This is a genomic window from Brucella sp. HL-2, from assembly GCF_025846885.2.
GTDB classification, from domain to species: Bacteria; Pseudomonadota; Alphaproteobacteria; order Rhizobiales; family Rhizobiaceae; genus Brucella; species Brucella quorumnocens.
Genome location: NZ_JAOYTK010000004.1, coordinates 115,343 through 173,013 on the forward strand (window position 1 = coordinate 115,343; position 57,671 = coordinate 173,013).

The window sequence follows — 57,671 nt, forward strand, 5'->3', positions numbered from 1 at the left end:
CATTGCTACGGGGAGAAGAGCCTATGAACTCATTCCCGTTCCTGAGTTTCTCAGCCCAGTGCATCCGGGTAGCGCTAGTTTGGTTCGGGTTTGTTGTATTTTTCTGGTCATACATGGGCTACAATTATGCAGGGACAACCGGTCGCAAAAATCAGGTGCGAAAGTCAAACTTGTGCGACTGACTTTTGCGACACGTCGCGGCCCGGATTCCGGGTCGCTGCGGACGTGGCGCAGGTTTCAGATTTCCGCGACCCCTGCTATCGAGAGCGATCCTTACAAAAAGGTTACCGCACTACTCAAAGTGTCCCGTTTCCAGAAGATCGCATAGCCGCTAACGTAGGATTTCGCCCTCTCCCGCAAACGACCCCATATTGGGTAATCCTGCCCTTACGACATCTTCCGGCGCGTAGCCCACCAGCACAATAGAGACCCCGCGGTGATCATAAACACACCGACGAAAAATTCGATACCCGGTCGAATTCCAAGCCATAAGCACGTCAATACCGCTGCAAGGACAGGTGTGAAATAAGACGCGGTTGCGAGGAGTGAAATGTTTCCATGACATACGCCTCGGTTCCAGCACGCATAAGCCGCCGCAGACATGGCACCAAAAACCACGATTTGCACAAGACCGTTCCAATGAAGGACAAGTGCGGGTCCATCGCTGATCGTATATTTCGTCCAAAGCACAGCTGCGGTAACAAGAAAATATAACGGCACAGCGCTTCTACCATTATCAAAATGGCGCGTAACAACGGAATACAACCCCCAAAGCAATGCAGCAGCGAATGCATAGATATAAGCCAACGGATTGTCTTGAAGGTTATGGAGAATGATGTTCAGAGATAGCTCGTTGTCACCTTTCATAATCCAGCTGATACCCATCAGGCAGAAAACCAATGCAATACCGAGGAGCCATGAGCCACGCTGTTGCCCCGTCAAAACAGCAAACAGAATTGTAACACTGGGCCAAAGATAGTTTATCATGCCCAATTCCAATGCCTGATCGCGGTTGTGCGCAAGCCCTATGGCCAATGCCAGCGAAATCTCATAAGCAACGAAAAGAAACCCACAATACCAGATTCCCGGGCTTTTCAGATCCCTTAACTTTGGAAGACCTAGTACGAGACCGCCAAGGATACCACTTGTTGTATAGATCAGGGCAGCACCCGCCACAGGTCCAAAAATTTCTGACACACTGCGAATGAACCCTATCGCTACACTCCAGAGAGGAATGGCAATCATGCCAATCAGTGTCGAGAGCTGAGTCTCATTTGATACTTCGTCAAGCGTAGTGAGATTTGTCATTTCGTGTAATCGCATTTGGCTGCACATATCAACCCGCGTTGAGACACGGATTAGATCTGCAGAACTATCTGAATTCAGTTTTCGTTTTGTGGGATTGCCAAGAGCAAGGCACGCCACTTTTCAAGTGGGCCGAAATCTCTGTATGGCGGGTGTTTTATGCGCGGTCTGAACGGCACTCCAGAAAATGATTGTCAGCCGCTATAGCGTTTTAATCAAACAAAGTGTCGTTTATTTTCGTCCGTAAGCGCGTCCTTTTTCATGTTTCACAGCTTTGTGAAAATGCAGACAGCATAACATTACACCTGAGCCACCATTGTCAGCTCACTGTTGCACATTCAGCAACATAAACGCAATAACACCCAAAAAGGCTGGAGTTTGTCAAAGATGTCCGCGATCAAAATACTGACCGCGAATTCTACGCCCTCGGCTATTCGAACGGCGCGCGAGTTCTGGCGTCTATGCTGTTTGACGATCCGCGTTTGTTCGACCGTGCAACATTGATGTTTCCGCTAATCCCTTGGAAGCTGAACCCACAACCTGCATTATCCGGCAAATACATTCTGATAACTGCGGGTGAGCATGATCCAATTTCTCCGCTGAAGCTTTCACAATCCGTGATCGGCTCGTTTCAAGCACATGGTGCGAATGTGGAAGCGCTGATTGCTCCAGATGGACATGAAATCTGCCCTGTTGAATGGGAGAACCTACGGAATTTTCTTCAATGAACCAGGGATTTAAGATCAACCTCTGCTTTAATGGATTGGATTAAATAAGTAGCGGCTTTATCAAGCCGCTACCTTGTCGCTTCAAATCTGACTGGAGGTTATCAAATCCGAACGAACGATCAGACTAGAACGAACGCTGGAAGCGAACCATACCCTGCCAGGCCTTTTCGCCTTTGAGCTCAGAGCGGTCGTCCGACCACTTGGTGTAGGAAATTTCTGGCGTTACAGTGAAGCCCGGCACCAAAGTGTAAGCTACGTTTGCAGTGGCGGCGAAACGTCCGGCATCTTCATAAGCTGCTTGAACGTTGATCGTTGCCTGCTTGGTTGCCTTAAACTTGGCACCACCCCAAACAGCCCAGTCACCTCCCCAAGTACCGTAGAAGCTGTCGATGCGACGAACTCCACGCCAGCTGCCATCGGCAAAGCGCTGTGTAACCGTGTAATTGTCATCATTCGACTTGTAAGCGCCCTGCACCCAGACCGAGAACTGCTCGGTTACGTTCACGTCGAGACGAACCTTGCCAGCCCACTCTTCGTTGAGTGCGTCATAAGCCGCAACACCAGCAATCGAACCCCATGACTGAGCGAATTTCAAGCCACCAACAACATGTGGCGTGTAATCATCGATCGTAACGTTGACGTCGGAATCGCCGTTACCACCCTGTTCGAGAGCGATTACAGCCGAGAAACCATTGCCACCCTTGAAGCTGTAGCTGATGGCATTGGTACGCGTACCGCCAGCCAGAATAACGTCGTCGTTCATGACGTCGCCGAGATAGCCGGTGAAGGTGACGAACTTCGATTCATCGAGACCAAGGCGAAGACCGCCGAGTTCGATATATGCAAAGCGGAGCTGTCCGCTCGCACCGTTTTCACCGTTGTTCCAATCGTAACGCGCATCGGCATAGGTCTTAAGTGTACCCAGATCCGTTTCCGATGCAGTGGAGAAACGAAGCTCAAAGCGAGACTTCATGTCATAAGTATCGCGTTCCAATTGCGAAAGACGCTTGGCGTAGACGTTATCGCCCCCTTTAACGTCATAACGAAGATAGCCGTGAATGCGCAGGCAGGTTTCCGTGCCTGGGATGTAGAAGTAGCCTGCACCGTATGCATCACATACGCGGACATACTCAACGGCTTCTGGCTCTGGTGCAACGATCGCGTCAGCGGCCTGTGCTACCGATGCAAACGAAAATACTGCAGCCGAAGCGCAGAGAAAATTCTTAACCCTCATAAAATAACTCCATAAGCGAGGTGTGTGACGCGAGCGCTTATAGAATACAAACGGACTAAATCAATAAATTTAATATGTATTTTTCGTGAAATTATTTGTTGTTATCATTTCTAATATTTCACAAATCTGTCTTAGTGAGAATAGTTCTATTATTTATTGAACCGAATCATTTAATATACTTGATACCTGACTCTAGTATCCCATTGGATCGGCTAGCTAGCATAGTTTGATGACAGAAATTTAACGCCCGCAGCTGTCTGGACCTATGCTGCCAGCGGGAAACCTCGTTCAACAATCATAAACATTATTGATCGTCGTGCTTGGCAGAGCGCCTATGCCTCCGAGGAATATGTATGAGAGAGGTTGAGCTAAAACGTTCTAACGAGTATCAGGACTCGTTCTATATTTCATTTTAATACTGATAAGGCGCATATGGTATGAACCCAGAATTTATCGTCACTCACTCTGGGGGCTTTCATGCCGACGAGTTGATGTCGAGTGTAATACTCACCAGGCTTTTTCCCGATGCACAGCTTATTCGCAGCAGAGACCGTCATTGGATTACGCCAAACGTGGACCGTATCATTTACGATGTTGGTGGTCTCTATGACGCTGAAGAGCGTATTTACGATCACCACCAGCGCGGCGCACCCCGTCGAGAAGATGGTCAGCCCTACAGTTCATTTGGCCTGATCTGGAAGCATTATGGGCGCGACTATCTTGTCGCGGCCAACATTCCCGATACAGATGTGGAAGTTATTCATGCGTCTTTCGACCAAAGTTTCGTGCTTCCAGTTGATCTCGTGGATAATGGCGAACTCAGCCCTTCAATTGCTGGACCACTCGCTGGGCTGACTCTGCCCACGTTGTTAGAAACGCTCAAGCCCGTCTTTGATGAAACAAGCCCCGAAGCCGACGATCAGGCATTTCAACACGCTTTGATCATAGCGCGCAGTTTTGTCGAAGCAAAAATCGCAGGAATTGCAGCGAAATTGCGGGCTGAGACCATTGTGCAAAATGCAATTGAAGCTGCAGGCGAAAATCGGGTGCTGGAACTACCGCTCGGAATGCCTTTCCGGTCTGCAATCGTCAAAGCTGGTGCCGATCATCTGCTGTTTGTCGTTCATCCCAGAAACAACGATTGGTGTCTGACGGGCATCCGTAAATCGGGCGATGGGTTTGAATTAAGGGCTGACCTTCCTGCAGCTTGGGCTGGGTTAACGAACGGCGATCTGGAAGCAGCATGTGGTATTGAAGGTGCGAGCTTCTGCCACAATGGTCGATTTATCGCTGCCGCACGCACCAGAGAAGCTGCAATTGCGATGGCTGATATCGCCGTTCAGGAAGCTTTGGGCGATCAGTTAGAGCGCGTTTCGATCTGATTGGATCAGATCGGCGCTCTAATTATCTGTTTCAACGCGCATCTTTGTGCGAAAACCGTTTCACACTTTTCGGGATGCGCTCTAGGACAATAGTTTTTGATCGCGATTAAAAAAGAGGCTCGAGAGAGCCTCTTTTGGCATCTACATGGATAATATGAAGGTTGGTTATTCCTTCACGGCTCCAGTCATGGACGAGACGTAATAGTCGACAAAGAATGAATAGAGAATGACAACCGGCAGCGACCCGAACAACGCACCGGCCATAAGCGCTCCCCATTCAAAGATATCGCCACGCACAAGTTCTGTCAGCACGCCAACAGGAACGGTCTTGTTTTCTGAAGACTGAATAAATGTCAGTGCATAGATGAACTCGTTCCACGAAAGAGTGAAGGCGAATATACCTGCCGAAATCAGTCCTGGAACCGCAAGAGGCAGAATAATCCTCCGCAAAATTTGCCAGCGACTTGCACCATCAACGAGTGCACTTTCTTCCAGCTCAAATGGAATCGAGCGGAAGTATCCCATCAGCAACCAGGTGCAGAATGGGATAAGAAAGGTCGGATAAGTAAAAATGAGAGCCAAACGAGAGTCATAGATCCCAAGTTTGAAGACGATAAATGCCAGCGGAATGAACAGGATTGATGGTGGAACGAGATAAGCCAGAAAGATCAGCAAGCCTACCGAGCGCGAGCCGGTAAAGCGGATACGTTCAATCGCATAGGCGCTTAGAACTGATGTCACCAGTGATATGAACGTTGCACATGTCGCAACGAGCATCGTATTCCATAACCAGCCCGGATATGACGTCTCAAACAACAGATACTTGATGTGTTCGAATGTGGCATCGACCACCCAGAATGGGCTGTAATTGTCATAATCTGTGAGCTGTGAATTTGGCTTAACTGCAGTGATTGCCATCCAGTAAAATGGAAAGAGCAGCACGAAAATAAACAGCGCAATTGGTATATAGATTGTCACCACTCTTCTGGGAAGCCTGTTGAGATAAGACATACCCTGGGTGTCATCAGTAACCATATTGATCGCCTGATCCTTGGCTTTCATGATTTTCTCCATTCTCAATCACCCCCGCCCTGTTGCCATTTGCGACGTTGCAAACCGAAGAAAGAGAACATGATTGCGGCGAGCAAAAACGGTATCATTGCAACCGCAATCGCAGCACCCTCGCCTAACTGACCGCCCGGAATTGCACGCTGAAATGATAGGGTGGCCATGAGATGCGTCGCATTCACCGGTCCGCCCTTAGTCAAAACGTAGATGAGCTGAAAATCAGTGAATGTGAACAGCACGGAAAACGTCATCACCACAGCGATGATCGGTGTCAGCATCGGTAATGTCACATGCCTAAAACGCTGCCAGCTGGATGCACCGTCAAGGGAAGCTGCTTCCTGCAAGGATGCTGGAATGGTCTGCAGACCTGCAAGGAGAGAGATCGCCACGAAAGGAATGCCGCGCCAGACATTGGCTGCAATGACAGACAATCGTGCATTGGTTGGATCGCCCAGAAAATTGATGGGCTGGTCAATCAGGCCGATCTGCATGAGCGACCAGGATATAATGGAAAACTGTGCGTCGTAGATCCACCAGAATGCGAGTGCTGAAAGTACGGTTGGCACCACCCACGGCAACAGTACAATTGCGCGGAAGAAGGACTTGATCGGTAGATTTTCGTTCAGAAGCAGCGCAAGCCAAAGGCCCAGACCAAACTTGAGAACAGAAGCGACAAATGTGTAGAGAACAGTGTTGAACACCGAGAGCCAGAAAACACTGTCGTCCCAGAGAAACTCATAATTCTCAAGGCCAATAAAAATGCCGTCGCGTCCAATTTTGGTGTCGGTGAAGCCCAGCCAAACCCCCAGACCAAGCGGATAGGTAAGGAAGCACAGCAGAAAAACTGCTGCAGGCAGCATGAACAAAAATCCAAGCATATCGCGATTGTTGCTCAGGCGCGGTCGGGCGGGACTTTGCTGGGCGGCGTCACTCCCAGAGCCTTTTGTATTCGTCATCGTCATGGATTGCACCTCCAGAACACTAGAGCATTTCTGGTTGAAGTTCGATCATTAGAAGTGCTCTATCTCACTGTTTTTGCATACATCTTGTTCCGAAAACCGCTGCGCACTTTTGCCGGACATGCTCTATGCGAAGCGGAGGCGCAGGATTTCACCTACGCCTCAAGAGTATGTCAATCACACGCGATAATATCTGTTCGCTCGCTTTTCAGCGCTTGCCATCGCCTCCTCTGGAGTTTCCGCTCCTGTGACTGCAGAGGCAAACATATCGACCAGAACGTAGTCAGCCATTACCGCCGCTGACGCATATCCCAGTGGGCCTGCATACCCATTCGGCCGCAGGGTTTCCGATGCTCGGGCATAAGGCGCATGGATGGGATTCTCCGTCCAGACCGGATTGTTTGCGAACGCCTTAAGTGGTTGGCAGCAATAGGCGCTCGACCCCTTGATCCATGCATTCATCTGGTCAGCTTCCATCATGAACTTAAGGTAAGCTTTTGCGGCTTCTGGATATTTCGTATGCTTGAACACGAGCAAGGAACTGGTCTGATGCAATTCAACGCTCTTCCCGACAGGTCCAATTGGGAAGTTTGTACTGCGCATATCCTCAGCAATTTCAGCAAGCTTCGGGTCATTCTTCGCAGCGTAATAGATCGAAACACCGTTCGCAGTTAATGAAACCTGCCCCGCAAGAAACGCGCGATTGTTATTGATGTCCAGCCAGCTTTCCGTACCTGGAATAAATGTGGCGTAGAGCTCTTTTGCATAATTCAATGCAGCCAGTGTTTCAGGCGAATTGATAGTGACTTCGCCCTTTTCATTCACCATTTGTGCGCCATGGCTCCACAACAACCAATGGGCATAATTGTTACCATCGCCGACCGCTTTGCCATGCGGAAAGCCCGCTGGCGTGCCTTTGGCTTTCATTGCTTTGCAAAGCTCTAGGAAGCCCGCTGTGTCTTTGGGAAAATCGCTGAAGCCTGCCGCTTTCATATGGCTATCACGATAAACAATCGCATTACCAATTGCAGTCAACGGCATGGCAATGAATTTATCATCGCGTACAGCATATCCCTTGAGCCCATCATAGAAGCCGCCATACTTACCATCTAGATATGTGCCGAGTTCCGTGAGGTCTACGAGCTTGTCAGGGTATTGATGGGCATCATCAAACCAACACATGACAATGTCTGGACCAGACCCAACATTGGCTGCGACGGCTGCTTTGGGGCGAATATCTTCCCAGCTTTCCTTATCAATGCGTACTGCAACACCAGTGGCATCGCTGAATTTCTTTGTGTTAGCAAGCCAGCTCTCTTCGTCGCCCTTCACGAAAGGTGTCCAGCGCAAGAGCCGAAGACTTGCGCCTTCTTCGGGTTTATACTGAGGTTCGGCAGCAAAAGCCGGGGAATAGCCGAGGCTGGAAAGACCTGCAGCGCCAACAAGGCTTGCTGTTCCTGCAAGAAATGTTCTTCTTCTGATAGTCATTATGTTCCTCCTCCAAAGATGGGACTTCTCATTGATCACATCCGCTGTCCCAAACCACGGATGCAGAAATCTGGTGACATGCGTCGTTCCCAGAAACGGCACACCGAAGGCTCCTCTCCTTTGGTGCGCGGAATAAACTCAGGCCGACAGCCGCATTCCATCCTGTTCATCGAACAAGTGAACATTTGCTGGATCAATTGAGATTGAAATCATCTCGCCAGGGCGAACATCGACCCGTTCGCGGAAAATACAGGTATTTTCTGTTCCGCCGAAATTCACGACGATATGCGTTTCATAGCCGGTTGGTTCAATGACGACCACCGGCACCTGCATGCCCGCGCTATCAAGCCGGATATATTCAGGACGCAACCCATAAACGAGATCGCGACCGACAGCGGCTGGATAGCCGCGAGAAAGTGGCAGTCGCATACCGTCCTCAGCCACAAATACTTTTGGATCTTCAGGGGCGAGCTTTCCCTTGATCATATTCATTGCCGGCGAGCCGATAAAGCCCGCAACAAACAAATTGTTCGGATTATCATAAAGGTCCAACGGAGAACCAATCTGCTCAACGCGTCCGTCATGCATGACAACGATCTTATCAGCCATTGTCATCGCTTCAATCTGATCGTGAGTTACATAGACGGTCGTTGTCTTAAGCCTATGATGTAACTCCTTAATCTCTGCACGCATAGCCACACGGAGCTTAGCATCGAGATTGGATAAAGGCTCATCGAACAGGAACACCTGCGGATCACGAACAATCGCACGGCCCATTGCAACACGCTGGCGTTGTCCTCCGGAAAGCTGGCGCGGATATCTGTCGAGAAGATTTGTTAAACCAAGAATACCGGCCGCATAGTTCACCCGCTTGTCAATATCGGCCTGTGACGCAGAATTGAGCATCAATGAGAAAGCCATATTCTTGGCAACTGTCATATGGGGATAAAGGGCGTAGTTCTGGAACACCATAGCAATATCGCGTTCTTTGGGCGGCAGGTTATTTACTGTCCTTCCGCCAATGCGAACCTCTCCACCAGATATATTCTCCAGCCCGGCCAACATTCTCAAGAGGGTTGATTTTCCGCATCCGGAAGGGCCAACAAGGATGACGAATTCGCCATCTTCAATATCGATATTCACGCCTTTGATAACAGGAAAGGAACCGAAAGATTTCATTACCTCAGCGAACTGTACAGCTGCCATGCGTATCCTCCCAGAGTGTGATCGACGATTTATGATTTCGTGAAAAATGAAAATGCCAGTTCCTCACTTCCGACATTTACACCTTCGCTATTTCTCCCCTTTATGGTCCTTCGTTTCTTTGTGGCAGGCGTCAGTATTAACCGCGCCCAACAAGCGGCATTTTGGTTGCCATTACCGTCATGGTCAACACATTGGCGTCCAAAGGCAGGCTCGCCATATAAACCACAGCATTCGCAACATGTACCGGATCAATGATTGGTTCTGCAGTAACTGATCCATTTGCCTGAATGACACCAGTCGATATTTTCTGCGTCATATCACTTGCAGCGTTACCGATATCGATCTGCCCACAAGCAATATCAAAGTTACGGCCATCAAGTGCCGTCGACTTCGTCAGGCCAGTGATGGCGTGTTTTGTTGCTGTGTATGGAGCTGAGTTTGGGCGTGGGGTCGTCGCCGAAATTGACCCGTTATTGATGATACGACCTCCACGCGGTTCTTGAGCTTTCATAATGCGAAATGCCTGCTGTGTGCACAGAAAAACACCCGTCAGGTTAGCGCCCACAATCGCACTCCAGTCATCGAAACTTATCTCTTCCAGAGGAACACCCGGTACCAGCGTACCAGCATTATTGATGAGCAGATCCAGTCGCCCAAATTTACTTTCGATCGTATCAAACAGAGTGCGCACTGAAACAGGGTTGCTTACATCCGCTGTGAAAGCGTGGAAATGTCCACCAGTATCCGCTGCGAGTTCCTTTACAGCTTTATCGAGAACCTCGCCGCGTCTACCTGATATGACGACCTGATACCCTGCAGTGCCAAGCGCTTTCGCAATCGCGCGACCGACGCCCGTTCCCCCACCTGTCACAAGTGCAATCGGTTTATTTCCTGCAGTTAATCCGTCACTCATTACGCTCATCCCTCCTCGATTATGTTTCAAACCTGCTTATTGGCTTCATTCAAAAAGGCGCATCCATGACAGCCCATCAACGGTGGACGCTACAGGACGATATTCCGCCCCAATCGGTCGTCGATAGCCAAGCTGATCAAGCCAACTCACAATATGCATGTAGTTTAACTCACCATGGTCGGGTTCTGCCCGATCGGGAACCGAGGCTATCTGGACATGGCCAATGTGAGGTATCAAAGCTTCAAGCCGCTTACAGATATTACCTTCCATGATCTGGATATGATAACAATCAAACATGAGCTTCAGATTATCATGACCGAGCTCTTCGATGATCGATAGGCCTTGTTCGGAGGTTCTAAGAAAGTATCCCGGCGCATCGCGTTCATTTAAAGGTTCGATCAGAATAGTAATTCCGTAAATAGACGCGCGCTTGCAGGCATAGGTGAGATTACTCAAAAACGTGCGATGGGCTTCCGTTCCTTGAGTGCGTCCAGCCATGACATGTATATTGGGTACCTTAAGTTCGCTGGCATAGGCGATGGCCTGATCAATCGCAGCACGCGCTTCACTTTCGCGACCTGCAACTGCTGTAAGACCGTTATCGCCCGCTTCTATGTTGCCGCGAATGGTATTGAGACCCAACAATGGTAACCCGGTCTCGCGAAGGGCTACGGCTATGTCTCTGATATTAAAGGAATATGGCCAGTGGCATTCCACAGCATCAAAGCCAGCCTTTTTGGCTGCACGTATAGCATCAGGAAGAGGCAACTCCTGCCACAAAAAACCCAAATTGGCCGAGAACGTCGCCATACTACTCCCACTCCACATCAAATTTTTCCACGATCTGGCTGATCTGCGCATCTGTTAGGAGATTTGGTTTCAGCCCGTGGGTCAACAAAGCAAGTTTGGCCGTTTCTTCGAGTTCCTCGATCGCATAAACCGCTGCTTCCAGATCTTTCGATGCAACGACAGGGCCGTGATTTGCCAACATAACGGCACTTCGCTTACCAGCCAGCCCGCGAATTGCATCACCCGTTGCCGGATCACCCGGCAAAAAGTATGGCAAGAGCTTGACCTTGCCGAGCTTCATGATCGAATAAGCCGTTAGAGGCGGCAGCATGTTCTCAGGATCGATATTTGGTAGCATTGAAAAGGCAACAGAATGGCACGAATGCAAATGCACAACGGCCCCGGCCTTGGCACCGCGCGTTTCGTAGAATGCGGAATGAAGCGGCATTTCTTTCGTAGGACGATCACCGCCAACCAGTATCCCTGCCTCGTTGAACAGCGACAGTCTTTGAGGATCAAGCCCACCAAACGAGCTGCCTGTTGGCGTCACCAACAAGCGCCCATCGGAAAGACGCGCCGAAATATTCCCCGACGATCCACCCGTTAAACCGCGATCAAACATCGATTTTGCCAATCGGCAGATATCTTCGCGCAACCTTGCCTCTTCACTCATGCGACCTCCAGCATCTGAAGCGCTTCGGAGAAGAATGAAGCGGTTCCGAAATTTCCGGATTTAAGAGCGAGCGCGACGGTTTCATCGTTAATCGCCGCATAAGTCCAAGGAACACCGGGTGCGATTTCTTTACCCACCCTGAGCTTTGAAACTCCAAGCGACTGAGCAACAGCACCCGATGTTTCACCTCCAGCGACCACAAATCGACGTATTCCAAGTTGGAACGAAGCAAGCGCCAATTCGGCGAGAGCCTGTTCAACAACTTGCCCTGCCCGTTCAACACCAAGCTTCGACTGCGCCTCTTGAACAGAAGCGGGATCAGCGCTTGCATAAATCAGTTTCGGCTTTTCAGCGGGCTGCTCTTGAAGCCAACCGAGCGCATCCGCAGTACCTCTTTCAGCCAGAACCGTTGGGTCCAGTTGATAACTTGCTGCCTGATTGCGATAATGTTCGACCTGCTTAAGAGTCATGGCTGAGCAACTGCCTGAAAGCACAATCTGCCCCTTCTGGATTTGGGGTTCAGGTGGATTTTCAGTGTTCTTATCGATCATACCCGAATGAGCGAGAAGCGCTGGCAGTGGCATAGCAAGTGCGCTACCTCCACTTATCAATGGGAGATCAAGTGACGCTTCGGCGATAATTGAAAGATCATCATTGGCAACGGCATCAACAATAACGTGTGCGATACCCTCAGCGGCGAGTTCCTTTAACTTGGCCTTGAGAGCGTCCACTCCACGCGCGACAGTGAGCCGGTTGATCAGGCCTACTTTTCCATTAACCTGTGGCGACAATAGTCTGACCAGACTAGAGTCTCGCATCGGCGTCAAAGGATGATCTTTCATTGCGCTTTCGCTCAGCAGCGCTTCTCCCACAAAGAGATGCCCCATAAAAACATTGCGACCATTTTCTGGAAATGCGGGGCAATAGATTGTCTGGGACGTGCCTATATCGGCCATGAGTGCTTCTGAAATCGGGCCAATATTGCCTTTTTCTGTGCTGTCGAAGGTCGAACAATATTTCCAATAGAAACGTTTTGCGCCGCGAGCGCGAAGCCATGAATAAGCAGATCGCGCCTGATCAACGGCCTGACACTGAGGAATTGTACGGCATTTAAGAGCGATAATTTCGAACGCTGCGGCGTTATCTTCAGGTTCGGTTTCTGTCGGCAATCCAAGACGCAAAGAAACTGGATAGCCGCTTCGCGCCAATAGACCTGCCAGATCGGTTGCCCCCGTAAAGTCGTCAGCGATAGCGCCTAAAACGATGCTCATTGTCTAATCCGCCATTCCTGGCAAGATTACATCGCTTTTTAAGGCGAGAATCTTTGCTACAGCTGCATCATCCTGCGGTCCGAACCCAGCCTCTGCGGCCTGATTAAAGAGTTCCAGCGCTGTTTGGCTTAATGGTGTAGATCCTCCAGCATCTAAAGCTTCGGAGGTTACGATGCCCAGATCCTTAACGAAGATATTAACTGCGGAACGTGGTGTGTAATCCCCATCCACAATATGCGGCCCACGATTTTCGAACATCCACGAAGAACCAGCCGACACACGAATAACGTCGAATACTGTCTCGAGGTCCAACCCAACCTTGGCTGCGAGGGTAAGAGCTTCCGCTGCTGCCGCAATATGTACGCCGGCCAACAGCTGATTGATCATCTTGACTTTCGATCCCAATCCGGGTTCTTCACCGAGACGAAACACCTTCCCAGCAACCGCATCCAGACTGGACGCGGCAATGTCAAAGGCCGCTTTTGAGCCAGACCCCATTACAGTCATTTCGCCTGTGAGAGCCTTCTGATGGCCGCCTGAAACTGGTGCGTCTATAACCAGCATGCCAGCTGCTTGAAGGCGTGCTGCTATGTCGACTGTGACGCTCGGCGCCATAGTTGCGCACAAGAGAAAGACTGTGCCTTGAACAGCGTTTACCAACGCACCTTGGGTACCGAAAATGACATCCTTTGCCTGATCAGAATTCACGACGAAGACGAATACGACATCACTTGAACCTGCCTCGGCAGCAGTTGAAAATGCCTCGCCACCCTCGGCCTCGAAACGTTGTAAAACCTCTTGACGAACATCCACGCCTTTAACATGAAAACCCGCACGTAATAGTGACGTGGCTGCACCCCATCCCATGGAGCCAAGTCCGATTACAGTTACTGTCTTATCCGACCTCACGTCATGTCACCCTTGGTTCAATTCATCTTCAATATGAAGTTTGATGATTTCATCGAACGATGTATCCGCGACAAAGCCCAGCTCGATGGCGCGACTTGCATCAAAATCTTGCGCCCAGCCATCAACAATTCCCGCAATAAGCGGATCGTGTTCCTTACGTATAAGCGCCACGGCTTTGTCACCGGCAACTCTTCGCAATGCTTCGATCTGCTCACCAACCGTTGCTGAAAGGCCCGGCATGTTCAGAACACAGCGATGGCCGAGGCGCGCAAGATCAATCGTTGCAGCATGCAGGAGAAAACCAACTGCACGGCGAGGACTGACATGCCAATGCCTGACAGTTTCATTCACGGGCAGAGTGGCTTCTTTGCCGATGAGGGGTTCACGCAAGATATTGGAGAAGAATCCGGACGCCGCTTTATTCGGTTTTCCGGGGCGAATGCAGACCGTAGGTAGCCGGATACCAATGCCGTCCAGAAAGCCTTTGCGGGAATAATCTGCGAGCAGCAACTCACCGATTGCTTTCTGCGTTCCATAGCTTGTACGCGGCGTCAAAAAGAATTCGTCATCGATTTTCTCTGGGAAGGGCGCTCCAAAGACGGCAATCGACGATGTGAAGACCACGCGCGGTTTGTATGGATGGATTTCCCCCTGTTTGCGAATAGCTTCGAACAGATATCGTGTGCCATCAAGATTGATTGCATAACCTTTGTCGAAATCGAGCTCCGCTTCACCCGATACGATAGCTGCTAGATGAAATATGACGTCTGGCCGACCCGCAACGAGTGTGGCTGCGACTGCAGGATCGGAAATATCCGCAGCATAGGTCTCAACCTTGCCTACATATCCATCAGGGGAGGAAGGAATTATCACGTCCACCAATGTCAAAGCATCAATCTTAATTCCGTCAATACCTCCATCACGGCTGATTGCTTCGGCAAGTTTACGCCCAACCATTCCTGCCGCGCCAATAATCAAGACATGCATACAGTTTTGCCCTTCTTCATTTAATTAAATGCAGGTCGTTAGCGGTCTTTGGGGCCGCAAATCGCCCACTAATCACTACCGATTTTCAGCGGCCAGAGATTTTTTTGTAGAGACATAAATTCGTTCTTCATGCGCGGCAAAAGCTCCCATCGCTGCAACCCGGTCGCGTTTTTCCAAGGCGCTCAGGATTACCTGATGATCAGCAAAACTTCCGTCAACAGCACCCGGCTGCGCCATCGCACGACGACGATGCTCCATCATGTAAGTGTAAAGATCTGTCACAATATCAGCGAGGAGCGGGTTTCCGCATTCGCGATATATCGTTACGTGAAACTCGCGATCACAGATAAGAAAACGGACTGGATCATCCATGCAACTGGACTGTGCATCAAGAGATCGATGCAACAATTCGAGCGCCTCATCCGAGATGCGTTCAGCCGCATCACCGACGATCTTCTGCTCGACAAGCAAGCGTGCAGCGTGAACCGCATGCACATCGTAAAGATCGACATTGATGCGTGAGGTTATGCCAATAGACAGTCCCGCCAGATCAATAGTTGCCACACGCGTTCTTGCGCCTTGAGCCACTTCAAGAATACCGCGCGCTGCCAAAATTTGGATGGCACCCCGAACAGTTTGACGGCTAACTGAAAGTGCAGTCGCCAGCTCTCTTTCCCCCGGAAGTTCATCACCGACACTCAGCAATCCAGAAGCGATAAGAGCACTGATCTTGTCAGCAATCACATCCCGAATGGTACGCCGCTCAAGGTTTCGTCCGAGCCCCGCACTCTTATCGAGTAAAAGATCGTGAACAACGTTCAAGCGAGACTCCACTGATCTACTGGTTCTTCCACTAGTCCAGTTACACTCTGCGACGTATTCCTTTCTGTCAAGGCTGTGCCGCGTTCGCCGGATCAAGTTTCACCACATTCTCGTTATTGAATCGCTCACAGCTTGACCGAAAAGAGCCTCGCCCAGCTCAAGAACGCCGCAGAGCGCGCAAGAAAGAGGGATTAACAGTTGCGCTTCGACGCATTATCGATAAATATTAATTATATCTATAATTTGATTCTTAAGGACGCCATTCGTGCAAACTCAGAACCCGATGTTGCAAGATCCATTACAAACCACAGCGAAATCCATCAGATATACAGAGATCCAAGCCAATATTATCTATAATTTATCATTTAACGATCTTCTTTTCCGCGCTCAGAGCGTGCACCGTATGCATTTCGATCCCAACGCTGTGCAGATGAGTCGCCTTTTATCGATAAAAACCGGTGGTTGCGCTGAAGATTGCGGCTATTGCAGCCAATCAGCCCACTATCCGACCGGCCTCAAAGCCTCAAAGCTAATGGAAGTTGAAAAGGTGCTCGGAGAAGCACGCAAGGCGAAGGATGCAGGCGCAACGCGCTATTGCATGGGCGCGGCATGGCGCAGCCCAAAAGACCGCGACATGGAAATACTTGTCGCCATGGTTGAAGGCGTGAAGTCGCTAGGCATGGAAACCTGCATGACGCTGGGTATGCTGACGGATCAGCAGGCACATGACTTCGCTAAAGCCGGTCTTGATTATTACAATCACAACATCGACACCTCCGAGCGTTTTTATTCAGAGATCATCACCACCCGAACTTTTGAAGACCGGCTCAACACGCTGGAAGCCGTGCGTATGGCGGGCATTAAAGTCTGTGCGGGCGGCATTTTGGGCATGGGTGAGACAATCGATGACCGTATCTCGATGTTGTTGACGCTCGCTAACCTGCCTGTGCCTCCTGAAAGCGTGCCTATCAATCAGCTGATACCTATTCCCGGTTCAAAGCTGTCAAACGCCAAGCCCGTCGATCCTATTGAATTCATCCGCACGATTGCGTTGGCGCGTATTCTAATGCCGACTTCGCATTTACGCCTATCTGCCGGACGCACCGAAATGAGCGACGAAATGCAGGCGCTGTGTTTCTTCGCTGGTGCAAACTCGATCTTCATCGGCGAAACATTGCTGACAGCGGACAATCCCGGCGAAGACCACGATACGGCCCTTTTTAATCGCCTTGGTATTTCGCCCATGCCATTGGAATCGGCGGTTGGCTAATGATGATACTCGCCGACTATGCCGCAACACTTGAGGGGCTAAAACGCAAAGCACGGTTGCGCAGCCTCACGCCACAACACGGCATAGACTTCACGTCGAATGATTTCCTTGCCCTCGCGAGTGACCCTGGCCTGAAAACTGCGATAATGGCCGCACTTGATAGAGGTGTTCCAGCCGGTGCCGGTGGCTCTCGTCTGCTACGCGGCAATCACCCTGAACATGAGGCGCTGGAGCTGGAAGCCGCCGCTTTTTTCGGCGCAGAACGCGTGCTCTATTTCGGTAGCGGGTATATGGCCAATGTCGCACTGTTTTCCACTTTGCCACGACGCGACGACTTGATCGTGCATGACGCGCTTATCCATGCCAGTGCCCATGAAGGCATAGCGGCCAGCAAAGCTGCATCCGCCAGCATCCCTCACAATGATGCGAGTGCCTTTGATGACGCAATCCGTAATTGGCGCAGAAACGGTGGTAAAGGGCGACCATGGATTGCGGTGGAAAGCCTTTATTCCATGGACGGCGACCAAGCGCCACTTAGCGAACTCGCCAAGATTGCCAATCGCCATGAAGGCTTTCTGGTGATCGATGAAGCCCATGCCACTGGTGTCTTTGGTGCTGGTGGGCGCGGACTTGCGACAGGTATGGAAGGGCAAGAGAACATCGTGGTCTTGCACACCTGCGGCAAAGCGTTTGGCGTGTCGGGCGCATTGATTGCTTTGCCGAAGGTGCTTGCTGAGTATCTCGTTAATCGTGCAAGGGCTTTCATTTATTCCACCGCGCCTTCCCCGCTTATGGCAGCGGGCGTTCGCGAAGCTCTGCGCATCGTGAATGATGAGCCTGAGCGACGGGCAGCACTCAACGAGCTTGTCAGTTTTACGGGCGAGAAGCTGAGGCCGCGGTTTGGTATAACGCCCAGCGGTTCGCATATTCAGCCGATTATCATCGGCAACAATGCGCAGTCCCTGCAAATTGCCGAAGCTCTACAATTGCAAGGCTTCGACATCCGCTCCATTCGGCCGCCGACAGTGCCAGAGGGCACAGCTCGTTTGCGCCTTTCCATTACACTCAATGTCGATCAACAGCAGGTTTCAAACATGCTGGATTGCCTCGCCGCCACCATGAAAGAATACAAGGCATGACCCCGCGCTACATTATATCCGGCACAGATACCGGTGTTGGCAAGACAGTGTTTTCCGCAGCACTGACGGGCGCGCTCAGAGCGCATTACTGGAAGCCCGTGCAATCAGGACTGGAAGAAGAAACGGACAGCGAGATCGTCGCGCGCCTAAGCGGCGTGCCAGCCACGCACATATTGCCGGAAGCCTATCGCCTCAAAGAGCCGGCCTCGCCTCATCTTTCCGCACGACTTGAGGGCGTGGAAATCGACGTAGACGGACTTGAACCGCCTGCATGTAACAGTCCGCTGATCATCGAAGGCGCAGGAGGTCTGCTCGTACCGCTGACCGAGACAACGGTTTTCGCGGATGTTTTCGCCCACTGGCGCATCCCTGTCATTCTCTGCGCACGCACATCACTTGGCACGATCAATCACACATTACTGTCGATTGAAGCACTGCGTAGCCGCAATATTCCTATTCACAGCGTGGCTTTTATCGGTGCGGAAAATATCGACACGCAGACAATCATCGCCAAGATTGGACAGGTGAAAGTGTTAGGCCGTCTGCCAATTTTAGACAGTCTAACAAAGGAAAGTCTCGGCCAAGCCTTCCGTGAGAATTTCGACATAGCATCCCTGATGGAGGCCAGCGCGTGACCCGCTCTCCTGTCTGGCATCCGTTTACGCAGCACGCCCTTATGCCACCTATGAGGCGCATCGTTGCGACCGAAGGCGCTTATCTTTTCGATGAAGACGGCACACGCATCTTCGACGCCATCTCGTCGTGGTGGGTTACAACGCATGGGCACCGTCATCCCACAATCATGGATGCAATCCGTAAGGCGACTGAGAGCTATGACCAGATTATTTTTGCCGAGTTCACGCATGAACCCGCAGAAATCCTAGCCAAAGGCTTACTGGAATTTGCGCCACAAGGCCTGAACCATGTCTTCTTTTCCGATAGCGGGTCAACCGCTGTTGAGGTGGCAATCAAGATGGCGCTCGGCAACTTCTACAATCGAGGCATCGCGCGTAACCGCATCGTCGTGATGGAACATGGCTATCATGGTGATACGATCGGCACCATGTCGACGGGCGAGCGCGGCGTGTTCAATGCACCTTTTGACCCACTGCTTTTTGGCGTTGATCGGCTGCCTTTTCCCGACGCGGGAAAGGAACAGGAGACCCTTGATGCATTCGAGGCATGTTGCTGCTCTGGCAAAGTCGCTGCCATTCTGATTGAGCCGTTGGTGCTCGGCGCAGGCGGCATGAAACTTTATAGCAGCGACATATTGCGCAGCTTAAAGGAAATCGCCTGCCGCCATAGCTGTTTGTTTATTGCGGATGAAGTCATGACCGGCTGGGGTCGTACCGGCACGCGCTTTGCCTGCGAGCAGGCTGGCATCACGCCGGACATTCTCTGCACCTCAAAAGGCCTGCCAGGCGGCTCTTTGCCACTGGCGGCAACACTCTGCACCGCAGAGATTTTCGAGGCACATCTCTCGCAGGATCGCAGCAAAACCTTTTTTCATTCCAGCTCTTACACCGCCAATGCTATCGCCTGCGCCGCAGCGGTCGCCAATCTACAAGTCTGGCGTGATGAGCCGGTTGAAGCGCGTATTTCAGCGCTTGCAGCCCAGCATGTCTGTCATTTGCAACGCTTCGAGAATGACGCAAGATTTGCCAAAGTCCGGCAATGCGGCACCATTGCAGCACTGGATCTTGCAGTGCCTACAGGCGGCTATATGGCCGAAGTGGGGCCGCGCTTGCGTCAGCTATTCCGTGAGCGTGCCATACTTTTGCGCCCACTTGGAAACGTTATCTATCTGATGCCGCCCTATTGCACGAGCACCGAGGATCTTTCTGCCGCCTATGAAGCGATTGACGAAGTCGCATCAATAGTTTTAGCGGAATCTCCGCAATGACTCCGTTTTCCTCCCGCCTTGCCGGATTTGGCCATGCCGTGCCTTCGCGTATCGTGCACAATGTGGAAATTGAAAATCAGCTTGGTCTTGAAACAGGCTGGATCGAAAGACGCACCGGCATTCAAACACGCCATTGGGCAATGGAAGGCGACACATTAAGCGGTCTTGCAGCGGATGCCGGAAGGATGGCGCTCGACAATGCGGGAATTGCGCCAAACGAGATCGCGATGACCTTGCTTGCAACCTCTACGCCGGATCATCTTTTGCCGCCGTCTGCGCCACTGCTGGCTCATAAGCTGGGGCTGCATAATTCCGGTGCAATTGATCTTGCAGGGGCCTGTTCAGGTTTTCTCTATGCACTCACGCTTGCAGATGGCTTCGTGCGAACACAAGGCAAAGCGGTACTTACCGTTGCTGCTAATATTCTCAGCCGCCGCATCAATCCGGCAGAACGGGCGAGTGCCGTCTTATTCGCCGATGGCGCAGGTGCTGTTGTGCTGGCACCAACCAAGGCCGGACAAAGCGGTCTTAAAGCAGCAGCAATGACATCCGATGGTAGCGGCTACGACCTCATCTCCATTCCCGCAGGCGGCAGCAACAAACCCTATTCGTGTGATACTCAGGCAGATCAGTTTCTGATGAGCATGCGTGACGGACGCGAGGTGTTTTCACGCGCCGTCGATCTGATGACACGCACCTCGCGTCAGGTGATGGACGAAGCCCGCGCAACCGCTTCCAGCATTGACTACTTCATTCCCCATCAGGCCAATACTCGTCTTTGCGATGCAATTCGCCATAATCTGGGGCTCGAAGAGCGGCAAATGATCAGCACGATTGCCACTTATGGCAACTCGTCGGCGGCAACCATTCCACTGTCATTGTCCGTACAGCATAAAAAGCAGCCGTTTAAGTCTGGTGAGCAATTGCTAATGACAGCGGCAGGTGCGGGCATGAGCGGCGGTACAGTTCTCTTTGTTGTCTGACGAAATAGTTTTGTCTTAAGAAGGTCGAAGTCAGTGCTTCCAATCGCGGCTTGAAGGGCCGTTTAATAAGCTCACAGTGAGTTTAGTTGCCGGTCAATCATTTTCTGGTAATCTGAGCATCCTGGACTGATAGCATGTCTTGGGAACGGGAGCCTGCGAGTGAAGCGTTGGGTGATCTGGGGTACTACGGCAATAGTATTGATCTGTGCCGCTTACGTTGGCTGGTATCACGTGAATGGCTCGTCTTCCGTAACAACACTTGATACAACGCAAAACATCGGCATACAAAGAGCAGGACGCTCCGCTAATGTTGAGCACGCAGTCAAAACTGCAGTTGCAGAAGCAGGCTCTTTGCCCATTCAACGCAATGCAGTGGGAACCGTTGTTGCTATTGCCTCGACAGCTGTTAACAGCCCGCAAGCTGGCAATGTTTCTGTGCTGAACGTCCGCGATGGCGCGATAATCAAAAAAGGCGATCTGATTGCGCAACTCGACGATCGTGTAATTCGCGCAACAATTGGCAAAGATCAGGCAACCGTCGCCAAATCCCAGGCAACCCTTGATGATGCCGCGTTGCAATTGAAGCGCATTCAGGATCTGGTCACTCGTGGCGTTAACACATCGCAAAGTGGAGACGACGCTCTTGCCGCTCTGAAAGTTGCCCAGGCGCAACTACAGGCCGACACAGCGCAGCTCGCTGCAGATCAGGTCACATTGACCAACACAAAAATCACTGCACCGTTCGACGGTCAACTCGGCGTAATTGTTGTGTCCGTTGGAGCTTATCTGTCCGCCGGAGCGCCGGTTACAACTCTCACGCAGATGACACCAGTCTATGCTGAGTTCACTCTTCCGGAAACAGACCTTGCGCAGATCCGTCAAACATTTGCAGCCGGGACGCTGACTGCTCAAGCGACTGCGGTTTCCGGAGACGGTAAAGATGACACCGAAACTGGTCCCGTGAGCTTCATCGATAATTCTATCGATACCATAAGCGGCACCGTGCGATTACGCGCGCAGCTGGACAATCAATCTGGAAACTTCTGGCCTGGACAATCATTGCGCGTTTCAATTGCTACGGGCCAAATCGACAATCTCGTACTGGTCCCCGGCGTGGCTGTACAACCGCAAGAAAGCGGTTCCATAAGCTATGTCGTCAAAGCCGACAACACAGTTGAGATACGACCGGTTACAGTCACATTGCGTGCGAATGGTATGGCAGGGATCAGCAAAGGGCTCCAAACGGGAGAGGCAGTTGTGACCGAAGGACAAGCGTCACTTGTCGATGGCAGTAAGGTAATGGTTGCAGCCACAGAGACCGAAACCGGAACATCCTCCAACTAGAGCGCGAATGTGAGTAAATCAGTGCAGCCTCTAAGATTTTGTTTTAAGGCGCATTTCAGCCGAAAACCGGTTCACAGTTTTCGGGATGCGATCGAATGGAAATAAAGGCACTAACGCCATGAATATTTCCGAGTTGTTCATCCGTCGTCCAGTCGCCACTGTCCTGTTGATTGCCGGACTGTTGATCGGTGGCATTGCCGCGTATTTTCAGTTACCGGTTTCAGCACTTCCAGAGGCCGATTTTCCCACAATCAATGTTTCCGCGCAGTTGGCAGGTGCCTCTCCTGACACCATGGCGTCTTCTGTTGCAACGCCGCTTATTAAACAATTTGAAACAATTGCCGGCATCAACACGATTAGTGCAACTTCCTCGCTTGGCAGCACGTCCATTACTTTGCAATTCGATTTATCTCGCGATATCGATGCAGCGGCAGCTGACGTACAAGCGGCAATTACGCGTGCTCAAAGACAACTACCTGATAACCTGACCACGCCACCCAGTTACCGAAAATCAAATCCCGCGGACGCGCCAGTACTTATTCTGGCATTGACCGGAGATGGCGCTCGTCTGACACAGATGGATGACATTGCTCAGAACATTATTTCGCCGGCCCTATCCACAATCACAGGTGTGGCACAGGCACAGGTATTCGGCTCAAAAACTTACGCCGTACGTGTCGAAGTAGACCCAGATAAGCTTCAGAGCAGAAACTTATCGCTTTCAGATTTGCGTGACACAATTGCCGCTGCAAACGATCAAACGCCCGTGGGAACTCTGCAAAACGGAACACAAGCATTAACAGTCGATGCAAAAACCCAACGAACGAATGCCGATGAGTTCAAGGGCCTGATCATTGCCGGAAACGGCAATAGAATTGTTCGCCTGTCGGATGTGGCGACGGTCCTTGATAGTGTCGAGAACGTCAATCAGGGCAGTTGGCTCGATGGAAAGCAAACAATCGCACTCGCCGTACAGAGGCAGCCCGGCTCAAATACGGTAGCCGTTGTGGACGCTATCCGGGCCAAACTGCCAGACATTGAGGCTGCCCTTCCGGCGCAGATGCATATTTCAGTCGTCAATGACGCCTCAGCCTCAATACGCGCAGCTATAGCCGACGTTCAAAAGACCTTAGCTATAACAATCGGCCTTGTTATACTCGTGATATACCTGTTCTTAGGACGATTTTGGGCGACCATGATCCCCGGATTGGCGGTCCCATTGTCATTGGTTGCAACATTCGCTGGCATGTATGCATTAGGTTTTTCCATAGACAATATTTCATTGCTTGCATTGACTCTCGCGGTTGGGCTGGTTGTGGATGATGCGATCGTGATGCTGGAAAACATCGTAAGACGCGCCGAAGAAGGCCTTTCACCCTTTCAAGCGGCCATTGAAGGTAGTCAGGAAGTCACCGGAACGATTGTCTCCATGTCGCTCTCTCTGGTTGCCGTTTTTCTTCCGATTTTGCTGATGGGTGGAATCGTCGGGCGTGTATTGAATGAGTTTGGTATGGTCGTGACTTTGGCCATTTTGTCTTCGGCTCTTGTCTCTTTGACCGTGACGCCAATGCTTGCTGCCCGACTGCCTCACAGCCCTGAAAAACCTGGCCGTTTCACGCATATCTTCAATGCTGTGACACAGAAATATGGCCGTGCCGTTGGTTGGTGTCTGAACCACCGTTCCATTGTCCTTGTTATATTTTTTCTTAGCCTGGCGGGGTCGGTCTGGTCTTTCTTGACACTACCAAGAAGTTTCTTTCCACAGGAAGATATCGGCCTGCTGACAATCTCCACACAGGCACGACAGGACATTTCCTACCAGGCAATGAGCGCTCTGCAGCAACAGGCGTCCGCAATCATTTCCAAAGATCCTGCTGTTGAACATGTCACCTCGTCGTTGGGAAGTGGCCCGGGCGGCTCTACCTTTAATACCGGCTCGTTCTTCGTGCAGCTCAAAGCACGAGATCTAAGGCCCGCACTCGATCGGACATTGAGTAACCTGCGAAAGTCGCTCAATCAGCTTCCGGGGCTTACAGCATATATAACGCCCGTGCAGAGCTTGCGCTTTGGTGGTCGTAGCACCCAGAGCCAATATCAGATTGTTTTGCAATCTCTGGATGCCGATGAAGCGCGGCAATGGTCGACAAAACTTGCAGACGCCATGAAGGCCGAGCCTGATATGTTTGTCGATGTTGCGTCTGATCTCCAGAATAACGCCCTACAAGCGCGCATAGAAATCGACAATGACAAGGCTGGCAGTCTCGGAATAACGTCTGAAGCCATTCGCAAAACGTTGGAAGCAGCCTATGGCACGCTTACGGCCTCGCAGATTCAAACCACCGGTAACAATTACGATGTCATTATAGAACTTGGTCGCTCTCGCCAATCGGATGAAACCCAATTGGGCGCTCTTCGGGTGCCGTCGTCATCAGGAATCTTAGTGCCTTTGGCAAGCTTTGCTTCAATAACGCGTATCAACGGCCCCGTAACTGTTAATCAGTCTGGTCAGTTGGCTTCTGTGACCTTGTCGTTCAATCTTCCAGGAGGCGTGTCGCTCGAAACGGCAACTGATCGGGTGGACAGCTTGCGCAATCAGATTGGTATGCCAGCCTCGGTCGCTGTTCATCCAGCTGGCGCAGCACAGGTTTTCGCGCAATCAACCAGTAATATGGGGTTGCTCATTTTAGCGGCGATTGCAACAATCTACATTGTTCTGGGCGTCTTGTATGAAAGTTTCGCTCATCCGCTCACTATTTTATCCGGTCTTCCATCGGCAGCCTTTGGTGCTTTATTAACACTCCAACTCTTTGGCTTCGATCTGTCGATCATAGCGCTTATCGGCCTTTTGATGCTGATCGGCATTGTTAAAAAGAACGCCATCATGATGGTAGACGTAGCGCTCGTTCTGAAGCGAGAGGACCATCATCCAGCCGAAGAGGCAATCCATCAAGCAGCCATCATGCGCTTTCGGCCAATCATGATGACTACTTTCTGTGCTCTGCTCGCAGCCGTCCCGGTTGCTCTTGGCCACGGACAAGGTTCAGAACTGCGCCAACCACTTGGCGTGGCAGTGGTTGGCGGATTGTTACTCAGCCAAGTGCTGACACTTTTTATTACCCCGGTCATCTTCGTAGAGATTGACCGACTGGCTAACATAAAGCTCTTCAAAAGAGAAAAGACAACCTCAAGCATAACTGAGTGAATTACCGGCTATTGATCAGTGCCTGCACCAAATCGGCTTCGAGATCTTCTGGGTCTTCAAGACCGACAGAAATGCGGATTAGTTGAGGTCCAATTCCGAGATCATTCTTCTGATCTTCGGGCACAACAGCGTGCGTGAGGGAGAATGGGTGTTGAATGAGGCTCTCTACACTGCCCAAACTGACTGCAAAATGAAAATAACGCGTCGACGTTAGGACGCGTTCTACGCGTGCAAGGTCACCCGTAACTTCAACGGAAACGACGCAGCCGAAATTAATCATCTGCCGTGCAGCCAATGCGTGTTGCGGATGGCTCTTCAGGCCCGGATAAACAACCCTGCTCAATCCGAGTTCTTGGGCTTTGCTTTCGAGACTATTGGCCAGCTTAAGTGCCGTTTCTGACTGCCGGGCGCTTCGTATTTCAAGGGTCTTAAGGGAGCGGTGCAAAAGTGCGCAATCTGTCGGAGACATCACTGATCCCAGAGCATTTTGCAGATACCTGATCCGCTCGCCGAGCTTCGCCGGAGCATGAGCGGACACCGCGACAACAACACCAAGAAGGTCTGAATGTCCGTTCAGCATCTTAGTGGCTGAGTGCACAACGACATGGATACCGTGTTCTATCGGACGCTGTCCGGCTGGCGATGAAAAAGTGCTGTCACACACGGTGATCGCGCCAGCTTCCGCGCCGAGCTTTGCAACCAGAGACAGATCGACAATCCGGAGAGTGGGATTGGAAGGTGTTTCAAGCCAAAGTAAACTTGGCTTGTGCTCCAGAACGGCTTGGCTTAGTGTTTTTTCGTCAGAAAAATCCGCAAAATTGACTTTATGGCCCGCTGTCAGGGGGCGGACATCGGCAAGCAGTCGGTAGATGCCGCCGTAAAGATCATTATGGGCCAAAATCGACGAGCCTGCCGGAAGCGCCTCCAGCAAAGTCGCAGCGGCTGCAAGGCCACTCGGGAACGCAAAAGCGACTTCAGCTCCTTCAAGATCCGCGAGACAACGCTCTAACGCGTTGCGTGTCGGATTGCCGCTCCGGCTGTAGTCATAGCCTTTGCTGGCACCGATGCCGTCCTGCACATAAGTTGTGGCATGGTAAATTGGTGGAATGACGGCACCGGTCAATGGATCCGGCTCTTGTCCAACATGAATGGCTCGCGTTGCAAATCCTGCTTGGTTACGAAGATGCTTGTTCGTCACGTGTTCTTTCTTTCCGCCGTGTGATGTTCGTTTCAGCACTGCTCTTAAACGCGCTGCCCATCGATTGGCAGGTAAATTGCTCTACGAAAATTAATAAGGGATCAGCTCACTTGTGTCCTTGAGATACAATGGGTGCCCGGGTGAACCGTTGTTTGTAATTTTAAGGGCATGCAGTTTGACGCTTGCTGCACGCAAGGCATCAGTAACAGCCTGCCCATGGTGCGCCAGCTTCTTGTGTAGCGAGCCATATGCCATCACGACGATCTCGGCGCTCAAGGCCTGTTCGACGATGGTTTGCAGATTTTCCTGCGTACAAGGAACCACGCCTTGCTCAAGCAGCATTTTTGGGTTGGTCGCACGGTAATCCATGACATTGCATTTGACATACCGTCCATAGCCCCAGCGGCGTGTAAATTTCTGTTCTTTAAACACAGTCGGATCGTCGACATTAAACGCGGCTGTACTCGGGTTCATACCGATCCAAAGAATATAACCATTTTTCTCCGCTCCATCCCACTCACGTGTTAGGAGGCGCCGGTAGCGACCACATTCCGAAAATAGAGCATCGCCCCTGATTTCTGATTTGACCTTAAGGCGAACCTTGCCACCTGGATCATGGAGCTCGTGGCTCATAACTGCTTCATCTCTCTCATGTCGGTTTTGATCTCTGCATCCTCTTGCAGCGCGCAAATACACATCTGTCTTCTTTTCTTACGGCACCAACTCTCTCGTCAAGCTAAAGATTGTTGTGTTGTCGACGGCGGAAACGAGCTTCACACCAAATCAATCGCGAGCATTATCGACAAGCACGGCTTGAAATCTCAGCATTCATTGCTACCTTAACCCAAGGCGTGTGCTGCGTGCGCCCAGGGACTGCCCTGAATACGGAGACTGTGTTTAACCGTTTCTGTCAGGAGCTGCCATGGCTGGTCGCATTCAAAGTACTGTTCGTAATTTTCTCGACAGTGAATCTTCAGGTGGCTTGTTGCTGATTGCATCAGCGATTGCTGCATTGCTCGTCGCAAATTCTCCGTTTGCAGAGACCTATTTCCGCACGCTGCACGTCTATCTGGGGCCGCTTTCTGTCCAGCACTGGGTAAACGATGCACTTATGGCCATCTTCTTTCTGATGGTCGGCCTGGAAATAAAACGAGAGATGGTTGACGGCCATCTTTCTTCATGGCCGCGCCGCATCTTGCCCGGAGCAGCAGCTGCTGCAGGCATGGCGGTTCCCGCAATGGTCTATCTTGCGTTCAATCTTAACAATGGCGCTGCCCATGGCTGGGCAATTCCTGCCGCGACCGATATCGCATTTGCCCTTGGCGTAATTTCTTTGCTTGGTTCTCGTGTTCCAACGTCACTAAAGGTTTTTCTTGCCGCTCTTGCAATCATTGACGATCTTGGTGCCGTCATCATCATTGGGATTTTCTATACGTCTGGTGTTTCTGTAATCGATTTGGTGTTGGCCGGGGGCGTTTTCGCGGTTCTAGTGGCTCTCAATCTCGCGGGCATAAAGCGCCTGACACCTTATCTCTTAGTTGGAATTTTACTCTGGTTCTTCACCTACCGCTCGGGCGTTCACGCAACGATTGCAGGTGTTCTACTGGCATTGACCATTCCGATTACGCGCACGCCAGCAAAGCCAGAAGCCAGCATTTCCGAAAGCCCCCTGCACCTGCTTGAACATAGCCTGATCAAGCCCGTTGCATTCCTCATTGTACCGATATTCGGTTTTGCGAATGCCGGTGTGAGTTTCACCGGATTGGGTGTGGACGCGATATTTGCCCCGGTTACCTTGGGTGTCGCTGCGGGATTGGCGTTGGGTAAACTTTTCGGGATTTTCGGGGCAGTCTTGCTGTTGGTGAAAACGGGAATTGTTGGCTTACCGGCAGGCGCAAGCTGGTCTCAAATGCTCGGAACCACTCTTTTATGCGGTATCGGCTTCACAATGAGCCTGTTTATCTCGCTTCTCGCCTTTAATGATGCGCTGCTGCAGGACGAAGCCAAAATAGGGATTCTGATTGGTTCGCTCATCGCGGGTAGCGCTGGCTTCATTATCCTGCGTTTCTCCAAACGAACTGACGGGCGCTAGTTGAACGGACAACCCGTAGTTTAGGCGTGGATCAATATTAGACGGGCTTCAGTACAGAGTACATGCCGAACCAAGTCTGCCGCGAGCTTTAAACCCCGCGGCAGAAAACTGCTGTAACCCGATCAATGCACAACCGCGTAATTGATTTGTTCCTCAGGCGCATTGAGAGGAGAAAATTCTCCACAACGAGTGTTTGCGGCAAACAAGTATACGGACACAGTACGAAGATTTCCGGTAGATAAGAAGATATAACTACAGCCCTGGGTCCCGAATCCGCGAGTGGAGTGCCCCATTTCACCGGACAGATCGGCTAGTTTGATTTCTTCCAGATGAACTTGCTTAGGGGAAGCCATCTTGAGTGCGGAATGTGGATTGATGTCGTTGTAATCTTCGATTGCTCTAGCACGGCTGCAAGCGACCTATACTAAAGGTGCTCGGCGATAGACACCGCTTCAAAAAATCCCTCAAGTCTGCGGTATTCTCTAACAAAGACAATCCTTTCGCACACAGCCTCACCTGGCGTCATATAGCGCACCGGTTTGCTCTGATATCAATCGAGCCACCGCGCAAAAAACCGATTGTAAACACCAGAAAATCTCTTCGCGGTCTCTTTATGACTCGAGCAAGCCAACCCGAAGGTACCTGTCGGTGATCCCTCAAAGATGGAAAACGAGGTATTCCGCAACATCGCACCAATCGCCTTCTCGCGGGGAGAATTTTCAGTGTCGATATTGGTCCAGAGCTTCGCAGTAGCCGTGATGACAATCCAAATTCTCAATGGGACTTCGTTTATCTCACGCGGTTGAATTCACTTGCACGATACGTTGCTGGTATCAAAGGCCTCTCTTTACCAAAGCAAGATCAATATCTGGGACTGAGCTGATTAACATCTTTGTGTAGGCATGGGTGGGGTTCAGAAAAATCTCCTCTACCGCCCCCTGCTCAACCAAAACGCCTTGACGCAATACGCCAACACGGTCAGCCATTTGCCGAACGACTGCCAGATTATGGCTGATCAGCAGATAGGTCAGCCCAAATTCCGCCTGCAACTGAGCCATCAGATCAAGGACCTGTGCCTGCACGGAAACATCAAGTGCCGAGGTTGGCTCGTCACAGATGATAAAACGCGGGCGGCTGGCAAGCGCACGGGCAATAGCAATGCGCTGTCGCTGTCCACCTGAGAACTCATGAGGATAACGGCGTGTGGAACCCGGCTCCAATCGCACCTTTTCGAGAAGTTCCGCGACACGCCGCTCGATTGCCTGATTTTCTTTCTCAAGGTTCAGGCGGCGTATCGGCTCAGCGATAATATCGCCGATGCGCCAGCGTGGGTTGAGGCTGGCATAAGGGTCCTGAAACACCATCTGCACAGCGCCATGACCGGAACTTTTCGCCTTGCCATCAATCCTGATTTGCCCTTCCTGAGCGGACAAAAGACCCGCGATAATGCGTGCTATCGTCGATTTTCCAGAACCGGATTCACCGACAAGTGCATAGGTCTCACCCTCGCGGATATTAAAAGAGACATCATCGACCGCGCGGATCGCGCCGGATTTTTTCGTTTTTTTAAAGAAAGAAAAGCTACCGCCCGATGTGCTGAAATCATGCTTGAGATTATTCACGCGCAAGATTTCCGGCTGTGTATCGGCCACATCGCGTCTGATGCTTTTCTGGTGAATGGAAGGGGTCGCGGCAATGAGCTTGCGCGTATAATCATCACGTGGCGACTGAATTACATTGCGCACCGGCCCCGCCTCAACAACCCGCCCATGATTGAGCACCACCACCCGATCGGCAATTTCCGCAACGACGCCCATATCATGCGTGATGAGCAAAACCGCGAGGCCGCGCTCAACACAAAGCCTTTTGATGAGCGCGATGATCTGCGCCTGAACAGAAACATCAAGCGCGGAGGTGGGCTCATCGGCAATCAGCAATTCCGGGTTTGCCGCGATTGCCAAAGCAATCACTACGCGCTGGCGCATGCCACCTGAAAACTGATGCGGATATGCATCAAGTCGTTGCTCCGCATCATGGATACCAACTTCGGTCAAAAGCTCGACAGCGCGTTTACGCGCAGCCGCTGCGTCAAGCGGCAGATGCCTGCGTATGGTTTCGAAGAGCTGTTGGCCAATTTTATAGAGCGGATTAAGGCTAGCCAGAGGATCCTGAAAAACCGTACCAATCCTACGTCCGCGCAGTGATGCCAGCGCCTTTTCTGATGATGTGTCAATACGCTCGCCTTTGATGCGAATTTCGCCGCTCACGATCCGGCCCGGCGGATCGATAAGGCGGGTTATCGCAGAACCCGTTATAGACTTCCCTGCCCCGGATTCCCCGATCATGCCAAGGACTTCACCCGCGGCGATATCAAAAGACACCTGATCGACCGCATGAAAGACGCCGCCGTCGGTGGGAAAATCTACGCCCAGATTTCGTACCGAAATAACGGGAGGCTGATTGCTTGAATAATTGTCTGTCACCGGGATTTCTCACGCAATTTCGGGTTAAGACGATCACGCAACCTATCGCCGAGCAAATTGATTGCTAGGGCAAGCAGCACCAGCGTTAATGCGGGAAAGACCAATATCCACCACTCGCCGGAAAATAAAAACTGCTGTCCGTTACGGATCAAAGTGCCGAGTGACGGGCGTGTGGGCGGCACGCCAACCCCAAGATAGGAAAGCGTCGCTTCTTCGAGAACCGCAAGTGCAAGCCCGATAGTAGCAATCACCATGACAGGCCCAAGCAGATTGGGCAGGATATGCGTAATCAGCAATCGTACGGGCCGAACACCGATCAATTGCGCTGCTGAAACGTAATCCTTTCGCCGCTCTACCAGCACAGCGCCACGGACGGTGCGTGCAAATTGCGGCCAGTTTGAAAGACCAATTGCAAAGATCAGAAGCCACACCGCTGCTGCTTCCTGCTGGGCTGGCGGGATCAATCCTTGCGCAAAACCAAAAATCAAAAGTGCAATTAGGATGGTTGGAAATGTCAGCTGCGCATCAGCAATACGCATAATGACTGCATCAGTGATACCGCCTCTATATCCGCTGATAAGTCCAGCACTTACCCCAATCAGCAAGGATACAAAGGTCGCTGAGAAAGCGACCAGCAGCGAAATGCGGCTTCCATAAAGAATGGACGAAAATATATCGCGCCCCTGGTGGTCTGTGCCCATCAAAAAGCTATTGCCGGTGAAAGCACTCGTCTGCAATGGCGGCGTCAGGCCATCCATCAGATCAAGGGTTGAAGGATCAAAAGGTGTATGTGGAGCGACGAGCGGCGCAAAAACGGCACCCAGTATCAACACGGCTGCAAGCGTAGCGGCAAGGGTTGTCAGTGGTGCAATCCGCCAGCGTCTCTTGCCAGACTGGCTCTGCGACAACCGGCTTTTACTAGACAAGCGAAGAAGGGGTGTATCGGTCACGTCACGCTCCCGCAGCAATGCGGTCAAAACGCAGACGCGGGTCGACAGCATGATAAAGAATATCGACAATGAGATTGATGATCACAAAGACGAGCGAAATGAACACGAGATATGCTGCCATTACTGGCACATCGACCGCTTGTACCGAGCTGATGAACAACGACCCAACTCCCGGCCACTGAAAAACTGTTTCAGTCACGATTGCGAAGGCTATGACAGAGCCTAATTGCAATCCAACAACCGTAATGACAGGCACCAGCGTATTTTTCAGCGCATGTCCAAAATAGATGCTGCGACGTGATAGGCCGCGTGCTTTTGCAAATCGGATATAGTCCTGCTGCAGCACTTCCAGCATTTCCGCCCGTATCAACCGCATGAGTAAAGTCATCTGGAACAGCGACAAGGTGATTGATGGCAAGATCAGCGACCGCCAGCCCGATGCGGTTAGAAAGCCTGTCGTCCACCAACTGCCAACCGCCACCACCTGCCCGCGCCCAAAAGATGGAAGCAAGCCAAGTTCAACCGAAAAGAGGTAGATAAGACCAATTCCGATCAAAAATGTGGGCAGCGATACGCCAATGAGCGAGGCTGTCATGATTAAGCTGGTCAGGCGGGATGCGGGACGCAGCGCCGCATAAACGCCCAAGATTCCACCACCGATCAGCGCAATGAGCGATGAGGTTAATGCAAGCTCAAGCGTCGCTGGCAGCCGCTCAATGATCATTCGGCTCACCGGCTCCTGCTGCTTATACGACAGACCAAAATCGCCGGACACACCGCGCTTGAGAAAAGAAAGAAACTGGAGATAAACCGGTTGATCCAGCCCAAGTCGTTGCTTGATTTCCAGTCGCTCTTCCAATCGGGTTTCCTGACTGGCGATGGATTCCAGCGGGTCGCCGACAAAGCGTATAACGGCGAATGCAATCAAAGCCACGGCCAGCATGACGCCCATGGATTGAAAGATACGCCTGATAATAAATCCGGTCATAATATCTGCCTAAAATAGGAACTCTTGACCCTTTCCGCGTGGCTCTGAGCCAGGCGGTGAGGGTCAACCGTGTCATCAATTATTGATGGTCGCCTGCCCCACTTTCGGCGAGTTATCGGGCTGATGCTCAAGATTGAACTTGTCACGCACCGCCCAGGCACCAACCTGATTATGCAATGGCAGATAAAGATGCTCTGCTTTCACCTGTTTCCAGAGTTCATCGATAGTTGCATCACGCTTTGCCGGATCGATCTCGGCACCAAGGGACTCGATCTTCTTGTCCACTTCCGGGTTTGAATAGCCGGTCGCATTATAGGCACCATAACGCCCTGCGCGGGTGTGAACGAGATCGTTGAAATTATAGGCGCTATCGAATGTCGGAACGCCCCAGCCAAACAGGTAGAAATCCGATTTCTGGTCAATAAGCAGCGGAGCGTGCTGCGCATATGGACGCGACGCGAGCGCAACCTTCACACCGATACGCCCCAGAAAACCAACAACCGCTTGCGCAATGGCTTCGTCATTAACGTAGCGATTGTTTGGCGTGTCGAGCGTGATCGTAAAGCCCTGCGGATAGCCAGCTTCCGCCAGCAATGCTTTCGCCTTTTCTACATCGGGCTTTGAGTAAGCATCCAACTCCTCAGTCCAGCCATGCACGAAAGGCGGAACGATAATGCCGGTCGGCACCGAATTACCGCGCAAAACGACAGTCTTGATCACATCGCGGTCAATGGCCAGCTCGAAAGCCTCACGAACACGCACATCGCTGAGAGGGTTCTTATCCTTCACATCCGACGATGCAAGCGGCGCATTATCAACGCGATAGCCAAGGAAGATTGAGCGGTTCTCAGGCCCAACCGAAACCTTGATGCCCGGCGTATTCTTCAGCCGTTCAATGTCCTGCACCGGCACTTCATGCAGGAAGTCCACCTCGCCTGAAAGCAAGGCCGCAACACGGGTCGCATTGTCTGCAATCGGCGTATAGATGATTTCCGTAACTTCCGGTTTCTTTCCCCCCCAATGGTGCTCATTGGCTTCAAGCACAGTACGAACACCAACTTCGCGTGACTTCAGAACATAAGGGCCAGTGCCGTTGGTATTACGCACGGCATAATTATCTTTGCCGGAGGCAATGTCCTGCACTTCCGCGGCACCATGTTCTTCCGCCCACTTCTTGTCGAGAATGTAAGTACCGGTCAGATTGTTCGGATAAATCGCATTGGGTGCACGAAGTATCACCTCAACCGTATGATCACCCGTGGCAGTCACTTTCTCCACGTCCGCATGCAGCTGACGAAGATTAGACTTATCGGAACGGGCGCGATCCAGCGTGAAGACAACATCTTCTGCGGTCAGATCATCGCCATTGTGAAACTTAGCCCCTTCACGCAGCTTAAACACCCATGTGGTCGGGTCGCCTTCCTTCAAATGCCACTCCGTCGCGAGACGCGGGATAAGTTTGCCCTCTGCATCGCGCCAGACAAGGCTTTCGTAGATTTGATTGAGAATAGCATGCGTCACACCATCATTCTGCGCATGCGGATCCAGCGTCAAGGCATCGGCGGCTCGTGTCCAGCGCAGTGTTTCAGCGGAACTAATTTGAGTGAGTGAAGCAATAAAAAATGTAGCTGCTGCAAAACGTAGAAAACCCGATTTCAACATGACGCCCTCTATATGAACAATGTTATTCAAAACGTTTCATAAACAGGCGGCGAAATGAACGAACAGATCGACTAAATTTAATTACATTATAAAAAATAGTTCCAATATCTAACTTTGCTTACCGTGTATATTCTCGCGGCTCCACTGTCGCTATGAAATCATTATGGCCTCGCAAGCGAGACCATAATTTTAATTAATCTTGTGCACGAGGAACATCGGCTGGAATGCCATGCCGATACTTTTCATAAGCGCAGCCAGCACGTCAACCTGACGGAGCTTCGTAACGATCTCTTCCGCCTTGTGTCTTTTCGCTGCCATTTCAATGTCCTTCTGCTGCTCATAAGCCATACTTCATGAAGGACCACTTTTCAGGGAGCGGACCAGTGCAGGCTATCAGGCAGTAGAAGACCTGATTGCGGAGATTCTCAGCGATAGGCTTGCCCCAGCATCTCTACTTTTAAGCGCGGCCGAGCTTGCAGGCTCGATAGTCCCATCCTTGAAGGGATATAAGGATGCTGCGATCAACAGTCAGGACCTTCGAAGGTTGATCGCGACAAATATATTGATTGTAGACCGGGCTCTGACGGCTTGAATAGATCAGGTGGCAGTTCACATCATAACGCGTAGAACGCTTTATAATCTGTCCGTCTAACGAAGTGACTGAATCGATCCCGAAGCTTTAATGATAGGAGAAATGCGAGGATCGAATGCGCTGCTGATTGGCTCAACTGCTGCACCACGCGCAACAGCCCAATTGTCTGTCATGCCGAGTTGCAACCGGGGAAAGGCTCTGTCTGTCCGATCGGCGTTTGAATTCAGAAGTGGCTGCATGGCCAAATGTAGTCTTGCGACGAGCGCCGCATGAACGCTGCCACACAAGATGACAGTCTCCGGGTCGAAGATCGTTTCGATCAAATGAACAGTCCACTTTAAATCCTGGGCTGCTTCCTCGATCCAATTCAGAACCACAGCGTCATCGGCCTCAAGGCGGCCTTCAATCAACGAGTATATTTCCGGGTCGGTGTGATCAAGGTCAAGGCGGCTATAGAGCGAGGCCATAGATGCACGGTGTTCAAGCGGGGTAGACCGTCCGTGTGCTGGAAGCAGCGCCATGCCAATTTCGCCAGCATTCCCGAATGTGCCTCTATAGAGCTCGCCCCCAAGGATCAAGCCTGCGCCAATGCCGTAGCCAACAAAAAGACAGACCGCATTTTCCAAACCATTCGCATGCCCTATCACTCGTTCTGCAGTCGCACAGGCGGCCGCATCGTTTTGCAGAGTAACAGTAAGTCCCGTTCCCGATGCAAGTGCATCAAGAAGCGAGAAGCGTTGCCAGGCGCCCATCATCCACGGATTACCATTCGCATCTTCTTCGACACCAAACGGACCCGGCATTGCAGCACCGAGCCCGACAAGCCGCGCCTCGGCATCCTTGGTTCGCAGCTGCAATTGTCGCCTCACCTTTTCGACGAGCTCGAGAACGACTGGCAACCCTACGGCTGGGCCTCCTGGAGGTAGAAATTCTTCCCTGCTTATCAAGACATTACCGACAAGATCGACGACGACCGCCCGCGTAATATGACGATCGATCTGCAGACCAATCGCGAATGCTCCCTCCTGTACCAAGCGATAGGGCGTCGAAGGCTGTCCGCGACCGCGGCGCACCGCCTCACTTGATGCAACCAGACCGTCAGCCTCCAATTCCTCCATGATGTTGGAGACCGTTTGCTTGGTCAGACGGGTGGCCCTCGCCAAATCGGCCCTCGACAGGGCTCCATTAAGACGCAAAGCGTCGAGAATGACACGGCGATTATAGATGCCGGTGCTCTCATGATTGGTTCCGCTTTTAGCTCTTATGGGTCGACTGTCCTGCATCACATTTTTCCTCTTGACACCAATAGAATATTGTCGAACTAATTAGTCAAGACAGTTGACTAAATGAAACCAAAAAGAGTTTCAGAGGGAACAGCTGGGCTCAAGTGCCCGCGAAAAGACTACGATTGACCGAACCAGACGTGCAACTTCCGACATCGGACGGTCGCTCTGGGTATCGAAAGATCGCTCGATCGACATAGAGGAGGCTTGTAATGTTTAATTCAGTAAGCAGATCACTGGCTGGTGCCACATTGGTGGCGGTAGCCTTCTCATCCCATGCTTATGCCGAGACAAAGCTAAACGCCCTGTTCATGGCTCAGGCTGCCTATAGCGAATCCGATGTACGAGCTATGACGGAGGCCTTCAGCAAGGCAAACCCGGACATCAAGGTTAATCTTGAATTTGTGCCTTATGAGGGCCTTCATGACAAAACTGTTCTCGCCCAGGGCGCGGGCGGTGGCTATGACGTCGTGCTTTTCGATGTTATCTGGCCTGCCGAATATGCTGAGAACAATGTTTTGGTCGACGTTTCCTCACGCATTACAGACAATATGAAGAAAGGTGTCCTCCCGGGCGCTTGGACTACAGTCCAGTACAATGAAAAATATTTTGGTATGCCATGGATTCTCGATACCAAGTATCTGTTTTACAACAAGGAAATACTCGAAAAGGCTGGGATAAAGACCCCACCTAAGACTTGGGACGAATTGGCGGAGCAGGCCACGATCATCAAGGACAAAGGACTAGTCGCCTCGCCCATTGCTTGGAGTTGGTCACAGGCGGAAGCAGTTATCTGTGACTATACAACCCTTGTGAGTGCCTATAGGGGCGATCTCTTAAAGGACGGTAAGCCTGCATTTCAAAATGGCGGGGGACTGGATGCTCTCAACTACATGGTTGCGAGTTATAATTCCGGCGTAAGCAATCCCAATTCGAAAGAATTCCTCGAAGAAGACGTTCGAAAGGTCTTTGAGAACGGCGATGCCGCCTTCGCACTGAACTGGACCTATATGTACAATATGGCGAACGACGCTAAGGATAGCAAAGTCGCTGGCAAAGTTGGCATCGTTCCTGCACCTGGTGTCGCTGGAAAGAGTGAAGCCTCAGCGGTTAATGGATCGATGGGCCTCGGCATCACTTCCGCAAGCCAGCACCCAGAAGAGGCCTGGAAATACATCACTTTCATGACTTCAAAGGACATACAGAACCAGTATGCAAAGCTGAGCCTTCCGATCTGGGCAGCGTCCTATGAAGACCCGGCTGTTACCAAGGGGCAGGAAGAACTCATTGCCGCCGCTAAGACCAGTCTAGCAGTCATGTATCCGAGACCTACTACCGCCAAATATCAGGAATTATCGACCGCCCTGCAACAGGCTATTCAAGAAACGTTGCTTGGACAGACAAAGTCAGAGGACGCGTTGAAAACCGCCGCCGAAAACAGTGGCCTTTAATCTTCTAGTGGGCAGTCAGCCTGCCCGCTAACCACATTTTTTATGGAGCAGCTTTGCAGTGTCTGGCACCGATCTGACCACTCGCGCGTGGCTTTTAATGCTGCCACTGCTTATCGTGATGACAGCCGTTATTGGCTGGCCTCTTATTGACACCATTAGGCTATCTTTCACTGATGCCAAGCTTGTGGGCACGGGCGGCGAATTCATTGGTATCGATAACTATACAAAAATGCTCGCCAATAGCGGCTTTCAGCGCGCTCTTATCACCACCACCTGGTTTGCTGTTGTGTCAGTCACAGCTGAAATGGTGCTCGGTGTCGCTGCCGCACTGCTTTTAAACCAGCAGTTTTATGGCCGATCAGTACTGCGCGCACTCATGATCTTACCATGGGCTTTACCAACTGTGGTGAACGCGACTTTATGGCGCCTAATCTATAACCCTGAATACGGAGCGCTCAATGCCGCTTTGACACAATTCGGATTACTTGATGCCTATCGATCTTGGTTGGGAGAACCGGGAACTGCGCTCACCGCACTCATCATCGCCGATTGCTGGAAGAATTTTCCGCTGGTTGCGTTGATTGCCCTGGCCGCATTGCAGTCTGTACCTCGTGAGATCACTGCGGCGTCACTCGTTGATGGTGCCGGACCATTCACGCGCTTCCGCATTGTTATTCTACCCTATCTTGCCGGCCCTCTGATGGTTGCGCTCGTGCTCAGAACAATTGAGGCGTTCAAAGTCTTTGACATTATTTGGGTGTTAACGCGTGGCGGACCGGCCAACAGCACACGAACATTATCTATCCTTGTCTATCAGGAAGCATTTTCATTTCAGCGCGCGGGTTCAGGTGCGTCCCTTGCACTGATTGTAACACTTTTGGTCACGATACTTGCGGTGGGTTACGCTACTCTTGTTCGCAAGGCTGCAGGGAGTGCAAGGTGATGGAGCATAGAAGTCGGATGTTCAGTTTCTTCATCTACGTCAGTGCCATTTTGCTGGCCGTCATTATTCTCGCGCCTGTCCTATGGCTATTTATAATGAGTATCTCGCCTCCTGCTGATCTCGTTACCAAGCCATTACGATGGTGGCCTCAAGACCCAGATTTGTCCCGCTATACTCTGTTGCTTTCAACTACCCCAAACAGCGCCGGAGCCGCCTTCGCTGCTTCTCTTTTAAACAGTATTATAGTTGCTTCCATATCTGCTGTTGTTGCGATTTTTCTCGCAGTTCCCGCTGGATTTGCCGCCTCGCGCACGCCGTCTATTGGCTGGTCGCTTTATATGGTGATCGCCACATATATGCTCCCGCCAGTAGCACTTGCGGTGCCGCTTTACATGGGCCTTGCCTATTTCGGTATGCTTAATAATGTCTTTGGCTTGGCATTGGTTTATCTTAGCATTCTAGCACCGTTTACCACTTGGCTGATGAAATCAGGTTTCGATTCTATTCCTGCAGAGATCGAAGCCGCAGCCATGTTGGATGGCGCTAACTTGTTCCAAACACTGAGGATCATCACTCTGCCCCTGGCGATGCCGGTTATCGCGACATCAGTGTTGTTTGCTTTCCTGCTGGCCTGGGACGAGTTCTTCTACGCTTTGCTCTTCACTTCCGATCAGCGCGCCAAAACACTGACAGTTGCAATAGCTGACTTGGCTGGCGGCCGCGTTTCCGATTATGGATTGATTGCAACCGCTGGCGTTCTGGCGGCACTTCCACCCGTTTTGATTGGCCTTGTAATGCAGCGCGCACTGATTTCTGGCCTGACCAACGGTGGCGTAAAGGGATGATGTATATGCCGAAACTAGCCACTCAGACGTCAACTGTTAAAATATTCTTCATCCTTGCCGCACTTTCGGGCGATTCATTACCAAAATGCATTATCGAGGAGACGTCTCCATGAGTGCTGTCGAAATCGAGGGCGTCCGCAAAAACTTCGGCATAGTGGAAACACTCAAGAATATTGATCTCTCGCTAGAAAGTGGCGAGTTCCTGGTATTGCTTGGGTCATCAGGCTGTGGCAAGTCGACCCTTTTGAACATCATAGCAGGCCTGTCCGATGCGACTAGCGGAGAAATTCGCATTGGCGGACGCTCAATTCTCGGTGTTCACCCAAAAGACCGCGATATAGCTATGGTCTTTCAATCCTATGCTCTTTATCCAAACTTAACGGTTGAACGAAACATCGGTTTTGGGCTGGAAATGCGCAAAGTGCCAAAGAACGAGCGCTACAAAGCAGTGCGAGAGGTGGCAAATTTACTGCAAATCGAACCTTTGCTTGCACGCAAGCCCGCCCAATTATCTGGCGGTCAACGACAACGTGTTGCTATCGGCCGGGCGCTCGTACGGAACCCGCAGGTATTTTTGTTTGATGAGCCACTTTCCAATCTGGACGCTAAATTGCGGATGGAGATGCGAACCGAACTAAAGCGGCTACACCAGCTGCTAAAGACAACGGTCATATACGTAACCCATGATCAAATCGAAGCCATGACACTTGCGACAAGGATCGCTGTGATGCGCGAAGGGCACATCGAACAGTTTGGTACGCCTGATGAAATCTATAACAAGCCAGCGAGCGTGTACGTGGCTTCATTTGTTGGGGCGCCGCCGATGAATCTACTCAATGTCACCGTGGCAGAAAATGGCTTTCAAATAGACGGAACCCCAATTGTGTTCCCCTTCGGCTCTCCACCATCATCTTTTAGTCGGGGACAAGAACTCATTGCAGGCATTCGTCCTGAAGCGCTTTTTCCAGATGTTTCGGGTTCATTGGAGGTAACTTGCGACGTTGTGGAGTTAACAGGCCCAGAGTTAATCATGACCGGGAGCGCTGGCTCACAACGCATTCTGGCGGCTTTTCCACCCCGCACCGTCCTTCGCGCTGGAGAGAGCCTTACACTTGGATTCGAACCAGGCTCCTGGCACTTTTTTGATCGATCAACCAAGCGGAGGTGTGACTCATAAGACTTTTTGTGGCTTCAAGAGATCGCCAAAACCAACGCGGCGGAGCATTTCAGCTCGGAGGCGATCAAGAACCGCAAAACCGACATTCGCTCCATCTTCAGTCGGATCATAGATCAGTCGGAATGGCTTTTCTCCAAATGGTGCATTTACGACGTCGACAATCATATCGGCAACCGGAGCCGGATCAGCGTCGTCGGGAACGATGGAAGCAAAAGCGCCCTGAATCTTAGCACCAAAGCCTGCATAAGGACCGTTATCATATTCGGCGAGGCGTTCGGTATCTCCAGGCCTTCCTGAATGGGCGAAATGATTAGTGCCCTTTGTGAACGCCCCAGGCACGATAATCGATGTTTCGATGCCCCAGCGTGACAGTTCACGTGCATATTGGACTGCAAGGGAATCCATAGCTGCTTTCGCCGCGAAATAAGGTGACAAATATGGCGGTGTACCGCCCGCCGTGCTGGAACTCGAAATCCATACAAGCAACCCTTCTCGCCTCGACCTCATATGAGGTAAGACGGCACGATTAATGCGCTGTGTTCCCAAGACATTTACGTCATACTGCTGTGCAAACTGATCGGGTGTGAACGCTTCCGCAGGCCCGAACATCATATGTCCTGCATTGTGTACAATGACATCAATAGCACCGGCTTCTGTCACTATATTCTCAATCGCTCGATCGACAGAAACTTCTGACTGGACATCAAGTTCAATCGGACGAATATCTATCTTCTGACGGCACGTCATCTCAAGCATCTGCGCAACGTTTACAGAATTTCGACCCGCGATATCACGCATGGATGCGTAGACAGTGTGTCCAGCTCGTGCAAGTGCCTCTGACGTCAGTCGACCAAAACCACTCGAAGAGCCCGTCACAAGTATGATCTTTTTGGGCATCTAGATTTCTCCATTGAAGCGCCACAGCGCATAATTGACAATGGAAAGAATGGCTTTTTTTATGACCGAATAATCAGGCATTTTTCGATATGACTATCCGATTAAGACGAACAATCACGACCGTCTATGGTTTGTGTGACGAGGTCTGGCGGCGCATAAGGGCATAAACCAGCAAAGCAGACAAGATCGCCAAGATCGCCGAAATAGTCAGTGCCGCTGAAAAACCCGTCGAGTATCCTTTCATAGCGATCACAGTTGCTGCTTCGTGTGCGGAAGGGTCAATTCCGGCAAGTGCAGCTGGCAAATCACCTGCCACAATCGCCTCGGCAAAAGCGGGCTTGCATGTTGGTTCAACACAGTCGACATGAATAAGTGCGGCTCTTACGACACTTGCGAGAATTCCGCTTAACACGGCAAACCCTAGGAGAATTCCGGAAAATCGGGATGTGGTGCTGATGCCCGATGCCATACCTGCTCTTTCTCTGGGAACCACCGCCATAATCGCTTTTTGCGTTTCACCATTGAGAAGCCCGCCACCACTACCCATAACCAACATGCCAAACATAACAGTGGACCACGCTCCATTCCGTGCACCCCAGGCAGTCAATAAACTACCTATACCTACAATCAGAAGGCCAAGTGAAAGGATTTCTCTCGAACCAAATCGCCTGCTGAGAAGCCGACCCACATTCGGAAAGATCAACATTGCGATGGCAAACGGAAACATCGCAAAGCCTGCTTGCAGAGCTGTTCGTCCAAGACCATTCTGAAGAAACAAAGGCAGCATGGAAGCCATCACCTGAGCACAGGCGGCATAGGCAAACATCGCCCATACCCCGCCAACAAACCGTGGATTGCGAAACAGGCTCAAGTCGAGCATCGGACGGCTTTGAATGGTCTCCGCGATCACAAACATTACGAGTGCCACACAACCGCCACCAAATCCCGTAAGTGCAACGGACGATAACCACCCATGAGCCTGCCCATTGATCAGCCCCCACGTTATTCCAAACATGGCCGCTGAAAAAGAAACAAATCCAAACGGATCTAGCCGCCGTGCGTTGGCGTCTCTGGATTCTTCGATCAGTCGCAGCGCGGCGACTGCTAACGCAATGCATATCGGTATATTGATGTAAAATGCCCATCGCCATCCCAGAGCATAAGCAATCACTCCGCCCAGAATTGGCGACAGAACCATCGTAAGGCCCATGATTGCGCCCCACATCGCCCAGGCGCGATTACGCGCCTCTTCCTGATGAAAAGTGTGCCCGATAATTGCAAGCGCTGGCGCCAGCATCAAGGCCGCACTTATGCCCTGCGCTGCACGTGCCAGATAAAGCGCTGCTGCTGAAGGAGCAGCGCCGCATAACCAAGAGGACAGCGCAAATGCTCCGATGCCGATCAAAAAGACCAGGCGACGGCCGAAGCGATCCGCAATTGCTCCTGCAGGCAGAAGCAGGGACGCAAAACACAACACATATGTACTGATGACCCATTCAACATCTGCGAAAGACGCACCGAAATCACGCGCTATTGTTGGCAAGACCACAGCAACGACGTTCGTATCCAGCACCGTCATGGCGCAACCGATAGAGGCGGTTAGCAGTGTTAAGGATGTATTCGCCTTCCGGCGAGCAACTGCGATGTCCAAAGTCATTTTATCAATGCGGCGATGCCGGCCTTCGCTATCTGTTCATCGTGGTCCGGTGTATCTGCCGAAACACCGATTGCGCCCACAACAGTTCCATCAACTGTAATAGGCACGCCACCTCGCATCATGACAAAGCCCTGCGCTGTTACCGCTGCTGGCCGCGAGCCATTGATTGCATCTTCCAGTGCCCCGCTTTCGCGTCGAAAAAGCGCCGCAGTCCGAGCTTTACCCGGAGCCAAATCCACACCTGCGAGAACTGAAGCATTATCCATTCGTTCCATAACGATCGGAAGTCCTTCAGCATCAACCACAGCAATCACGCATGGCCAACCATTGGCAGACGCCTTTGCCTGCGCAGCAGTTAGGATGGTACGTGCTGCCTCTAGCGTCAGATAAGGCTTGGTGGGAAGGTCAAGCGCTAAGGCGGGTGTGATGCTCATACCAATAAGGACAGCTAAAGCGATGCGTGATGACATTTGGTGGCTCCATTTAGAATTACGATGCCATCTAAGCTGATTGCATAATTTGTTTCATTCGTACTGTTTATGCTATTTATTAGGTTAAACCTAATTATCGAGGAGTTGAAAATGGAGCTTCGGCACCTTCGTTATTTCATTACACTCGCTGAAGAATTACATTTTTCTCGCGCTTCCGAACGTTTGAACATTGCCGCTCCGACGCTGACCGTCCAGATCCAGGAAATCGAACGCGTTCTTTCTGTGCGTTTATTCACCCGGACCAAGCGCTCAGTCACGCTCACATCAGCAGGCAAGGTTTTTCTCGATGAAGCCCGCCTCGTCCTCGACCAATACGCGAAGGCAGAAAGTGCTGGACGGCGTGCGGGGCGTGGCGAGATAGGAAGGATCGAAATAGGCTACGTTGGATCTGCGGCCTATGCTGGTGTCCTGCAAGAGCAAATTTCTCGGTTCACTGGCCGATGGCCGGGCGTCGATATCCGCGCGCGGGAATATCCTATGGAGGCTCTGCCAAAACTAATCGAAGAGGGACAGCTCGATCTCGGCTTTGTGCGACTGCCAATGGTCTACCCTTCTTCACTTCGATCACACATACTTCTCAGAGACGTATTCTGTGTTGCCGTTTGCTCTGGCCATCCCGAAGCAAAGCAAGACGCACCGTTATTTCCCCATGAACTCGCGGGATTGAAATTCGTAATGCCCGAACAAGAGCTTGGTACCTACGAAGTCGCTCACCGGGGCCGCTTTCCATTAGATGTCATAGCAAAGCCGGGCAGCCTTCTTTCTGTTCTCACACAGGTTTCGCTCGGTGCAGGCGTATCTGTTATTCCTAGTTCTGTGAGAAACGCTGTCAGGCTTCCAAATATTAAGTTCCGTTCTATTGCCGGAAAGCCAATTACATCTGAAATCGCAGTTCTATTTCGGGCGGAAGAAAGCGCACCATCGGCGCGCAATTTCATTCAACAAATAGTACAAACTCCGATCTCAATGCTGGGTGTTGAAGGTCAACGGCAGATGAGCTCCCACCCCACAAGAATTTAACTGATTAACCTCGCGAAAAATTGAGGCGAACTTGGTTTCTTTTTCCGCTTTCGCGGTCGACACGAGAATACAAGACCTTGAGAGTAAGTCGTAGAACTTTAAGTCCATTAACTCGATAAGCGCATTGGGCTAAGCTTGTTTGAAGAGCGTTTATCTGTGAAACATCGAGAGGCGTTGCATGACTGCTGAAACCAAGTCAGTACGTATCATACGGACGGTTATTGAAACACTGCGCCCGCAATTCAACATCGAACTTTGGGACGGTACGCGCATCGGAAACTTCGATGGTGCCTCACTTGTAATCAACGATCCCACGATAGTTCGCCAACTCATACTCAAACCCAACTATGATTCATTGATCGATATCTGGATTTCAGGCCGCGTCGATATTAAAAATGGCACGATTTTCGATCTGGCAAACGCAAAAATCGACGGCAAACTGAAGGAAAGGCTTAAAGAACTGCCAAAATGGCAGTTATTGAAGGATCTCCCGGCGCTGGTGTTCGCGGGTAAATCTGCGGCACGGGCCACCGTCGATGGCAAAGCCCCTTTTGTCAGCGGATCAAATAAAGAAGCGATCACGCATCACTACGATGTATCGAACGCATTCTATAAGCTGTTTCTCGATGAGCGCATGGTCTACACATGTGGTTATTTTACAGATTGGGCAAATGACATCGATCAGGCACAGCACGACAAGCTGGAACTGATTTGCCGAAAACTCCGTCTTCAACCGGGAGATCGGCTCCTAGATATCGGTTGTGGTTGGGGAGCACTGCTGATTTATGCCGCACAAAACTTCGGTGTCACCGGCACCGGCGTTTCCCTGTCCGAAGCTCAGACGGCGCTTGCGAGAGAGCGGATCAAAGCAGCAGGTCTTGAAGATAAGATTACAATCCACATTAAATCGTACACCGAGCTAGACGGCCAGTTTGATAAGATATCCTCGGTGGGCATGTTCGAACACGTCGGTATAGAAAATTACGACGGTTATTTCGACGCCGTGAACCGGCTTCTGCGTCCAGGTGGCCTTTACATGCATCACGCGATCACCCGCCGCATGAAGAAAAATAAGAAAGCCTTCAATCGCAAAAGTGCCGAACATCTCGCGTTGGTCAAGTATATTTTCCCAGGTGGAGAGTTGGACCATCTTGGCATGACCGTTGAAAATCTCGAGGGACACGGCTTTGAGGTTCATGACGTCGAAAACCTCCGCGAGCACTATGGCCGTACATGTCGGCTGTGGTGTGAGAGACTTTATTCAAATTTCGACAAGGCCATTGAGGAAATTGGCTATCCAAAGGCACGCCTCTGGGTGCTGTATCTAGCAGGATGTGCTTTGGCATTTGAACGAGGAACCGTTCAAATCAATCAGACGCTGGCCTCAAAGCGTAGACGCGGCATTTCGGCGGTCCCGCAAACGCGCGCCGATATCTACACCGACTTCGGCAAGGATTAAGAATTAAAAAACCTTCAGCGATCCTATTAAAGGATAATAAATTAGAGCGCCGATACTGTTCAGTTGGATCGGCGCTCTTATCATTATTTCAAGCGCATTTTTGGCTCTAAAGCCGTTTCACACTTTGCGGCGCGCGTATTAGTTCTGCTGCATTACATTGCGCCAGAGGTCGATACTGCCTTCGCCAGCGTGGGTATCGATTTCGTTGAGTTCTTCTTTGCTGAAGCTCAAGTTCTTGAGCGCATCGAGAGAGTCATTAAGCTGCTCCACTGTGCGCGCACCGACGAGTGCGGAAGTCACGCGAGTATCACGCAAGACCCATGCAATCGCCATCTGTGCCAATGACTGACCACGCTTCTGTGCAATCGCATCAAGCGCGCGAACGCGAGCAAGGTTATCTTCACTGAGCAGTCGCTCGTTGAATGAACCGCCTTTGGCGACACGTGCATCTTTTGGTACGCCACCGAGATATTTCGAGGTCAGAAGACCCTGCGCCAACGGTGAAAATGCAATACAACCCGCGCCTAGCTCATCCAGCGTTCCAAGAAGTTCCTCCTCAATCCATCGATTGAGCATCGAATAGGATGGTTGATGGATCAGAAGCGGAATGCCCTCTGCACGCAAGAGCGCTTCAGTTTCACGCGTACGCTCCGGATTGTAAGAGGAAACTCCGATGTAAAGCGCTTTGCCCTGACGGACCATCTGGACAAGGGCCCCAACGGTTTCTTCTAGGGGCACATCGTTGGTCGGGCGATGCGAATAGAAAATATCAACATAATCTAGCCCCATGCGTTGAAGGCTCTGGTCAAGAGAAGCCAACACATGCTTGCGCGAACCACCCCGTCCATACGGTCCAGACCACATGTCCCAACCAGCTTTCGTCGAAATAACCAATTCGTCGCGGTGATCGCGGAAATCTTTCTTCAAAACGTTGCCGAAATTCTCTTCTGCCGATCCATATGGAGGGCCATAATTGTTGGCGAGGTCGAAATGCGTGATACCACGATCAAAAGCCTGGCGAATGATGGCGCGTCCGGTTTCAAACACATCGGCACCGCCGAAATTCTGCCACAGACCAAGAGAGATCGGTGGCAGCTTCAGGCCCGAACGACCTGTGCGGCGGTAGTCGACACCTTCATATCGGTCTGCATTGGGAATATACATGTCGTCTCCATACGAAATTCATTTAGGCTTACTTGCCCGTCTTCCATGGCCATAAGTACGGGGTGATGATGGTTGAATCAATCACCATCAACTCAACGGATCATTGATCTCAAATCAACGATCAATCGGGCGTAATTCGCGAATTGTTTTGATCAGCATCTGAAGTCCACAGGGCAACTGGCGGCGGCTAGAATAATAGAAAGCCAGCGGCGGACCGAGAGAGGCCCATTCGGAAAGAATGATTTGTAACTGTCCGGTTTTCACATAAGGTTCAGCAAGTTTCTCCAAACAATATGCAATGCCAGTACCGGACAGGGCAGCAGCCATAGAGACATCTGTTGAGCCAGAAATCAGTGAGCCGGGAACATCAATCTGTAAGCTCTCATCCCCGCGATCAAACTCCCAATGGAAAATCTGACCGCGTCCTGTCCTTATTCTGATGCAGTTGTGGTTCATCAAGTCAGCCGGATGTTTGGGATGACCAGCACGCGTCAAGTATGCGGAGGATGCTACCGCCACCCAGTTCAATGGTTCACTGATTGCCACCGCGATCATATCTTCGGGGATAGAGCCTGCATATCTTAGCCCGGCATCAAAACCCTCTGCAGTGACATCGAGAAAGTTGTCATCGGCAGCAATTTCCAGCTCAATATTTGGATAACGCTCGCGGAAAACCGGCAAGACAGACTGAAGCAACAGCGGAACAGCGTCCTTGAGCACGTTGATGCGTACGCTTCCGGCAATGCCACTGAATTGTCCCTGCAGTTCTTCGATACCGCCGTTAATAATTTCTAGACCGGCGGCAACTTTATCGGCCAGTACCGCGCCTGCTGCAGTCGGAGCAACACTCCGGCTAGTTCGATTAAGCAACCGCACTCCAAGACGCGCTTCAAGCGCCTTCATTTTATGGCTTAATGCGGACACCGACAAATTCAGCTGATCAGCAGCTTTTCGGAAACTCCGATATCTTACAATCAGCAAAAAAACGGAAAGGTCGGAAAGATCGTTCCTATTAGTCACCATCTGGAAACACCTTGCCTCTCACTCTCTGGTGGAAGGATTAGACTGATTTTCTAACAGAGCCGCATGGTAGACCCAGAATTCTTCAATGTAGCCTCGCGCAAGCGCGTTGGGTGCTCCACTGCCACGCTGTATCGCAAGAAAACCCGCATCGAGAAAGACGCTAAATGGTTTTATTATCACACCTCTGCCGCGGAACTCGGTGGCAGATGATGGATCAATAATAGCTATACCAACACCTTCAGAAACCAGTGTTAAAGCCGTATGGGAAAGGCGCGTTTCTATTGTTGACGAGCGCACGATATCCGCCAAAGCCACTTCAACGCGCATCGCGAAAAGCGTGCCGGGCTCCAGAGTGATCATCCGTTCATTGACGAGATCTGATGGCGTGACACGATCAACATTTGTTAGCCTGTGCCCTTCTGGAATAGCGACGACGGCAGCAACCGGTCTGGTTTCGATTATGAAACCTGGTCTATCAAGCGGGCCATCTGCAAAACCGATATCGACACTGCCCGATGCCACGGCCTCAATGACCTGCGACGATGAAATGCCGTTCAGAGAAGCATGGATATTTGGATGATCTCGCAAAAAATGCGCCAGGAAACGGGGCATAATCCCATTTGCAAGCGCTGGCATCGCCGCGATGCGCAACATACCAGCATTTTGACGACGTACTTCTTCCGCAAACGCTTTGATGCGCGAGAGGCCGATGAAGGCACGTTCGACTTCCTGCATCAACGTAAGGGCTTCCTGCGTCGGCGTAAGTTGGTTACCTCGCCTGTCGAACAGCTTGAGTTTCGTAGCAAATTCAAAATCCCGAATGAGCCGACTGACTGCTGGCTGGGTAATCGCCATGAGTTCTGCAGCCGCCGTCATCTTTCCAGTCATCATTACGGTTCGAAATGCTTCCACCTGTCGTAGATTCATCGTTCCTCATAACATTTTGTTATTCTCGACGCTATTTTTCGAATTTGACTGTATCGAAGCGGACTGTCAAATCTTAAGAAAAATAAGCTGTGCGCTGAATGTTTCAGCAAAAGCACGGAAGGGAACAGTGTGGTGAGTGCGGTCAACGCTTATCTTGATCTTATGGGATTCACAGAAGCTGGCTGGGGCAAGGACATGCTCAAGGCCACGCTTGTGACAGTTGCTGTCGCATTGAGTGGCTTTGCTATCGGTGCCGTGTTTGGTAGCCTGGCTGCCGCTGCATCCTTCTCGTCTTTACGGCTCCTGCGATGGGTCTCGGATGGATACACGACATTGCTGCGCGGCATCCCGGATCTCCTCGTCATATATCTGTTCTATTTTGGAAGCAGCGCTGTACTTAGCAAGCTTGCGACTATGTTTGGCGCAACGGGCTTTGTAAGTGCGCCCGTTTTTCTGATTGGAGCGCTTGCAATCGGTGTGGTTTCGGGCGCCTATCAGGCTGAAGTTTATCGTGGAGCCGTTCTCGCTTTATCGAAAGGCGAGCTTGAGGCTGCACGAGCTTATGGCATGCCCTCGCATCTCATGTTTCGGCGCATCATTCTCCCCCAGGCTGCCCGCTTTGCCATTCCGGGAGTTGGTAACGTCTGGCAACTCGTGCTCAAAGAGTCCGCACTTATTTCGGTCGTTGGGCTGATCGAACTCATGCGTCAGGCTCAGATCGGAGCTGGTTCAACCCGCCAGCCGTTTACCTTTTTCCTGACGGCTGCCGTTTTCTATCTGCTGATCAGCTTCGTCTCAGGGAATGTCTTCCTGCAGGCTGAAAAGCGCGCGATGCGCGGCATCAAGCGGGCGGTATGAAGATGATAGACTTCCTGTTCATATATAACGCTTTTCTGAGCCTTTGCAGCGGAATACCCCTCACCCTGCAGTTGACTGGTCTGTCTGTTCTCATCGGTGCAATTCTTGCGACAGCGCTTGCATCCATGCGACTTTCGGGCTGGATATTGCCCGATCTCATAGCGCGCTTCTACATTTTTGTTTTCCGCGGCACACCACTCCTCGTCCAGCTCTACATCATCTATTATGGACTTAGCCAATTCCCTGAACTGCGCAGAAGCTTCCTCTGGCCGTTTTTGCGCGAACCTTATTGGTGCGCAGTTTTTGCGCTCGCACTCAACACTGCAGCTTACAGCGCCGAGATTATCCGGGGTGGAGTGCTATCGGTTCCTGCCGGACAGATCGAGGCAGCGCGGGCTTATGGAATGCAAGGTTTCACGTTGATAAGGCGTGTTTTGGCGCCACAAGCTTTGCGACAAATGCTTCCTGCCTACTCCAACGAAATCATTCTGATGGTGAAGTCAACAGCGTTGGCGTCAACCATTACCATGATGGAGGTGACGGGCCTTGCAGCAAAACTCATATCGTCCACTTATCGGCCCGTCGAAGTTTTCATTGCAGCTGGCGCCATCTATCTCCTGCTCAATTTTATTGTCAGCCGCCTTTTCAAGCTGATGGAATACCACCTTGCCGCCGCGCAACATCAGCCGCACTCGTCACTCGCGGCAGGAGAAAAAGCATGATCAAAAATTCCGCCGTACCGGCCGTAGAAATTAGTGGCCTTGAGAAAAGTTATGGCGCGCACAAGGTTCTGCATTCCATCTCTTTTCAGGCTCATCAAGGCGAAGTTATTTCCATTCTCGGCGCTTCGGGGTCAGGCAAATCGACCTTGCTTCGTTGCATTAACATGCTGGAAATTGCGCTCACAAGCAACGATGGTTTTCCAGTCGTTCAATCTGTGGTCTCATCTCACAATCCTAGAGAACCTCATTGAAGCACCAGTCCACGTGCAAAAACGCGATCGACGCGAATGTATTTTGGAAGCGGAGGCACTCTTGGAACGCGTCGGGATCGCGGAGAAGCGAAATTTTTATCCAGCTCATCTTTCTGGTGGCCAGCAGCAGCGCGCGGCTATTGCGCGCGCGCTTGCTATGAAGCCCAAGATCATGCTTTTCGACGAGCCCACGTCAGCTCTTGATCCTGAGCTTGTCGCTGAAGTCCTTAAAGTCATGCGTGATCTGGCAGCGGAAGGCCGCACCATGCTTGTTGTGACTCATGAGATGGCCTTTGCCCGTGATGTCTCCAACCGCATTCTGTTTTTGCACCAGGGGTTGATTGAGGAGGACGGAAACCCGGACGAGGTTTTCACAAGCCCGAAAAGCGACCGGTTCCGCCAGTTTATTTCCCGACAATAAAACTGAAAACAAACATCAAAATCAAAAGAGGTGAACACATGAAATTCAAACCCATCCTATGTGCCGCAGGTTTTCTCGCATCTGTCCAAATGGTACATGCTGAAGATACCATTCGTATCGCAACCGAAGGCGCTTATGCTCCGTGGAACTTCTCCGGCCCAAATAATGTTCTCGAGGGCTTTGAAGTCGATCTCGTCAAGGAACTCTGCGAACGCATGAAAACCAAGTGCGAAATTGTGGCGCAAAACTGGGACGGTATCATTCCTTCGCTCACAGCGGGTAAGTATGATACCATCATGGCTGCGATGAGCATCACGCCAAAACGTGAAGAAGTGATCGCGTTCTCGGCTCCTTATGCTGCGGCAATCAATTCCTTCACCGTGATGGGTGATAGTGGTCTTGATGATCTGCCCGATACTGGCAAGCCCCTTTCAGTTGATTCCGAAGCTGCAAAGCCAGTGCTTGAAGAAATTGCCAAAAAAATCGAGGGTAAGACCGTTGGCGTACAGGGCTCGACGACTGCTTCCGCATTCATGGAACAGTATTTTCCAAAAGACGTGGATGTGCGGGAGTATAAGACCACTGAAGAACACAATTTCGATCTCACCAGTGGTCGCCTTGATGCTGTGCTTGCCAATGCGACTGTGCTCGCTGCAGCCCTTGAAAAGGAAGACATGAAGGGTGCTAAGCTCGCCGGCCCGCTCTTTTCTGGCAAAGTGTTTGGTATGATTGGCGTCGGCTTGCGCAAAGAAGATACCAAACTTAAAGCGCGCTTCGATGAAGCCATTCACGCGACAGTCGCTGATGGAACCGTGAAAAAGCTTTCCGAGAAATGGTTCAAGGTCGACGTCAGCCCTCAGGAATAGTTTTACAATCCGGCACTTCCCGTTCTGGAAGTGCCGATCTGCAGGCATATGGACTGAAAACATGCGCAGACTCCCCGATCAGGATCTTGTCATTATAGGAGCTGGCCTTGTCGGGTCAGCGCTCGCTTGGGGTTTGGCTCGTTCAGGGCAACGCCCGTTGCTACTTGATGGAGAAGATCTCTCACTTCGCGCGTCACGCGCCAATTTCGCGTTGATCTGGGTTCAGGGTAAAGGGCTTGGAGCGCCGCATTATGCGCGATGGACGATGCAAGCGGCGCAGCTCTGGTCCCAGTTTGCAGCCGAGCTCAAAGAAACATCAGGCATTGATGTTGTGCTGAGACAGCGTGGTGCATTTACATTTGCGCTTACTGAGACCGAGTTGGAAAATGCAAAAACCGACACGGAGATGGTAGCCCGCGAGTTGGGCACGGATGCAGCAACTCATAGCTTGTTAAATCATAGCGAAACCGCACAGATGGTACCTGCTATCGGACGCGCAGTGGTCGGTTCCATCTATTCACCGTTAGATGGCGATGTGAATTCTCTCCGCCTATTTCGGGCTCTTCACACCGGAATGGTCAATCTGGGTGCGATTTATGAACCACATTGTGATGTGACTGAAATCACCCCCCAATCAAACGGTTTTCTCGTCAAGGGTGTCTGGGGCCAAGTGTTTGCCCAACGCGTAGTATTGGCCGCCGGAACCGGCAATAGCAGGCTCGCACAAATGGTCGGCATTGATGCGCCAACCACCCGCAGCAAAGGCCAAATTCTCGTTACAGAAAAATGCGCGCCATTCTTTCCATATACGTCGGCCACGCTCCGCCAAGCTGACGAAGGTGGAGTGATGATTGGCGATAGTCAGGAAACCCACTCCGACAGTATCATGACAAATCAGGACATCAGCACAGTGTTAGCTGACCGCGCGATGCGAACTTTCCCTTGTCTTGGGAGTGTGAATGTTATTCGAAGCTGGGCAGGATTTCGCGTGAAGACGCCGGATGGCTTACCGATCTACCAACAATCGGAAAAGTATCCGGGGGCATATATAGCCATGTGTCACTCAGGCGTGACGCTTGCAGCAAATCATGCCTTGATTATTGCTGACCAAATCGCCACCCAACAAAGAACTCTGGCTGACCACGCTTTTTCAGCGGAGAGGTTTCATGTTCAGACAAACTGAAAAATCGATTGATACCGTCGCTATCACATTTGATGGAATGCCTTTTGAAGTCGGCGCAGGGCAGACGGTAGCTGCAGCACTTCTGGCACAAGGCATTAACGCCCTGCGTAAAAGTGTGGTGGGTAATCAACCACGGGCACCTTACTGCTTGATGGGTGTCTGCTTCGAATGTTTGGTGCAAATTGATGGCGTTGAAAACCGACAGGCCTGTATGACTGTGGTCCGTGAAGGCATGAGTATCTCGTCACAGACCGGCGCTCGTAACCCTGGCCGGGACCTCTAATAATGGCGATCAAAAAAACCAACGACATAAGCAATGTAGATCCGTTTTATGATGTGGCCATCGTGGGTGCAGGACCCGCAGGCTTGGCAGCCGCAACAGAAGCGTCAGCTCGAGGCGCCCGAACAATTCTTTTCGACGAAAACCCAGCGGTCGGCGGCCAAATCTATCGCTCCATTGAAAACAACACACCTTCAAGGCGTGCATTTCTGGGCAAGGATTACTGGCGCGGCAAAGCCATTCTAACTGCCTTTCTTGCAAGTGACACCACTTATGTCGGACAGGCGCTTGTCTGGAGTGTCGAACAACAACGCCAGGACAAGACGAATTCAGCGGAACTACGCGTTTCCAAAAATGGTCAAAGTCGCATCGTGCGCGTCAAACACGTTATCTTCGCGACCGGTGCCCTTGAACGTCCGATGCCTGTTCCCGGATGGACGCTCCCTGGAGTTATGACAATTGGTGCTGCGCAAATTGCTTTGAAAGCATCCGGGCTTCTGCCGGACGCAAAAGTGGTTTTGGCAGGCACGGGTCCGCTGCTGTATCTTTTTGCCGCGCAAGTATTGGAAGCAGGTGGAACCGTTGCAGCCATTCTTGATACCACGCCACGCAGAAACTGGACCAGGGCGATGCCTTATCTGCCCTCGTTTCTGCTGTCTGCTTACGCTTTCAAGGGTTTGTCTCTGCTCAACAAGGTTCGGCGCTTCGTGCCCATTCATTCGAATGTAGAAGCAATTGAAATATTGGGTGTCGATAAAGCAACAGGCGTGCGATTCACAGCCAAAGGCTTGACGCAAGAGGTCGATATCGACAGCATCTTTCTTCATCAGGGCGTTATTCCCAACAACAATCTCAGCAATGCTACCGGATGTGAGTTGGTATGGAACGAGCGTCAGAAATGCTTCCAGCCAAAACTCGATGAGTATGGTCGTTCATCTCTGGAAACGGTTTTTGTGGCTGGTGATGGCGGTGGCATCGGAGGTGCACTTGTAGCGGAAACTTCGGGGCGCATTGCAGCTCTTGCGGTTTGTCGCGAGCTTTTCACTGACAAAAGTGCAGAGATTGGCAGCGCCCTAACCGCAGCAAAGCGTAGCCGCCGGAAGCTTACGCGCGGGCGGAGTTTCATCGATACGCTTTATCAACCAAGCCTGACATTTCGTGCACCCATTAACCGTGCGACTATTGTTTGTCGCTGCGAGGAAGTGACAGTTGGTGAAATTCGCGACGCTGCGGCTCTTAATGTCGCCGGCCCAAATCAGCTCAAAACCATGCTGCGTTGCGGCATGGGGCCGTGCCAGGGACGCATGTGTGCAGCAACCATTACTGAAATCCTAGCCGATACCCAGCATCGTACGCCTGAGGCAGTGGGTACTTACCGACTGCGTATGCCGGTCAAACCTGTGCCGCTTCGTGAGATTGCCGCACTTCCTCATACCCCCGACGCCATTTTCGCAGTCACTGGCGAAAATCCGGCTGAACTCTGACTTCCAATGAAAGGACTTTAAAATGACAGAACGCCATCTCCGCACCCCGATCATGCACCGTGTGGTCGAGCATAACGGCATTGTTTATGTCGGCGGTACCACCTGTGATGACGAAAATCTCGATATGGCGGGCCAGACACAGGAGATATTGACGAAGATCGACAAATATTTGGCTGAAGCCGGAACCGATAAAGCCAAACTGCTGACTGCGACCGTTTTTGTTACAGACCTCGAATTGAAACCTCAAATGGATGTTGTCTGGAAGGCGTGGGTTGGACCTGAAGATCTACCAACCCGCGCGACGGTTGGTGTAGCTGATCTGGGTGGTGACACACTTATTGAGATCGTCGTTTCTGCTCATAAGTAAGCGCTCCGCCCAAGCTCGGCTATCCACGTATCCATTCGCGTCAAAGCGCGAATGGATACAAAATAAGTGTGCTCACTCCGGCACATAAGCCTCACCACCAACTTCTACAATCTGTTCTTCATTCAGCAAACGGTGCCAGTGCGAATATAACACCTGATTGGCACGTGGAAGTTTCAATTCCTAGCGCAAAAAGCGATTGATCATGCGAATTGAGTTATGTCGCATCCGCCCCAGAAAAACACAGTGACGAAATCTTCGGACCAATTGACGGACACCAATGCATCAGGAAGAAGTATTGTCATTCCTGCTATAGCTTTTTCGCGCAGAAGCCATCGAACTTCAACTCCTGGCGGCGACTTTAATGAATGCTATACTTTTTGCATGCCGGTTACGAACCGGGATGTTTGCAGAACGACCTGCCTAACATGACACTTTATGGTACGGAAGCCACGCTTTATGTACCCGAGCCGAATATCTTCGATGGCATTGTGCGGATTACCAATCAAAAGGAAGCGGCTGGATTGCCTGCGTGGGATCATCCACTCGGACCGCCAACCCGCACGGAAAACAGTGGCCGCATGGTTGCTGACTATCGATCTGCGGGTCTTGCTGACATGGCGCAGGCGATCATCTGAGATCGCCCACATCACTGCAACGATGAATTCGCGCTGCATGTGGTTGAGGTCATGACAGGCATTCTGGCGTCAAGTGAGCAAAAACACTTCGTTGAAATGACCACAACCTGCAAACGTCCGGAAGCACTCGGGTCAGAGGCAGCACAAAACCTTTTGGCGCAGCAAACGTTACTCTCTGAAGACCACAGTTAAGAGCACTGCAAAAGAGCGTCTTTAGGCGTTCGTCTATGTTCGTTAACAGACGCCCGGTCCTGTGCCGCCAGACCAGAACTGATTATTGGTTTCAAGCTCAGCACCACCCTGCATGACGGACAAGGCTTGCTTTAGATTTATGCAGATTCAAACGGCCTGAGGTTTTGATGAACGAACGTCAGCCGGCCGGTTAAATTCTAATCTTCCAGATTGCAAAACGGCAAGAGGCTCAGCTTAATCTCAATTGGGTTTAGAATATTCTCATTTTAGAGGAGTAGAATGCTTCTGCATATGTTTCCGGTGCGCGGCATTCCATACCGCGCAAACGCGCAATTCCACGAAACGTTTCTCGATCAAACCAGTCTTTGGATCGCTGAGTGCCGAAGTTTTTTATCAGCAGGTCAATTTTCTTCTCCATAACCGCAGCCGACAAAGCGACGTAAGCGTTCGGGCGCCCCAAATCGCCGTCCCACTTGGGAATTTCATATTCCAGAATTAGCTGGTCACGGAAGATATTCCATGTGACCTCGTGCAC

At 51.3% G+C, this 57,671-nt stretch carries 52 protein-coding genes and 1 pseudogene (1 of these 53 cut by a window edge); 25 read left to right on the forward strand and 28 right to left on the reverse strand.

Annotated elements, in window-relative coordinates; genetic code table 11:
- Positions 1–387: 387 nt before the first annotated feature.
- Complete coding sequence (gene yddG, locus OIV19_RS08455) at positions 388–1,308, reverse strand: aromatic amino acid DMT transporter YddG (protein WP_264231245.1); 921 nt, start codon at positions 1,306–1,308, stop codon at positions 388–390.
- A gap of 458 nt (positions 1,309–1,766) precedes the next feature.
- Between yddG and OIV19_RS08460 the strand changes: the two genes are divergently transcribed.
- Positions 1,767–2,033, forward strand: a complete 267-nt coding sequence (locus OIV19_RS08460) for an alpha/beta hydrolase (RefSeq protein WP_264231246.1) — start codon at positions 1,767–1,769, stop codon at positions 2,031–2,033.
- Between the two features lie 124 nt (positions 2,034–2,157).
- On the opposite strand, the gene OIV19_RS08465 is transcribed toward OIV19_RS08460, so the two are convergent.
- Positions 2,158–3,267, reverse strand: coding sequence for a porin (locus OIV19_RS08465; protein WP_264231247.1), 1,110 nt, complete (start codon positions 3,265–3,267; stop codon positions 2,158–2,160).
- Positions 3,268–3,704: 437 nt separating this feature from the next.
- Here OIV19_RS08465 and OIV19_RS08470 point away from each other — a divergent pair, with 437 nt between their 5' ends.
- Positions 3,705–4,649 carry an MYG1 family protein gene (locus OIV19_RS08470; RefSeq protein ID WP_264231248.1) on the forward strand — a complete coding sequence of 315 codons (945 nt, stop codon included), beginning with the start codon at positions 3,705–3,707 and terminating at the stop codon, positions 4,647–4,649.
- Between the two features lie 165 nt (positions 4,650–4,814).
- Here the strand turns inward: OIV19_RS08470 and OIV19_RS08475 are convergent, their stop codons facing one another.
- From OIV19_RS08475 to OIV19_RS08525, 11 genes are all read right to left on the reverse strand, one after another.
- On the reverse strand, positions 4,815–5,711 hold the full coding sequence (locus OIV19_RS08475) for a carbohydrate ABC transporter permease (protein ID WP_264231249.1): 897 nt from the start codon (positions 5,709–5,711) through the stop codon (positions 4,815–4,817).
- A gap of 14 nt (positions 5,712–5,725) precedes the next feature.
- Positions 5,726–6,595, reverse strand: coding sequence for a carbohydrate ABC transporter permease (locus OIV19_RS08480; RefSeq protein ID WP_244430443.1), 870 nt, complete (start codon positions 6,593–6,595; stop codon positions 5,726–5,728).
- Positions 6,596–6,853: 258 nt separating this feature from the next.
- The gene (locus OIV19_RS08485; protein ID WP_264231250.1) at positions 6,854–8,164 is read right to left on the reverse strand and encodes an ABC transporter substrate-binding protein; all 1,311 of its coding nucleotides are present in this window, start codon (positions 8,162–8,164) and stop codon (positions 6,854–6,856) included.
- Positions 8,165–8,302: 138 nt separating this feature from the next.
- Positions 8,303–9,370 (reverse strand): sn-glycerol-3-phosphate ABC transporter ATP-binding protein UgpC, encoded by a 1,068-nt coding sequence (locus OIV19_RS08490; RefSeq protein ID WP_319637592.1) that lies wholly within the window; start codon positions 9,368–9,370, stop codon positions 8,303–8,305.
- Between the two features lie 136 nt (positions 9,371–9,506).
- A complete protein-coding gene (locus OIV19_RS08495) occupies positions 9,507–10,283 on the reverse strand; it encodes an SDR family oxidoreductase (RefSeq protein WP_264231252.1) in 777 nt (258 codons plus the stop codon).
- A 45-nt stretch (positions 10,284–10,328) separates the two neighbouring features.
- Positions 10,329–11,093, reverse strand: a complete 765-nt coding sequence (locus tag OIV19_RS08500; RefSeq protein ID WP_264231254.1) for a TIM barrel protein — start codon at positions 11,091–11,093, stop codon at positions 10,329–10,331.
- A 1-nt stretch (position 11,094) separates the two neighbouring features.
- Positions 11,095–11,745 carry a 3-oxo-tetronate 4-phosphate decarboxylase gene (gene otnC, locus OIV19_RS08505; protein WP_264231255.1) on the reverse strand — a complete coding sequence of 217 codons (651 nt, stop codon included), beginning with the start codon at positions 11,743–11,745 and terminating at the stop codon, positions 11,095–11,097.
- The gene (gene otnK, locus OIV19_RS08510; RefSeq protein WP_264231256.1) at positions 11,742–13,016 is read right to left on the reverse strand and encodes a 3-oxo-tetronate kinase; all 1,275 of its coding nucleotides are present in this window, start codon (positions 13,014–13,016) and stop codon (positions 11,742–11,744) included. Before otnK ends, otnC begins: the two co-directional genes overlap by 4 nt.
- 3 nt (positions 13,017–13,019) lie before the next feature.
- Positions 13,020–13,925 carry an L-threonate dehydrogenase gene (gene ltnD / locus OIV19_RS08515; protein ID WP_264231257.1) on the reverse strand — a complete coding sequence of 302 codons (906 nt, stop codon included), beginning with the start codon at positions 13,923–13,925 and terminating at the stop codon, positions 13,020–13,022.
- Positions 13,926–13,931: 6 nt separating this feature from the next.
- A complete protein-coding gene (gene denD / locus OIV19_RS08520) occupies positions 13,932–14,912 on the reverse strand; it encodes a D-erythronate dehydrogenase (RefSeq protein WP_264231258.1) in 981 nt (326 codons plus the stop codon).
- Positions 14,913–14,987: 75 nt separating this feature from the next.
- Entirely contained in the window at positions 14,988–15,734 is a 747-nt protein-coding gene (locus OIV19_RS08525) for a FadR/GntR family transcriptional regulator (RefSeq protein WP_264231259.1), read from the reverse strand.
- A 283-nt stretch (positions 15,735–16,017) separates the two neighbouring features.
- Between OIV19_RS08525 and bioB the strand changes: the two genes are divergently transcribed.
- From bioB to OIV19_RS08560, 7 genes are all read left to right on the forward strand, one after another.
- Positions 16,018–17,004 (forward strand): biotin synthase BioB, encoded by a 987-nt coding sequence (gene bioB, locus OIV19_RS08530; RefSeq protein ID WP_264231376.1) that lies wholly within the window; start codon positions 16,018–16,020, stop codon positions 17,002–17,004.
- The gene (locus OIV19_RS08535) at positions 17,004–18,143 is read left to right on the forward strand and encodes an 8-amino-7-oxononanoate synthase (protein ID WP_264231260.1); all 1,140 of its coding nucleotides are present in this window, start codon (positions 17,004–17,006) and stop codon (positions 18,141–18,143) included. Before bioB ends, OIV19_RS08535 begins: the two co-directional genes overlap by 1 nt.
- Positions 18,140–18,778 (forward strand): dethiobiotin synthase, encoded by a 639-nt coding sequence (gene bioD, locus OIV19_RS08540; protein ID WP_264231261.1) that lies wholly within the window; start codon positions 18,140–18,142, stop codon positions 18,776–18,778. The genes OIV19_RS08535 and bioD overlap by 4 nt, the downstream gene beginning before the upstream one ends.
- A complete protein-coding gene (locus OIV19_RS08545; RefSeq protein WP_264231262.1) occupies positions 18,775–20,046 on the forward strand; it encodes an adenosylmethionine--8-amino-7-oxononanoate transaminase in 1,272 nt (423 codons plus the stop codon). Before bioD ends, OIV19_RS08545 begins: the two co-directional genes overlap by 4 nt.
- Positions 20,043–21,029, forward strand: coding sequence for a beta-ketoacyl-ACP synthase III (locus OIV19_RS08550; RefSeq protein ID WP_264231263.1), 987 nt, complete (start codon positions 20,043–20,045; stop codon positions 21,027–21,029). The genes OIV19_RS08545 and OIV19_RS08550 overlap by 4 nt, the downstream gene beginning before the upstream one ends.
- A gap of 357 nt (positions 21,030–21,386) precedes the next feature.
- On the forward strand, positions 21,387–22,373 hold the full coding sequence (locus OIV19_RS08555) for an efflux RND transporter periplasmic adaptor subunit (RefSeq protein ID WP_498831034.1): 987 nt from the start codon (positions 21,387–21,389) through the stop codon (positions 22,371–22,373).
- A gap of 118 nt (positions 22,374–22,491) precedes the next feature.
- Entirely contained in the window at positions 22,492–25,575 is a 3,084-nt protein-coding gene (locus OIV19_RS08560; protein ID WP_264231265.1) for an efflux RND transporter permease subunit, read from the forward strand.
- 1 nt (position 25,576) lies between these two features.
- Here the strand turns inward: OIV19_RS08560 and OIV19_RS08565 are convergent, their stop codons facing one another.
- Positions 25,577–26,773 (reverse strand): trans-sulfuration enzyme family protein, encoded by a 1,197-nt coding sequence (locus tag OIV19_RS08565; RefSeq protein ID WP_264231266.1) that lies wholly within the window; start codon positions 26,771–26,773, stop codon positions 25,577–25,579.
- 90 nt (positions 26,774–26,863) lie between these two features.
- Positions 26,864–27,406, reverse strand: coding sequence for a DUF1643 domain-containing protein (locus tag OIV19_RS08570; protein WP_264231267.1), 543 nt, complete (start codon positions 27,404–27,406; stop codon positions 26,864–26,866).
- Between the two features lie 289 nt (positions 27,407–27,695).
- Here OIV19_RS08570 and nhaA point away from each other — a divergent pair, with 289 nt between their 5' ends.
- Positions 27,696–28,865: a Na+/H+ antiporter NhaA gene (nhaA, locus tag OIV19_RS08575; RefSeq protein ID WP_264231268.1), complete on the forward strand. Its 1,170-nt coding sequence runs from the start codon at positions 27,696–27,698 to the stop codon at positions 28,863–28,865.
- A gap of 833 nt (positions 28,866–29,698) precedes the next feature.
- On the opposite strand, the gene OIV19_RS08580 is transcribed toward nhaA, so the two are convergent.
- The 6 genes from OIV19_RS08580 to OIV19_RS08605 form a co-directional block, all read right to left on the reverse strand.
- Complete coding sequence (locus OIV19_RS08580) at positions 29,699–31,348, reverse strand: ABC transporter ATP-binding protein (RefSeq protein WP_264231269.1); 1,650 nt, start codon at positions 31,346–31,348, stop codon at positions 29,699–29,701.
- Positions 31,345–32,298 carry an ABC transporter permease gene (locus OIV19_RS08585; protein WP_264231270.1) on the reverse strand — a complete coding sequence of 318 codons (954 nt, stop codon included), beginning with the start codon at positions 32,296–32,298 and terminating at the stop codon, positions 31,345–31,347. Before OIV19_RS08585 ends, OIV19_RS08580 begins: the two co-directional genes overlap by 4 nt.
- 1 nt (position 32,299) lies before the next feature.
- Complete coding sequence (locus OIV19_RS08590) at positions 32,300–33,286, reverse strand: ABC transporter permease (protein ID WP_264231271.1); 987 nt, start codon at positions 33,284–33,286, stop codon at positions 32,300–32,302.
- Between the two features lie 75 nt (positions 33,287–33,361).
- Positions 33,362–34,948 carry an ABC transporter substrate-binding protein gene (locus OIV19_RS08595; RefSeq protein WP_264231272.1) on the reverse strand — a complete coding sequence of 529 codons (1,587 nt, stop codon included), beginning with the start codon at positions 34,946–34,948 and terminating at the stop codon, positions 33,362–33,364.
- 189 nt (positions 34,949–35,137) lie between these two features.
- Positions 35,138–35,266 carry a hypothetical protein gene (locus OIV19_RS08600; protein WP_264231273.1) on the reverse strand — a complete coding sequence of 43 codons (129 nt, stop codon included), beginning with the start codon at positions 35,264–35,266 and terminating at the stop codon, positions 35,138–35,140.
- Positions 35,267–35,596: 330 nt separating this feature from the next.
- Positions 35,597–36,823, reverse strand: a complete 1,227-nt coding sequence (locus OIV19_RS08605; protein ID WP_264231274.1) for an ROK family transcriptional regulator — start codon at positions 36,821–36,823, stop codon at positions 35,597–35,599.
- Positions 36,824–37,035: 212 nt separating this feature from the next.
- Here OIV19_RS08605 and OIV19_RS08610 point away from each other — a divergent pair, with 212 nt between their 5' ends.
- The 4 genes from OIV19_RS08610 (at position 37,036) to OIV19_RS08625 (ending at position 41,239) form a co-directional block, all read left to right on the forward strand.
- Complete coding sequence (locus OIV19_RS08610; protein WP_264231275.1) at positions 37,036–38,274, forward strand: extracellular solute-binding protein; 1,239 nt, start codon at positions 37,036–37,038, stop codon at positions 38,272–38,274.
- Between the two features lie 58 nt (positions 38,275–38,332).
- Positions 38,333–39,217 (forward strand): carbohydrate ABC transporter permease, encoded by an 885-nt coding sequence (locus OIV19_RS08615; RefSeq protein WP_264231276.1) that lies wholly within the window; start codon positions 38,333–38,335, stop codon positions 39,215–39,217.
- Positions 39,217–40,062 (forward strand): carbohydrate ABC transporter permease, encoded by an 846-nt coding sequence (locus OIV19_RS08620; RefSeq protein WP_264231277.1) that lies wholly within the window; start codon positions 39,217–39,219, stop codon positions 40,060–40,062. The genes OIV19_RS08615 and OIV19_RS08620 overlap by 1 nt, the downstream gene beginning before the upstream one ends.
- A gap of 109 nt (positions 40,063–40,171) precedes the next feature.
- Entirely contained in the window at positions 40,172–41,239 is a 1,068-nt protein-coding gene (locus OIV19_RS08625) for a sn-glycerol-3-phosphate ABC transporter ATP-binding protein UgpC (RefSeq protein WP_264231278.1), read from the forward strand.
- On the opposite strand, the gene OIV19_RS08630 is transcribed toward OIV19_RS08625, so the two are convergent.
- From OIV19_RS08630 to OIV19_RS08640, 3 genes are all read right to left on the reverse strand, one after another.
- Positions 41,234–42,136: an SDR family oxidoreductase gene (locus OIV19_RS08630; RefSeq protein ID WP_264231279.1), complete on the reverse strand. Its 903-nt coding sequence runs from the start codon at positions 42,134–42,136 to the stop codon at positions 41,234–41,236. The two genes, OIV19_RS08625 and OIV19_RS08630, sit on opposite strands and share 6 nt — an antisense overlap.
- Positions 42,137–42,260: 124 nt before the next feature.
- The gene (locus OIV19_RS08635) at positions 42,261–43,793 is read right to left on the reverse strand and encodes an MFS transporter (protein ID WP_264231280.1); all 1,533 of its coding nucleotides are present in this window, start codon (positions 43,791–43,793) and stop codon (positions 42,261–42,263) included.
- A complete protein-coding gene (locus OIV19_RS08640; RefSeq protein WP_264231281.1) occupies positions 43,790–44,263 on the reverse strand; it encodes a GlcG/HbpS family heme-binding protein in 474 nt (157 codons plus the stop codon). The genes OIV19_RS08635 and OIV19_RS08640 overlap by 4 nt, the downstream gene beginning before the upstream one ends.
- Positions 44,264–44,374: 111 nt before the next feature.
- Here OIV19_RS08640 and OIV19_RS08645 point away from each other — a divergent pair, with 111 nt between their 5' ends.
- Positions 44,375–45,304, forward strand: a complete 930-nt coding sequence (locus tag OIV19_RS08645) for a LysR substrate-binding domain-containing protein (protein WP_264231282.1) — start codon at positions 44,375–44,377, stop codon at positions 45,302–45,304.
- 178 nt (positions 45,305–45,482) lie between these two features.
- A complete protein-coding gene (locus OIV19_RS08650; RefSeq protein ID WP_264231283.1) occupies positions 45,483–46,763 on the forward strand; it encodes an SAM-dependent methyltransferase in 1,281 nt (426 codons plus the stop codon).
- A gap of 138 nt (positions 46,764–46,901) precedes the next feature.
- Here OIV19_RS08650 and mgrA read toward each other — a convergent pair whose 3' ends face one another.
- From mgrA to OIV19_RS08665, 3 genes are all read right to left on the reverse strand, one after another.
- On the reverse strand, positions 46,902–47,927 hold the full coding sequence (gene mgrA, locus OIV19_RS08655; RefSeq protein WP_264231284.1) for an L-glyceraldehyde 3-phosphate reductase: 1,026 nt from the start codon (positions 47,925–47,927) through the stop codon (positions 46,902–46,904).
- A 114-nt stretch (positions 47,928–48,041) separates the two neighbouring features.
- Positions 48,042–48,950, reverse strand: a complete 909-nt coding sequence (locus OIV19_RS08660; protein ID WP_264231285.1) for a LysR family transcriptional regulator — start codon at positions 48,948–48,950, stop codon at positions 48,042–48,044.
- An 18-nt stretch (positions 48,951–48,968) separates the two neighbouring features.
- The gene (locus tag OIV19_RS08665; protein WP_264231286.1) at positions 48,969–49,877 is read right to left on the reverse strand and encodes a LysR substrate-binding domain-containing protein; all 909 of its coding nucleotides are present in this window, start codon (positions 49,875–49,877) and stop codon (positions 48,969–48,971) included.
- Positions 49,878–50,039: 162 nt separating this feature from the next.
- On the opposite strand from OIV19_RS08665, the gene OIV19_RS08670 reads away from it, so the two are divergent.
- From OIV19_RS08670 to OIV19_RS08710, 9 genes and pseudogenes are all read left to right on the forward strand, one after another.
- Complete coding sequence (locus OIV19_RS08670; RefSeq protein WP_264231377.1) at positions 50,040–50,735, forward strand: ABC transporter permease; 696 nt, start codon at positions 50,040–50,042, stop codon at positions 50,733–50,735.
- 2 nt (positions 50,736–50,737) lie between these two features.
- A complete protein-coding gene (locus OIV19_RS08675) occupies positions 50,738–51,457 on the forward strand; it encodes an ABC transporter permease (protein WP_498831035.1) in 720 nt (239 codons plus the stop codon).
- A pseudogene (locus OIV19_RS08680) lies at positions 51,454–52,129 on the forward strand (ABC transporter ATP-binding protein). Before OIV19_RS08675 ends, OIV19_RS08680 begins: the two are co-directional and overlap by 4 nt.
- 38 nt (positions 52,130–52,167) lie before the next feature.
- Entirely contained in the window at positions 52,168–52,995 is an 828-nt protein-coding gene (locus OIV19_RS08685; protein WP_264231288.1) for a lysine/arginine/ornithine ABC transporter substrate-binding protein, read from the forward strand.
- 61 nt (positions 52,996–53,056) lie between these two features.
- On the forward strand, positions 53,057–54,178 hold the full coding sequence (locus OIV19_RS08690) for an NAD(P)/FAD-dependent oxidoreductase (RefSeq protein ID WP_264231289.1): 1,122 nt from the start codon (positions 53,057–53,059) through the stop codon (positions 54,176–54,178).
- Positions 54,162–54,461 carry a (2Fe-2S)-binding protein gene (locus OIV19_RS08695; RefSeq protein WP_264231290.1) on the forward strand — a complete coding sequence of 100 codons (300 nt, stop codon included), beginning with the start codon at positions 54,162–54,164 and terminating at the stop codon, positions 54,459–54,461. Before OIV19_RS08690 ends, OIV19_RS08695 begins: the two co-directional genes overlap by 17 nt.
- 2 nt (positions 54,462–54,463) lie before the next feature.
- Positions 54,464–55,942: an FAD/NAD(P)-dependent oxidoreductase gene (locus tag OIV19_RS08700; RefSeq protein ID WP_264231291.1), complete on the forward strand. Its 1,479-nt coding sequence runs from the start codon at positions 54,464–54,466 to the stop codon at positions 55,940–55,942.
- A 22-nt stretch (positions 55,943–55,964) separates the two neighbouring features.
- Positions 55,965–56,309: a RidA family protein gene (locus tag OIV19_RS08705; RefSeq protein ID WP_264231292.1), complete on the forward strand. Its 345-nt coding sequence runs from the start codon at positions 55,965–55,967 to the stop codon at positions 56,307–56,309.
- A 365-nt stretch (positions 56,310–56,674) separates the two neighbouring features.
- Positions 56,675–56,944, forward strand: a complete 270-nt coding sequence (locus tag OIV19_RS08710; protein ID WP_264231293.1) for a hypothetical protein — start codon at positions 56,675–56,677, stop codon at positions 56,942–56,944.
- Positions 56,945–57,386: 442 nt separating this feature from the next.
- Here OIV19_RS08710 and OIV19_RS08715 read toward each other — a convergent pair whose 3' ends face one another.
- Positions 57,387–57,671, reverse strand: partial view of a PIG-L deacetylase family protein gene (locus OIV19_RS08715; protein ID WP_264231294.1) — the 3' end only. Its footprint extends 372 nt past the window's final position; only the last 285 of its 657 coding nucleotides appear in the window; its start codon lies off the right edge, out of view — the gene reads right to left on this strand; the stop codon is at positions 57,387–57,389.

What these genes read in the sequence shown, in the direction of transcription:
- yddG (WP_264231245.1), bottom strand. Translation starts at nt 1,308, where the DNA reads ATGACAAATCTCACTACGCTTGACGAAGTATCAAATGAGACTCAGCTC.
- OIV19_RS08460 (WP_264231246.1), top strand. Translation starts at nt 1,767, where the DNA reads ATGCTGTTTGACGATCCGCGTTTGTTCGACCGTGCAACATTGATGTTT.
- OIV19_RS08465 (WP_264231247.1), bottom strand. Translation starts at nt 3,267, where the DNA reads ATGAGGGTTAAGAATTTTCTCTGCGCTTCGGCTGCAGTATTTTCGTTT.
- OIV19_RS08470 (WP_264231248.1), top strand. Translation starts at nt 3,705, where the DNA reads ATGAACCCAGAATTTATCGTCACTCACTCTGGGGGCTTTCATGCCGAC.
- OIV19_RS08475 (WP_264231249.1), bottom strand. Translation starts at nt 5,711, where the DNA reads ATGAAAGCCAAGGATCAGGCGATCAATATGGTTACTGATGACACCCAG.
- OIV19_RS08480 (WP_244430443.1), bottom strand. Translation starts at nt 6,595, where the DNA reads ATGCTTGGATTTTTGTTCATGCTGCCTGCAGCAGTTTTTCTGCTGTGC.
- OIV19_RS08485 (WP_264231250.1), bottom strand. Translation starts at nt 8,164, where the DNA reads ATGACTATCAGAAGAAGAACATTTCTTGCAGGAACAGCAAGCCTTGTT.
- OIV19_RS08490 (WP_319637592.1), bottom strand. Translation starts at nt 9,370, where the DNA reads ATGGCAGCTGTACAGTTCGCTGAGGTAATGAAATCTTTCGGTTCCTTT.
- OIV19_RS08495 (WP_264231252.1), bottom strand. Translation starts at nt 10,283, where the DNA reads ATGAGTGACGGATTAACTGCAGGAAATAAACCGATTGCACTTGTGACA.
- OIV19_RS08500 (WP_264231254.1), bottom strand. Translation starts at nt 11,093, where the DNA reads ATGGCGACGTTCTCGGCCAATTTGGGTTTTTTGTGGCAGGAGTTGCCT.
- otnC (WP_264231255.1), bottom strand. Translation starts at nt 11,745, where the DNA reads ATGAGTGAAGAGGCAAGGTTGCGCGAAGATATCTGCCGATTGGCAAAA.
- otnK (WP_264231256.1), bottom strand. Translation starts at nt 13,016, where the DNA reads ATGAGCATCGTTTTAGGCGCTATCGCTGACGACTTTACGGGGGCAACC.
- denD (WP_264231258.1), bottom strand. Translation starts at nt 14,912, where the DNA reads ATGCATGTCTTGATTATTGGCGCGGCAGGAATGGTTGGGCGTAAACTT.
- bioB (WP_264231376.1), top strand. Translation starts at nt 16,018, where the DNA reads ATGTTGCAAGATCCATTACAAACCACAGCGAAATCCATCAGATATACA.
- OIV19_RS08535 (WP_264231260.1), top strand. Translation starts at nt 17,004, where the DNA reads ATGATGATACTCGCCGACTATGCCGCAACACTTGAGGGGCTAAAACGC.
- bioD (WP_264231261.1), top strand. Translation starts at nt 18,140, where the DNA reads ATGACCCCGCGCTACATTATATCCGGCACAGATACCGGTGTTGGCAAG.
- OIV19_RS08550 (WP_264231263.1), top strand. Translation starts at nt 20,043, where the DNA reads ATGACTCCGTTTTCCTCCCGCCTTGCCGGATTTGGCCATGCCGTGCCT.
- OIV19_RS08560 (WP_264231265.1), top strand. Translation starts at nt 22,492, where the DNA reads ATGAATATTTCCGAGTTGTTCATCCGTCGTCCAGTCGCCACTGTCCTG.
- OIV19_RS08570 (WP_264231267.1), bottom strand. Translation starts at nt 27,406, where the DNA reads ATGAGCCACGAGCTCCATGATCCAGGTGGCAAGGTTCGCCTTAAGGTC.
- nhaA (WP_264231268.1), top strand. Translation starts at nt 27,696, where the DNA reads ATGGCTGGTCGCATTCAAAGTACTGTTCGTAATTTTCTCGACAGTGAA.
- OIV19_RS08590 (WP_264231271.1), bottom strand. Translation starts at nt 33,286, where the DNA reads ATGACCGGATTTATTATCAGGCGTATCTTTCAATCCATGGGCGTCATG.
- OIV19_RS08595 (WP_264231272.1), bottom strand. Translation starts at nt 34,948, where the DNA reads ATGTTGAAATCGGGTTTTCTACGTTTTGCAGCAGCTACATTTTTTATT.
- OIV19_RS08600 (WP_264231273.1), bottom strand. Translation starts at nt 35,266, where the DNA reads ATGGCAGCGAAAAGACACAAGGCGGAAGAGATCGTTACGAAGCTCCGT.
- OIV19_RS08605 (WP_264231274.1), bottom strand. Translation starts at nt 36,823, where the DNA reads ATGCAGGACAGTCGACCCATAAGAGCTAAAAGCGGAACCAATCATGAG.
- OIV19_RS08610 (WP_264231275.1), top strand. Translation starts at nt 37,036, where the DNA reads ATGTTTAATTCAGTAAGCAGATCACTGGCTGGTGCCACATTGGTGGCG.
- OIV19_RS08620 (WP_264231277.1), top strand. Translation starts at nt 39,217, where the DNA reads ATGGAGCATAGAAGTCGGATGTTCAGTTTCTTCATCTACGTCAGTGCC.
- OIV19_RS08625 (WP_264231278.1), top strand. Translation starts at nt 40,172, where the DNA reads ATGAGTGCTGTCGAAATCGAGGGCGTCCGCAAAAACTTCGGCATAGTG.
- OIV19_RS08630 (WP_264231279.1), bottom strand. Translation starts at nt 42,136, where the DNA reads ATGCCCAAAAAGATCATACTTGTGACGGGCTCTTCGAGTGGTTTTGGT.
- OIV19_RS08635 (WP_264231280.1), bottom strand. Translation starts at nt 43,793, where the DNA reads ATGACTTTGGACATCGCAGTTGCTCGCCGGAAGGCGAATACATCCTTA.
- OIV19_RS08640 (WP_264231281.1), bottom strand. Translation starts at nt 44,263, where the DNA reads ATGTCATCACGCATCGCTTTAGCTGTCCTTATTGGTATGAGCATCACA.
- OIV19_RS08645 (WP_264231282.1), top strand. Translation starts at nt 44,375, where the DNA reads ATGGAGCTTCGGCACCTTCGTTATTTCATTACACTCGCTGAAGAATTA.
- OIV19_RS08650 (WP_264231283.1), top strand. Translation starts at nt 45,483, where the DNA reads ATGACTGCTGAAACCAAGTCAGTACGTATCATACGGACGGTTATTGAA.
- mgrA (WP_264231284.1), bottom strand. Translation starts at nt 47,927, where the DNA reads ATGTATATTCCCAATGCAGACCGATATGAAGGTGTCGACTACCGCCGC.
- OIV19_RS08660 (WP_264231285.1), bottom strand. Translation starts at nt 48,950, where the DNA reads ATGGTGACTAATAGGAACGATCTTTCCGACCTTTCCGTTTTTTTGCTG.
- OIV19_RS08665 (WP_264231286.1), bottom strand. Translation starts at nt 49,877, where the DNA reads ATGAATCTACGACAGGTGGAAGCATTTCGAACCGTAATGATGACTGGA.
- OIV19_RS08670 (WP_264231377.1), top strand. Translation starts at nt 50,040, where the DNA reads ATGGGATTCACAGAAGCTGGCTGGGGCAAGGACATGCTCAAGGCCACG.
- OIV19_RS08675 (WP_498831035.1), top strand. Translation starts at nt 50,738, where the DNA reads ATGATAGACTTCCTGTTCATATATAACGCTTTTCTGAGCCTTTGCAGC.
- OIV19_RS08685 (WP_264231288.1), top strand. Translation starts at nt 52,168, where the DNA reads ATGAAATTCAAACCCATCCTATGTGCCGCAGGTTTTCTCGCATCTGTC.
- OIV19_RS08690 (WP_264231289.1), top strand. Translation starts at nt 53,057, where the DNA reads ATGCGCAGACTCCCCGATCAGGATCTTGTCATTATAGGAGCTGGCCTT.
- OIV19_RS08695 (WP_264231290.1), top strand. Translation starts at nt 54,162, where the DNA reads ATGTTCAGACAAACTGAAAAATCGATTGATACCGTCGCTATCACATTT.
- OIV19_RS08700 (WP_264231291.1), top strand. Translation starts at nt 54,464, where the DNA reads ATGGCGATCAAAAAAACCAACGACATAAGCAATGTAGATCCGTTTTAT.
- OIV19_RS08705 (WP_264231292.1), top strand. Translation starts at nt 55,965, where the DNA reads ATGACAGAACGCCATCTCCGCACCCCGATCATGCACCGTGTGGTCGAG.
- OIV19_RS08710 (WP_264231293.1), top strand. Translation starts at nt 56,675, where the DNA reads ATGCTATACTTTTTGCATGCCGGTTACGAACCGGGATGTTTGCAGAAC.